The 54,890-nt window shown below is 63.2% G+C and carries 59 protein-coding genes, 1 tRNA gene and 4 pseudogenes (1 of these 64 running past the window's edge); 56 read left to right on the forward strand and 8 right to left on the reverse strand.

The window, feature by feature from the left end; all coding sequences use genetic code 11:
- From rplP to rplQ, 19 genes and pseudogenes are all read left to right on the forward strand, one after another.
- A pseudogene (gene rplP / locus QZ613_RS02875) lies at nt 1-407 on the forward strand (50S ribosomal protein L16); the annotation flags it as partial.
- A 58-nt stretch (nt 408-465) separates the two neighbouring features.
- Nucleotides 466-564 (forward strand): annotated as a pseudogene (locus tag QZ613_RS02880) (50S ribosomal protein L29); the annotation flags it as partial.
- Between the two features lie 882 nt (nt 565-1,446).
- Nucleotides 1,447-1,762 (forward strand): annotated as a pseudogene (gene rplX, locus QZ613_RS02885) (50S ribosomal protein L24).
- A gap of 2 nt (nt 1,763-1,764) precedes the next feature.
- Nucleotides 1,765-2,305, forward strand: a pseudogene (rplE, locus tag QZ613_RS02890) (50S ribosomal protein L5).
- A 19-nt stretch (nt 2,306-2,324) separates the two neighbouring features.
- Complete coding sequence (gene rpsN / locus QZ613_RS02895; protein ID WP_291981698.1) at nt 2,325-2,618, forward strand: 30S ribosomal protein S14; 294 nt, start codon at nt 2,325-2,327, stop codon at nt 2,616-2,618.
- 16 nt (nt 2,619-2,634) lie between these two features.
- On the forward strand, nt 2,635-3,030 hold the full coding sequence (gene rpsH, locus QZ613_RS02900) for a 30S ribosomal protein S8 (protein WP_043563788.1): 396 nt from the start codon (nt 2,635-2,637) through the stop codon (nt 3,028-3,030).
- Between the two features lie 32 nt (nt 3,031-3,062).
- Entirely contained in the window at nt 3,063-3,575 is a 513-nt protein-coding gene (gene rplF, locus QZ613_RS02905; RefSeq protein ID WP_291981700.1) for a 50S ribosomal protein L6, read from the forward strand.
- 13 nt (nt 3,576-3,588) lie between these two features.
- Entirely contained in the window at nt 3,589-3,942 is a 354-nt protein-coding gene (gene rplR, locus QZ613_RS02910; RefSeq protein WP_291902421.1) for a 50S ribosomal protein L18, read from the forward strand.
- A 32-nt stretch (nt 3,943-3,974) separates the two neighbouring features.
- Complete coding sequence (rpsE, locus tag QZ613_RS02915; RefSeq protein WP_043563783.1) at nt 3,975-4,499, forward strand: 30S ribosomal protein S5; 525 nt, start codon at nt 3,975-3,977, stop codon at nt 4,497-4,499.
- A gap of 3 nt (nt 4,500-4,502) precedes the next feature.
- A complete protein-coding gene (rpmD, locus tag QZ613_RS02920; protein ID WP_043563781.1) occupies nt 4,503-4,685 on the forward strand; it encodes a 50S ribosomal protein L30 in 183 nt (60 codons plus the stop codon).
- Between the two features lies 1 nt (nt 4,686).
- Entirely contained in the window at nt 4,687-5,121 is a 435-nt protein-coding gene (rplO, locus tag QZ613_RS02925; RefSeq protein ID WP_043563780.1) for a 50S ribosomal protein L15, read from the forward strand.
- A 23-nt stretch (nt 5,122-5,144) separates the two neighbouring features.
- Nucleotides 5,145-6,470 carry a preprotein translocase subunit SecY gene (gene secY, locus QZ613_RS02930; protein WP_043563779.1) on the forward strand — a complete coding sequence of 442 codons (1,326 nt, stop codon included), beginning with the start codon at nt 5,145-5,147 and terminating at the stop codon, nt 6,468-6,470.
- Nucleotide 6,471: 1 nt separating this feature from the next.
- On the forward strand, nt 6,472-6,690 hold the full coding sequence (infA, locus tag QZ613_RS02935) for a translation initiation factor IF-1 (RefSeq protein WP_018055416.1): 219 nt from the start codon (nt 6,472-6,474) through the stop codon (nt 6,688-6,690).
- Between the two features lie 67 nt (nt 6,691-6,757).
- Complete coding sequence (gene rpmJ, locus QZ613_RS02940) at nt 6,758-6,871, forward strand: 50S ribosomal protein L36 (RefSeq protein WP_291902329.1); 114 nt, start codon at nt 6,758-6,760, stop codon at nt 6,869-6,871.
- A 75-nt stretch (nt 6,872-6,946) separates the two neighbouring features.
- On the forward strand, nt 6,947-7,309 hold the full coding sequence (rpsM, locus tag QZ613_RS02945; RefSeq protein ID WP_042335088.1) for a 30S ribosomal protein S13: 363 nt from the start codon (nt 6,947-6,949) through the stop codon (nt 7,307-7,309).
- A gap of 20 nt (nt 7,310-7,329) precedes the next feature.
- The gene (gene rpsK / locus QZ613_RS02950; protein ID WP_043563774.1) at nt 7,330-7,725 is read left to right on the forward strand and encodes a 30S ribosomal protein S11; all 396 of its coding nucleotides are present in this window, start codon (nt 7,330-7,332) and stop codon (nt 7,723-7,725) included.
- Nucleotides 7,726-7,737: 12 nt separating this feature from the next.
- The gene (gene rpsD, locus QZ613_RS02955) at nt 7,738-8,367 is read left to right on the forward strand and encodes a 30S ribosomal protein S4 (RefSeq protein ID WP_043563771.1); all 630 of its coding nucleotides are present in this window, start codon (nt 7,738-7,740) and stop codon (nt 8,365-8,367) included.
- A gap of 39 nt (nt 8,368-8,406) precedes the next feature.
- Entirely contained in the window at nt 8,407-9,381 is a 975-nt protein-coding gene (gene rpoA / locus QZ613_RS02960) for a DNA-directed RNA polymerase subunit alpha (protein ID WP_291981444.1), read from the forward strand.
- A gap of 30 nt (nt 9,382-9,411) precedes the next feature.
- A complete protein-coding gene (gene rplQ, locus QZ613_RS02965; RefSeq protein WP_291981446.1) occupies nt 9,412-9,801 on the forward strand; it encodes a 50S ribosomal protein L17 in 390 nt (129 codons plus the stop codon).
- 154 nt (nt 9,802-9,955) lie between these two features.
- On the opposite strand, the gene QZ613_RS02970 is transcribed toward rplQ, so the two are convergent.
- Entirely contained in the window at nt 9,956-11,767 is a 1,812-nt protein-coding gene (locus QZ613_RS02970) for an ABC transporter ATP-binding protein/permease (RefSeq protein ID WP_043563766.1), read from the reverse strand.
- A 259-nt stretch (nt 11,768-12,026) separates the two neighbouring features.
- Here QZ613_RS02970 and QZ613_RS02975 point away from each other — a divergent pair, with 259 nt between their 5' ends.
- The 9 genes from QZ613_RS02975 to QZ613_RS03015 all read left to right on the forward strand — a co-directional run bounded on the left by QZ613_RS02975 (nt 12,027) and on the right by QZ613_RS03015 (nt 25,784).
- Entirely contained in the window at nt 12,027-12,806 is a 780-nt protein-coding gene (locus QZ613_RS02975; protein ID WP_291981448.1) for a TetR/AcrR family transcriptional regulator, read from the forward strand.
- Entirely contained in the window at nt 12,803-15,154 is a 2,352-nt protein-coding gene (locus QZ613_RS02980; RefSeq protein WP_291981450.1) for an acyl-CoA dehydrogenase, read from the forward strand. Before QZ613_RS02975 ends, QZ613_RS02980 begins: the two co-directional genes overlap by 4 nt.
- 56 nt (nt 15,155-15,210) lie before the next feature.
- On the forward strand, nt 15,211-16,500 hold the full coding sequence (locus tag QZ613_RS02985) for an acetyl-CoA C-acetyltransferase (protein WP_291902344.1): 1,290 nt from the start codon (nt 15,211-15,213) through the stop codon (nt 16,498-16,500).
- A 31-nt stretch (nt 16,501-16,531) separates the two neighbouring features.
- A complete protein-coding gene (locus QZ613_RS02990) occupies nt 16,532-18,460 on the forward strand; it encodes a 3-hydroxyacyl-CoA dehydrogenase NAD-binding domain-containing protein (protein WP_043563759.1) in 1,929 nt (642 codons plus the stop codon).
- 381 nt (nt 18,461-18,841) lie between these two features.
- On the forward strand, nt 18,842-20,155 hold the full coding sequence (locus tag QZ613_RS02995) for an outer membrane protein transport protein (protein WP_291863862.1): 1,314 nt from the start codon (nt 18,842-18,844) through the stop codon (nt 20,153-20,155).
- 222 nt (nt 20,156-20,377) lie between these two features.
- Nucleotides 20,378-22,765, forward strand: coding sequence for a 3-hydroxyacyl-CoA dehydrogenase/enoyl-CoA hydratase family protein (locus QZ613_RS03000; RefSeq protein WP_291981452.1), 2,388 nt, complete (start codon nt 20,378-20,380; stop codon nt 22,763-22,765).
- Nucleotides 22,766-22,793: 28 nt separating this feature from the next.
- Nucleotides 22,794-23,996, forward strand: a complete 1,203-nt coding sequence (locus QZ613_RS03005) for an acetyl-CoA C-acyltransferase (RefSeq protein WP_291981454.1) — start codon at nt 22,794-22,796, stop codon at nt 23,994-23,996.
- A 295-nt stretch (nt 23,997-24,291) separates the two neighbouring features.
- Nucleotides 24,292-24,936, forward strand: a complete 645-nt coding sequence (locus QZ613_RS03010) for a DUF2802 domain-containing protein (RefSeq protein ID WP_043563750.1) — start codon at nt 24,292-24,294, stop codon at nt 24,934-24,936.
- Between the two features lie 20 nt (nt 24,937-24,956).
- Nucleotides 24,957-25,784, forward strand: coding sequence for an SPOR domain-containing protein (locus QZ613_RS03015; protein WP_291981456.1), 828 nt, complete (start codon nt 24,957-24,959; stop codon nt 25,782-25,784).
- Between the two features lie 6 nt (nt 25,785-25,790).
- On the opposite strand, the gene QZ613_RS03020 is transcribed toward QZ613_RS03015, so the two are convergent.
- Entirely contained in the window at nt 25,791-26,129 is a 339-nt protein-coding gene (locus QZ613_RS03020) for a tetratricopeptide repeat protein (RefSeq protein WP_291863853.1), read from the reverse strand.
- Nucleotides 26,130-26,174: 45 nt separating this feature from the next.
- On the opposite strand from QZ613_RS03020, the gene QZ613_RS03025 reads away from it, so the two are divergent.
- Nucleotides 26,175-26,558, forward strand: coding sequence for a RidA family protein (locus tag QZ613_RS03025; RefSeq protein WP_291981459.1), 384 nt, complete (start codon nt 26,175-26,177; stop codon nt 26,556-26,558).
- Nucleotides 26,558-28,630, forward strand: a complete 2,073-nt coding sequence (gene recG, locus QZ613_RS03030; RefSeq protein ID WP_291981461.1) for an ATP-dependent DNA helicase RecG — start codon at nt 26,558-26,560, stop codon at nt 28,628-28,630. Before QZ613_RS03025 ends, recG begins: the two co-directional genes overlap by 1 nt.
- 59 nt (nt 28,631-28,689) lie before the next feature.
- Here recG and QZ613_RS03035 read toward each other — a convergent pair whose 3' ends face one another.
- Both QZ613_RS03035 and QZ613_RS03040 read right to left on the reverse strand, forming a co-directional pair.
- On the reverse strand, nt 28,690-30,330 hold the full coding sequence (locus tag QZ613_RS03035) for a methyl-accepting chemotaxis protein (RefSeq protein ID WP_291902353.1): 1,641 nt from the start codon (nt 30,328-30,330) through the stop codon (nt 28,690-28,692).
- 263 nt (nt 30,331-30,593) lie between these two features.
- On the reverse strand, nt 30,594-31,178 hold the full coding sequence (locus QZ613_RS03040) for a GNAT family N-acetyltransferase (RefSeq protein WP_291902355.1): 585 nt from the start codon (nt 31,176-31,178) through the stop codon (nt 30,594-30,596).
- A gap of 222 nt (nt 31,179-31,400) precedes the next feature.
- On the opposite strand from QZ613_RS03040, the gene QZ613_RS03045 reads away from it, so the two are divergent.
- From QZ613_RS03045 to QZ613_RS03075, 7 genes are all read left to right on the forward strand, one after another.
- Nucleotides 31,401-31,544, forward strand: coding sequence for a hypothetical protein (locus QZ613_RS03045; RefSeq protein WP_291863007.1), 144 nt, complete (start codon nt 31,401-31,403; stop codon nt 31,542-31,544).
- Nucleotides 31,545-31,558: 14 nt separating this feature from the next.
- A complete protein-coding gene (locus QZ613_RS03050; RefSeq protein ID WP_043563738.1) occupies nt 31,559-32,338 on the forward strand; it encodes an ABC transporter ATP-binding protein in 780 nt (259 codons plus the stop codon).
- Nucleotides 32,335-33,216 (forward strand): metal ABC transporter permease, encoded by an 882-nt coding sequence (locus tag QZ613_RS03055; RefSeq protein WP_291981463.1) that lies wholly within the window; start codon nt 32,335-32,337, stop codon nt 33,214-33,216. The genes QZ613_RS03050 and QZ613_RS03055 overlap by 4 nt, the downstream gene beginning before the upstream one ends.
- Nucleotides 33,217-33,235: 19 nt before the next feature.
- Nucleotides 33,236-34,225, forward strand: coding sequence for a zinc ABC transporter substrate-binding protein (locus QZ613_RS03060; protein ID WP_291981466.1), 990 nt, complete (start codon nt 33,236-33,238; stop codon nt 34,223-34,225).
- Between the two features lie 193 nt (nt 34,226-34,418).
- Nucleotides 34,419-34,766 (forward strand): hypothetical protein, encoded by a 348-nt coding sequence (locus QZ613_RS03065; RefSeq protein WP_291981468.1) that lies wholly within the window; start codon nt 34,419-34,421, stop codon nt 34,764-34,766.
- Nucleotides 34,767-34,901: 135 nt separating this feature from the next.
- Nucleotides 34,902-35,189, forward strand: a complete 288-nt coding sequence (locus tag QZ613_RS03070) for a BrnA antitoxin family protein (protein ID WP_291981470.1) — start codon at nt 34,902-34,904, stop codon at nt 35,187-35,189.
- Between the two features lie 115 nt (nt 35,190-35,304).
- The gene (locus QZ613_RS03075; RefSeq protein WP_291981472.1) at nt 35,305-37,224 is read left to right on the forward strand and encodes a PhoX family phosphatase; all 1,920 of its coding nucleotides are present in this window, start codon (nt 35,305-35,307) and stop codon (nt 37,222-37,224) included.
- Nucleotides 37,225-37,248: 24 nt separating this feature from the next.
- Here the strand turns inward: QZ613_RS03075 and QZ613_RS03080 are convergent, their stop codons facing one another.
- The gene (locus QZ613_RS03080) at nt 37,249-37,902 is read right to left on the reverse strand and encodes a sigma-70 family RNA polymerase sigma factor (RefSeq protein WP_291863000.1); all 654 of its coding nucleotides are present in this window, start codon (nt 37,900-37,902) and stop codon (nt 37,249-37,251) included.
- A 276-nt stretch (nt 37,903-38,178) separates the two neighbouring features.
- On the opposite strand from QZ613_RS03080, the gene ald reads away from it, so the two are divergent.
- Nucleotides 38,179-39,297, forward strand: a complete 1,119-nt coding sequence (gene ald / locus QZ613_RS03085) for an alanine dehydrogenase (protein WP_043563726.1) — start codon at nt 38,179-38,181, stop codon at nt 39,295-39,297.
- 160 nt (nt 39,298-39,457) lie between these two features.
- Here ald and QZ613_RS03090 read toward each other — a convergent pair whose 3' ends face one another.
- Complete coding sequence (locus tag QZ613_RS03090; protein ID WP_291981475.1) at nt 39,458-40,267, reverse strand: inositol monophosphatase family protein; 810 nt, start codon at nt 40,265-40,267, stop codon at nt 39,458-39,460.
- 63 nt (nt 40,268-40,330) lie between these two features.
- Between QZ613_RS03090 and QZ613_RS03095 the strand changes: the two genes are divergently transcribed.
- The 14 genes from QZ613_RS03095 to QZ613_RS03160 all read left to right on the forward strand — a co-directional run bounded on the left by QZ613_RS03095 (nt 40,331) and on the right by QZ613_RS03160 (nt 51,099).
- Nucleotides 40,331-41,152, forward strand: coding sequence for an RNA methyltransferase (locus tag QZ613_RS03095; RefSeq protein WP_043563724.1), 822 nt, complete (start codon nt 40,331-40,333; stop codon nt 41,150-41,152).
- A 45-nt stretch (nt 41,153-41,197) separates the two neighbouring features.
- Nucleotides 41,198-41,950, forward strand: a complete 753-nt coding sequence (gene cysE, locus QZ613_RS03100) for a serine O-acetyltransferase (protein ID WP_043563723.1) — start codon at nt 41,198-41,200, stop codon at nt 41,948-41,950.
- Nucleotides 41,951-42,029: 79 nt separating this feature from the next.
- A complete protein-coding gene (gene iscR, locus QZ613_RS03105; RefSeq protein WP_043563721.1) occupies nt 42,030-42,521 on the forward strand; it encodes a Fe-S cluster assembly transcriptional regulator IscR in 492 nt (163 codons plus the stop codon).
- A 30-nt stretch (nt 42,522-42,551) separates the two neighbouring features.
- Nucleotides 42,552-43,709, forward strand: a complete 1,158-nt coding sequence (locus QZ613_RS03110; RefSeq protein WP_043563719.1) for a cysteine desulfurase family protein — start codon at nt 42,552-42,554, stop codon at nt 43,707-43,709.
- Nucleotides 43,710-43,822: 113 nt separating this feature from the next.
- Complete coding sequence (locus QZ613_RS03115) at nt 43,823-45,034, forward strand: IscS subfamily cysteine desulfurase (protein WP_291981477.1); 1,212 nt, start codon at nt 43,823-43,825, stop codon at nt 45,032-45,034.
- Between the two features lie 31 nt (nt 45,035-45,065).
- A complete protein-coding gene (gene iscU / locus QZ613_RS03120) occupies nt 45,066-45,461 on the forward strand; it encodes a Fe-S cluster assembly scaffold IscU (RefSeq protein ID WP_043563715.1) in 396 nt (131 codons plus the stop codon).
- 52 nt (nt 45,462-45,513) lie between these two features.
- On the forward strand, nt 45,514-45,837 hold the full coding sequence (iscA, locus tag QZ613_RS03125) for an iron-sulfur cluster assembly protein IscA (RefSeq protein WP_043563713.1): 324 nt from the start codon (nt 45,514-45,516) through the stop codon (nt 45,835-45,837).
- A gap of 93 nt (nt 45,838-45,930) precedes the next feature.
- Nucleotides 45,931-46,458 carry a Fe-S protein assembly co-chaperone HscB gene (gene hscB, locus QZ613_RS03130; protein WP_043563712.1) on the forward strand — a complete coding sequence of 176 codons (528 nt, stop codon included), beginning with the start codon at nt 45,931-45,933 and terminating at the stop codon, nt 46,456-46,458.
- Between the two features lie 121 nt (nt 46,459-46,579).
- Complete coding sequence (gene hscA / locus QZ613_RS03135; RefSeq protein WP_043563711.1) at nt 46,580-48,481, forward strand: Fe-S protein assembly chaperone HscA; 1,902 nt, start codon at nt 46,580-46,582, stop codon at nt 48,479-48,481.
- Nucleotides 48,478-48,819 (forward strand): ISC system 2Fe-2S type ferredoxin, encoded by a 342-nt coding sequence (fdx, locus tag QZ613_RS03140; RefSeq protein ID WP_043563709.1) that lies wholly within the window; start codon nt 48,478-48,480, stop codon nt 48,817-48,819. Before hscA ends, fdx begins: the two co-directional genes overlap by 4 nt.
- Nucleotides 48,816-49,010, forward strand: coding sequence for a Fe-S cluster assembly protein IscX (gene iscX / locus QZ613_RS03145; RefSeq protein WP_043563708.1), 195 nt, complete (start codon nt 48,816-48,818; stop codon nt 49,008-49,010). Before fdx ends, iscX begins: the two co-directional genes overlap by 4 nt.
- Nucleotides 49,007-49,396: a DUF2237 domain-containing protein gene (locus QZ613_RS03150; RefSeq protein ID WP_043563707.1), complete on the forward strand. Its 390-nt coding sequence runs from the start codon at nt 49,007-49,009 to the stop codon at nt 49,394-49,396. Before iscX ends, QZ613_RS03150 begins: the two co-directional genes overlap by 4 nt.
- Before the next feature lie 233 nt (nt 49,397-49,629).
- The gene (locus QZ613_RS03155; protein ID WP_043563706.1) at nt 49,630-50,439 is read left to right on the forward strand and encodes an endonuclease/exonuclease/phosphatase family protein; all 810 of its coding nucleotides are present in this window, start codon (nt 49,630-49,632) and stop codon (nt 50,437-50,439) included.
- Between the two features lie 195 nt (nt 50,440-50,634).
- The gene (locus QZ613_RS03160) at nt 50,635-51,099 is read left to right on the forward strand and encodes a hypothetical protein (protein WP_043563704.1); all 465 of its coding nucleotides are present in this window, start codon (nt 50,635-50,637) and stop codon (nt 51,097-51,099) included.
- Between the two features lie 161 nt (nt 51,100-51,260).
- On the opposite strand, the gene QZ613_RS03165 is transcribed toward QZ613_RS03160, so the two are convergent.
- On the reverse strand, nt 51,261-52,160 hold the full coding sequence (locus tag QZ613_RS03165; protein WP_291981480.1) for a recombination-associated protein RdgC: 900 nt from the start codon (nt 52,158-52,160) through the stop codon (nt 51,261-51,263).
- Between the two features lie 318 nt (nt 52,161-52,478).
- On the opposite strand from QZ613_RS03165, the gene QZ613_RS03170 reads away from it, so the two are divergent.
- The 3 genes from QZ613_RS03170 to QZ613_RS03180 all read left to right on the forward strand — a co-directional run bounded on the left by QZ613_RS03170 (nt 52,479) and on the right by QZ613_RS03180 (nt 53,398).
- Nucleotides 52,479-52,563 (forward strand) — tRNA-Leu (locus QZ613_RS03170).
- Between the two features lie 45 nt (nt 52,564-52,608).
- Nucleotides 52,609-52,944: a hypothetical protein gene (locus tag QZ613_RS03175; RefSeq protein WP_291862989.1), complete on the forward strand. Its 336-nt coding sequence runs from the start codon at nt 52,609-52,611 to the stop codon at nt 52,942-52,944.
- A gap of 10 nt (nt 52,945-52,954) precedes the next feature.
- Complete coding sequence (locus tag QZ613_RS03180) at nt 52,955-53,398, forward strand: helix-turn-helix domain-containing protein (protein WP_291862987.1); 444 nt, start codon at nt 52,955-52,957, stop codon at nt 53,396-53,398.
- A gap of 48 nt (nt 53,399-53,446) precedes the next feature.
- Here the strand turns inward: QZ613_RS03180 and QZ613_RS03185 are convergent, their stop codons facing one another.
- Nucleotides 53,447-54,415: a DUF808 domain-containing protein gene (locus QZ613_RS03185; protein WP_291981482.1), complete on the reverse strand. Its 969-nt coding sequence runs from the start codon at nt 54,413-54,415 to the stop codon at nt 53,447-53,449.
- Between the two features lie 349 nt (nt 54,416-54,764).
- Between QZ613_RS03185 and QZ613_RS03190 the strand changes: the two genes are divergently transcribed.
- On the forward strand, nt 54,765-54,890 hold the start of the coding sequence (locus tag QZ613_RS03190; protein ID WP_291981484.1) for an aminotransferase class V-fold PLP-dependent enzyme. Its footprint extends 1,005 nt past the window's final position; the window shows 126 of its 1,131 coding nt (coding positions 1-126); the start codon lies at nt 54,765-54,767; its stop codon lies beyond the right edge, outside the window.

Raw genomic sequence — 54,890 nt, forward strand, 5'->3', positions numbered from 1 at the left:
AGAAAGAAGTAACCGCAAAGAGCAGAAAGGCCCGTACACTGGCCTGGCACGCGCGGCGCCAACGTAAGTTTCGTACGGGATTCGGGCTCAATCTATTGGTCGGTGGTTCGGCTGACGCTCGTTCAATTCGAAGCCGCTCGCCGGCCATGACGCGCCCCCATCGCAAGCGCCGGGTGGCAGGATCTGGATCCGGATCTTTCCGCTACCACCGATTTCAAGAAACCTGCCGAAGTGCGCATTGTAAGCGGCAAGGGAAACCCGGAATACGTGGTTCGCGGAATCAAGCCCGTCAGGTTCTCTCCGAGATGGATGGTGAACGAGGGAACGAAGGCCTGGCGCGTGAAGCGTTCTTCGCTGGCTGTGCGAAGCTGCCGATTCCGACGGTTTTTCGTAACGGCGTATGGTAGTTGATCATGAAAGTCAGTGAACTCAGAGCAAAAACCGTCGACGAACTGAAACAAGGAATTGCTGGACTTGCTGAAGGCACAGTTTGGTCTCGGATGCGTGTCCACTCAGCAGTTGTCCCACACCGTCAGATTCGGTAAAGTGCGTCGCCAGATTGCGCCGTACGCACGCTTCTTCGTATTGAAAAGGCAGTTCAACAATGAGCGAGACACCACCAAGCGCCCCGGGTACGGGCGCTTCGTCAGCGATCGATGGACAAGACCGGTGAAACCGTCGTCCGTCGAACTTCCCGCTTCAAGCCTGCGAATTTACGACAAATCAGTGATGGCGCTCCGACAATAACCAATGGCGCATGATTACGCAATGGGATGCCAAGATCTGGCGACCTGGTCGAAATCCAGGAGTGCCTGCCCGCTATCCAGAGCAAGGCGTGGGTTGCGTCACCAAGCTTCTTGGAACGCCGCGCGTTCCATTTAAAAGCTTGCTTGGTTCTCAAAGAGAAGCGGCTATCAATGCCGCCTCCCCCGCGCTCGGCTGACTTTTCCCCACTGCCTTTGGCGTTTCTACGCTACGGGTTCCAAGACTGACCCGCAGCTGCGGGCCAAGTTGGAAGTGGACAGATGATTCAAGTACAACATTCTCCGACGTTCGCCGACACACCGGTGCGCGCTTCGGTGAGTGGGTCCTTAAAGTGCTGGGCTGGCTCCAAGCTCCGCTACGGGCCGGGTGTCGGCCGACCATTATCAAGGTCACCGACCAAGGATTCGCCGGGCGCGTGACACCCTGGTCAAGAATGGTGAGCGTCTCCATGCGCTGGGTCGTGGCGCACGGCCAAGAAGGGCCGTACGCCGCATGGATGGCTCCCTTGGTCAGTTCGACCACGAACGCCCGTCTGGTCCTCCTGATAAACAAGATGGAGCCGATTGTAATCGCGTATCTTCGGGCCGTGACGCGCGAGTTGCGCGGGCGATCGTTCTGAAGATCGTCCTCCCTGGCCCCGGAATGCTGTGAAGGAGGTCATGGGAAAAAATTCGTAAGGCGATGACGTCTTCGTCATTGCTGAACGACAAGGGAAAGCGCGGGCTGTGAGCAGCGGACCTAGATGCCGGCCCGAGCACGTCCCTGGTGGCTGGGTCGAAAAAATCGCGTCAGAAGCAATGGCACGAAGCCGAATCCGGTGAAGGGTGTCGTCAGCGGCATCGTTGAAAAAGAGATGCCGCTTCACGTATCGAATGTATCGCTCTACAACCCGGCGACCAAGAAAGCGGATCGTGTCGGCTTCAGGAAGCTTGAAGACGGTACGAAAGTGCGCTTTTTTCAAGTCGAACGGCGAAGTGTTGGCGGGCTAAGGAAGTAGTCATGGCACGTTTATTGGATTACTACAAGACCACCGTGGTGGCGGAGCTTACCGAGAAGTTCGGCTACAAGTCGAGCATGGAAGTGCCGCGGATCACCAAGGTGACCCTGAACATGGGTGTTGGTGAGGCGGTTGCAGACAAGAAGGTGCTCGAGAGCGCGATTGGCGACATGACCAAGATTGCCGGCCAGAACCGGTTACGACCAAGGCTCGCAAGTCGATCGCCGGCTTCAAGATTCGCACCGGCTACCCGATTGGCTGCATGGTGACTCTGCGGGGTCCGCGTATGTTCGAATTCATCGATCGTCTGGTAACTGTGGCGTTGCCTCGGGTGCGTGACTTTCGTGGCATATCGGGCAAGGGGTTTCGATGGTCGCGGAAACCTACAGCATGGGCCTCAAAGAGCAGATCATCTTTCCGGAAATCGAGTACGACAAGATCGACGCGCTGCGCGGCATGAATGTCAGCGTGACGACTACTGCGAAGACCGATGACGAAGCGCGTGCCTTGCTTGGCGCGTTTAAATTTCCCTTCAGGAACTGAGACGAAATGGCAAAACTCTCTGGTGATCAACCGCGGTGAGAAGCGGCGCAAGACAGTCGAAAAGTATGCCAAGAAGCGTGCCGATCTGGTGGCGGTCATTAATGACCAGAGCCTCTCCGTTGAGGATCGCTTCGAGGCGCGGCTGAAAATGCAGGCGCTGCCACGCAACTCAAGCCCGGTTCGGCTACGTAACCGGTGCGCACTGACCGGTCGTCCGCGCGGTGTTTTTCGCAAGTTCGGTCTGGGTCGTGCAAGCTTCGCGGACTTCGTCATGCAAGGTGAAGTCCCCGGAATGATCAAGGCTAGCTGGTAGGCAGGGAGAGAACAGAATGAGTATGAGCGATCCGATCAGCGACATGCTGACACGCATCCGAAATGCCCAGATGGCAAACAAGGCCTCCGTCGCCATGCCGTCTTCAAAAGTAAAGATTGCCATCGCCCAGGTGTTGAAGGACGAAGGTTATGTCGAGGATTTCAGCGTCAAGCCGAACGACGGCAAGCCGATTCTGGAGATTGGCCTGAAGTATTACGCCGGTCGTCCGGTGATCGAGCGGATCGATCGCGTTTCCCGGCCCGGCCTGCGTATTTATCGAGGCGCCGACAACATTCCTCCGGTCATGAACGGTCTTGGTGTGGCGATCGTGTCGACACCGAAGGGTGTCATGACTGACCGCAAGGCACGTGCCAGCCATATCGGCGGCGAAGTGCTCTGCGTCGTCGCGTAAGGGGTAGCTATGTCCCGCGTTGCAAAAAACCAATCGTTCTGCCGCAGGGTGTCGCGGTAGATATTTCCTCCGACCAGATTTCAGTGACCGGCCCTCTGGGGGCTTTAAAGTTTGCCGTCAATCCGGCGGTCTCGGTGGCTCTTGAGGATGGCAGTCTATTGTGCAAGCCGGTGGCTGGAGTGGCAGAGGCTGTTGCCATGTCGGGCACGATGCGTGCCGTTCTGGCCAATATGGTGACCGGAGTGAGTGCAGGGTTCGAGCGCAAGTTGAGTCTCGTTGGCGTTGGCTATCGAGCTCAGGCGCAAGGCGACACGCTCAATCTGACGCTGGGATTCTCGCATCCGGTTGCGTACAAGTTGCCAAGCGGCATTACGGCTACGACCCCCATTCAGACGGAAATCGTCATCAAGGGAGTGGATCGGCAGCTCGTGGGCCAGGTGGCTGCAGAGGTTCGCGCCTATCGTCCGCCCGAGCCCTACAAGGGCAAGGGTGTGCGCTATGTCGACGAAGTGGTCGTGATCAAAGAAACGAAGAAGAAGAAGTAAGGGTGCTGAGATGATTGACAAGAAACTGGCGCGTTTGCGCAGGGCTCGCAAAACCCGGGCCAAGATTGCCGAGCTGAAGTCGGTGCGTCTTTCGGTTCACCGCAGCAACTGCCATATCTACGCGCAGGTGATTTCGGCTTGCGGGACCAAAGTCCTGGCGGCCGCCTCATCGCTCGAGCCGGAAGTGCGCAAGAGCCTGCCGAACGGTGGCGACATCGGCGCCGCCAAGGCGATTGGTCAGCTGGTTGCCGAGCGCGCCAGGAAAGCGGGGGTCGAGCAGGTGGCGTTCGATCGTTCCGGGTTTCAGTATCACGGACGGATCAAGGCGCTTGCCGAGGCTGCTCGTGAAGCCGGCCTCAAGTTCTGATCGCCGCACCCTGCAAAGAATTGGAGTAATCAATGGCTAGACCTCAAGGCAGAAAACCTCAGCAGTCGGACAGGCCCGATGATGGCATGCGCGAGAAGATGATCTCGATCAACCGCGTAACCAAGGTCGTCAAGGGTGGTCGGATTCTCGGCTTCGCGGCGCTGACCGTCGTCGGCGACGGTGATGGGCGCGTTGGTATGGGCAAGGGCAAGTCTCGTGAAGTGCCGGTGGCCGTTCAGAAAGCCATGGAAGAAGCGCGGCGCAACCTGATCAAGGTGAGCCTCAAGAACGGCACCCTGCAGCACACCGTCTTCGGACGTCACGGCGCGTCGACAGTGATGATGCAGCCAGCGCCGGAGGGTACGGGTATCATCGCCGGGGGCGCCATGAGGGCGGTATTCGATGTGATCGGAATGACCAACGTGGTCGCCAAGGCGCACGGGTCTACCAATCCTTATAACGTTGTCCGCGCGACGATCAACGGGCTGCGCTCGATGACTACGCCTGCCGAGGTTGCGGCCAAGCGGGGCAAGACCGTGGCAGAGATTCAGGGGTAAGAGATGGCTGAGAAAAAAGTGAAGGTGACGCTTGTCAGAAGCCTGATCGGCACCAAGGAATCGCATCGTGCGACGGTGCGTGGCCTGGGCCTGCGGCGTATGCACAGCAGTGCAATACTCGAAGATACTCCAGCGGTTCGCGGGATGATCAACAAGGTTGGCTATCTCTTGAAGTGTGAGGGCTGAGATGGAACTGAATACTGTTCGAGCCGGCGACGGCGCGCGCGCAGACAAGAAGCGCGTTGGCCGAGGCGTTGGTTCCGGTTGGGGAAAGACCTGCGGGCGCGGTCACAAAGGTCAAAAGTCCCGTGCCGGGGGTTTCCACAAGGTCGGCTTCGAGGGCGGTCAAATGCCGTTGCAGCGCCGGCTACCGAAGCGCGGCTTCAAGTCAATGACCGGCGCCCGTAACGTCGAAGTAAGGCTGTCCGAAATCGAGCGCCTGCCGGTGGATGAGATTGATCTGGCAACGCTTCGGCAAGCGAATCTGGTGCCGCAACAGGTGTTGTCGGCAAAGGTTGTTCTATCGGGTGCGATCACGCGGAAAGTCTTGCTCAAGGGTGTTGGCGCGACTGCCGGCGCTCGGGCGGCGATCGAAGCCGCGGGCGGCAGCATCTCCGAATAACGCGTTGGCAGGGGTGATATTTCTTGGCAACTAGTCCTAACACGGTCAGCAAAGGCGGGAAGTTCGGCGATCTGAAGCGCCGTCTATGGTTCCTGCTTGGCGCTCTGGTTGTGTACCGGATCGGTTCGCACATCCCGGTGCCCGGAATCGATTCGCACGTCCTGGGCGAGCTCTTCAGTCGGCAACAGGGCGGCATCCTGGGCATGTTCAACATGTTCTCCGGTGGGGCCTTGTCGCGGTTCACGATTTTTGCGCTGGGGATCATGCCGTACATTTCGGCGTCGATCATCATGCAATTGATGACCCATGCCAGTCCGCAGCTTGAAGCCCTCAAAAAAGAGGGTGAGGCCGGGCGCCGGAAAATCACGCAATACACGCGCTACGGTACGGTTGCTCTTGCCCTCTTTCAGGGTATCGGTATCGCCGTGGCGGTCGAGTCGCAGCCGGGATTGGTGCTTGACCCGGGGATGATGTTTCGCTTCGTGACGGTAACCACACTGGTCACCGGGACGATGTTCTTGATGTGGCTTGGCGAGCAGATTACCGAGCGGGGCTTGGGCAACGGCATTTCGCTGATCATCTTTGCCGGTATTGCCGCGGGCTTGCCGAGTGCCATCGGAGGGCTCCTCGAACTGGTGCGTACCGGCGCGATGCATCCGCTGACGGCGCTGGTGATCTGTGTTCTGGTGGTCCTGGTCACCGCCTTTGTGGTGTTTGTCGAGCGTGGGCAGCGCAAGATTCTGGTGAACTATGCAAAGCGGCAGGTGGGCAACAAGGTCTATGGTGGTCAAAGCTCTCATCTGCCGTTGAAATTGAACATGGCGGGAGTGATTCCGCCGATTTTTGCCTCCTCTATCATCCTCTTTCCGGCAACCATTGCCGGCTGGTTTGGCGCCGGCGAGTCCGGGCGTTGGCTGAAGGATATTGCGGGCGCGCTGTCACCAGGGCAACCGATTTACGTGATGCTCTACGCCGCAGCGATTATCTTCTTCTGTTTCTTCTATACGGCGCTTGTCTTCAACTCCAGAGAAACAGCGGACAACCTGAAGAGGAGCGGTGCTTTCGTCCCTGGGATTCGTCCAGGCGATCAGACGGCGCGCTACATTGACAGGATACTGATGCGCCTGACCTTGGTTGGCGCCTGCTACATCACGATTGTTTGCTTGCTGCCGGAGTTCATGATTCTGAAGTGGAACGTACCTTTCTACTTCGGCGGTACTTCGCTGTTGATCATCGTTGTTGTGACGATGGATTTCATGACCCAGGTGCAGGCGTACACGATGTCGCACCAGTACGAGAGCCTGCTCAAGAAGGCTAACTTCAAAGGCTCCGGGTTACCGGCGAAATAGGATGGCAAAGGAAGACTTGATTGAAATGCAGGGTGAGGTCGTCGAGAACCTGCCCAACGCAACGTTCAGGGTGAAGCTCGAGAACGGCCATGTGGTTCTTGGTTTTATCTCCGGGAAAATGCGCATGCACTACATCCGCATACTGCCAGGGGACAAGGTGACCGTTCAACTGACACCCTATGACTTGAGCAGAGCGCGAATCGTCTTCCGCGCCAAGTGAAGAATCTCTACGCAACAATTCGGTTTCAGGCTGGCTGCGCCTGCTGCCGGAGAATCAGGAGTTAACAATGAAAGTGCTGGCCTCTGTGAAGCGCATCTGCCGGAAGTGCAAAATCATTCGGCGTCACGGCATTGTGCGTGTGATCTGTACGGATCCGCGTCACAAACAGCGTCAAGGTTGATCGCTGCGGCCCGAGTCATGGGTCGTCAGTCGGTTGAAGGTATAACTGTAAGTTTCGATTACTTGGGGTGAATCAATGGCCCGCATCGCAGGCGTAAACCTACCGAACCACCAGCACGCCGAGATTGCGCTTACCGCGATCTACGGTATTGGGCGTCCGCGCGCACAGAAGATTTGTGATGCTGCTGGTGTTTCACGTTCCACAAAGATGAAGGACATGACGGAAGCCGAACTGGAGCGTTTACGCGATCAGATCGGCAGATTTGCCGTCGAGGGCGATTTGCGCCGCGAAGTCACGATGAGCATCAAGCGCTTGATGGACCTCGGTTGCTACCGTGGCCTTCGTCATCGCAAGGGCCTGCCGTCTCGCGGTCAGCGTACGAAGACCAACGCCCGTACCCGCAAAGGTCCGCGTAAGCCGATCGCCGGCAAGAAGTGATTAGGAAATAGGATCTGACTATGGCCAAGACCGCTGGAAAAGTTCGCAAGAAAGTCAAGGTAAAGAAGAACGTAGCTGAGGGCGTTGCCCATATTCATGCGTCGTTCAACAATACCATCATTACCATCACCGACCGTCAGGGTAACGCCCTGTCCTGGGCTACCTCCGGCGGTGCCGGGTTCAAGGGCTCACGCAAGAGCACCCCGTTTGCGGCGCAGGTGGCTGCTGAAGCGGCGGGCAAGGTGGCTGTCGAATGTGGCGTCAAGAACCTCGAGGTGCGCATCAAGGGCCCCGGCCCCGGGCGTGAGTCGTCGGTGCGCGCGCTCAATGCACTTGGCATGAAGATCACGGCGATTACCGATGTCACGCCGATCCCGCACAACGGCTGCCGTCCGCCGAAGAAGCGTCGGATTTAAGGAGAAGATAGAGTGGCTCGCAACCTAGATCCGAAGTGCCGTCAGTGTCGCCGCGAAGGCGAGAAGCTGTTTCTGAAGGGTGAGAAGTGCTTTACCGACAAGTGTGCCATTGAGCGTCGCTCGTATGCGCCAGGCCAACACGGCCAGAAGTCGGGGCAGCGTCTGTCCGATTACGGTGTCCACCTGCGCGAGAAGCAGAAGATTCGCCGCATCTACGGGGTTCTCGAGGGACAGTTTCGCAAGGTTTACAAGGAAGCAGACCGGCGCAAGGGCGTGACCGGCGAGGTGCTCCTGCAGCTCCTGGAGGCTCGCCTGGACAGCGTCGTCCATCGCATGGGGTTCGCAGCATCGCGTTCAGAATCACGTCAGCTGGTCAGGCACAATGGCATGCTGGTGAACGGACGTCGGGTGAACATCCCTTCCTACCAGGTTCGTCCAGGCGACGTCGTCGAAGTCTGCGAGAAGGCGAAGGCCCAATTGCGTGTCAAGGCGGCGCTTGCAGCAGCCGAATCGCGGGGTTTTCCGGAGTGGGTTGAAGTGGACGCTAAGGCGCTGAAAGGCACCTACAAGGCGCATCCGGAGCGCAGCGAACTGCCGCCGACGATCAACGAGAGTCTGGTCATCGAACTTTACTCGAAGTAGTAGTGGCTAGGCTTGACGGCATCAGGCAAAGGACAGTACATGCAAAGCAGTGGACTATTTAAACCGCGCATCATCGATGTGCAGAGCTTGTCGCCAGTGCATGCGCGGGTGGTCATGGAGCCGTTTGAACGCGGTTATGGGCACACTCTGGGCAATGCGCTGCGGCGGATTCTGCTCTCTTCGATGCCGGGCTACGCACTGACCGAGGTGAGTATTGATGGGGTTCTCCACGAGTACTCGTCGATCGACGGCGTTCAGGAGGATGTTGTCGATATCCTGCTCAACCTCAAGGGCGTGGTCTTCAAGTTGCACAATCGTGAAGAGGTGGTTCTTCGTCTGGGCAAGGAAGGCAAAGGCGTCGTTCGGGCGGCGGATATCGAGGTTTCTCATGACGTCGAGATCATCAATCCGGAACACGTGATTGCGCACCTTTCAGCCGGTGGCAAGTTGGCCATGGAAATGAAAGTGGAAAGGTCGCTGGGCTACCTGGCGGGCAATCTTCGCGACCTTGGCGAGAGCGGAAAGAGCATCGGAAAGCTGGTTCTCGACGCCTCGTTCAGCCCGGTCCGTCGGGTCAGCTACACCGTCGAGAGCGCTCGTGTCGAGCAACGGACCGATCTCGACAAGCTGATCATGGAGATCGAGACTAACGGAGCGATTGAACCGGAAGAGGCGATCCGCACCGCGGCCCGCATTCTGATGGAACAACTGTCGGTGTTCGCCGATCTTGCTGGAACGGCGTTGCCCGTTGAGTATCAGAAAACGGTGCAGGTCGATCCGCTGCTGCTGCGCCCGGTGGACGATCTTGAGCTGACTGTGCGTTCGGCGAATTGTCTGAAAGCGGAAAACATCTACTACATTGGCGATCTGATTCAGCGGACCGAGAACGAACTGCTGAAAACGCCGAATCTCGGGCGCAAGTCGCTTAACGAAATCAAGGAAGTATTGGCCGCACGCGGCCTGACACTGGGCATGAAGCTTGAGAACTGGCCGCCGGCCGGGCTCGAGAAATAAGTCGCCGGACAAGAACAGGAAGGAATTGATATGCGTCACCGTTTGGGTCTTCGCAAACTGAATCGTACCAGCGCCCATCGTCTGGCGATGTTGCGCAACATTACCGTATCGCTGCTGCGTGAAGAGGTGATCAAGACGACGCTGCCCAAGGCGAAGGAACTTCGCCGGGTGGTCGAGCCGATCATCACTCTGGGCAAGAAGCCAAGCCTTGCCAACCGGCGTCTGGCGTTCGATCGCCTGCGTGACCGCGACATGGTGGTCAAGGTGTTCGACGAGCTCGGACCGCGTTTCGCGGCGCGCAATGGCGGCTATCTACGGATCCTGAAGTGTGGGTTCCGTGTCGGCGACAACGCACCGATGGCTCTGGTCGAATTGCTCGACCGGCCGGAAACCGAGGCGGCTGCGGTGGTTGCCGAGTAGAGTTTGGGACACGCGGGCCGGCGGCATGCCAGCCGCAGGCAAAAAAAGCCAGGCCTTGCGGCCTGGTTTTTTTTGCCTGCTTGAGCGCGATGCGAAACGTGTGTGGTCGTCGGCCGATCGCCGTGCGGGGGCCCGCCCGGCCACTACGGCTGAGCTACGCCGCTGTTGGCGCCGTCTCCTCCTGCTGCTGCAGTTCCCACATCTGCGCGTAGAGGCCTCCCGCCTGTAGCAGTTGCGGGTGTGATCCACGCTCGACGATACGTCCAGCGTCCATTACCAGGATCTGGTCAGCATTCATGATGGTGGACAGGCGGTGCGCGATGACCAGGGTGGTTCGCCCGCGGGCCGCGTTGTCGAGGCTGGCCTGTATCGCTTTCTCGGTTTTCGAGTCGAGAGCCGAGGTGGCTTCATCGAAAATCAACACGGGCGGGTTCTTGAGCAGCGCGCGGGCGATCGCCACGCGCTGTTTCTCGCCCCCGGAGAGTTTGAGGCCCCGTTCGCCGACGCGCGTTGAATAGCCCTCGGGGAGCTGTTCGACGAAACGCGCGAGTTGCGCGGCTGCAGCTGCGGCCAACACCTCATCGTGGCTGGCGTCCGGGCGGCCATACTGAATGTTGTAGTAGATGGTGTCGTTGAAGAGCACGGTGTCCTGCGGAACAATGCCGATCGCAGCGCGCAGACTGGCCTGCGTAAGCTGCCGCAAGTCGCTGCCGTTGATCCGGATGTGACCGCCACTGACGTCGTAGAAGCGGTACAGGAGGCGCGCCAGGGTGGATTTTCCGGAGCCGGACTCGCCGACCACGGCAAGCGTTCCGCCGGCAGGAATATTGAAATCGACGCCATGCAGGATCTGGCGGTTCGCCTCATAGAAGAAGTCTACTGCGCCGAAATCGACCTGCACAGGACCGGGCGGCAGGACCCTGGCAGCAGGTGCGTCGGCGATTTCGCGGTTGACTTCGAGCAGACCGAACATGCGCTCGATGTCGGTCAGCGATTGTCGGATTTCCCGGTACACGACACCAAGAAAGTTGAGCGGCATGTAGAGCTGAATCAGGAAGGCGTTGACCAGAACCAGGTCGCCGATGGTCATCGTGCCGTCGACGACGCCGGCGGCGGCTCGCCACATCATCGCCGTCACCCCTAGGGCGATACTGACCTGCTGACCAAGGTTCAGCCAGGACAGGGAGATGCGGCTTTTCGTCGCGGCGTCTTCCCAGTTGCGCAGCTGCTGGTCGTAGCGCCGCGCTTCAAATTCCTCGTTGTTGAAATACTTGACCGTCTCGTAGTTGATCAGGCTATCGATGGCGCGCGTATTGGCGGCCGAGTCGGTTTCATTGACTTTGCGGCGGATGGCGATGCGCCAGTTGCTTACCTTTACCGTGAACAACACGTAGGCGCTCAGTGAAGCGAGGGTGATGAGGACGAAGACGCTGTCGTAGCGGGCAAACAGGATGGCCAGGACAAGGCCGATTTCGACCAGCGTCGGGAGGATCGAATACAGCGTGTAGCTGATCAGATTGGAGATCGATCGGCTGCCGCGCTCGATATCGCGCGACACCCCTCCGGTTTCGCGATGCAGGTGGAAGCGCAGCGACAGCTCATGCAGGTGGCGAAAGACTTCCAGCGCAATGCGCCGAACGGCGCGTTGGGTGACGCGCGCGAAGAGGATTTCGCGCAATTCTGTAAACAGGGTGCTGGAAAAACGCAGCGCGCCGTAGAGGGCGAGGAGCAGGGCCGGCAGAACCAGAGCCTGCTGCTCGCTGCTCAGCGCGTCGATCATGTCCTTGAAAACGAGGGGTACGGCGACGTTTGCCACTTTGGCGCTGAACAGGCAGGAAAGCGCCAGGAGGACACGCCATTTGTACTGCCACAGATACGGAACGAGCTTGTTCAGTGTCAGCCATAGATGCGTGTCGGCAGGCGGTGGCCGATCGAGGGCTGCATTGGAAGTGGCGGAACGGCGCATGTGAGTGATGACGTATGGTGGTTGGCCAGCGCTGCAGTATGCCTGCTGTTGCCGCCGAGGGTCTCGAGGCCGGCACAGAAAAATGGAAAAAAGCCTTGCATTCGCCAGCGGCTCACCCTACCATTAAAACGAACGTTTGAGCGAAGCCTTGGGCCTCAGGCGCTGTCGGCAATCTTGCTACTCTCGTTACTCCCGCTACTCCCGCTACTCCCGGTTCGTCGAAGCATTCAAGCCTGAACACTTTGGGGCCTGCGCTCTCATGTCCGACCAGAAGACCAATCACGATACTCGCGAACGCATCCTGGATGTGGCCGAGCGGCTGTTCATGGAGCATGGCTATGAAGGGACGTCGATGCGCGTGATTACCACCTGCGCTGACGTCAACCTGGCGGCCGTCAACTACCATTTCGGTTCCAAGGAAGCGCTGCTACGCGAGGTTTTTCGCCGCCGGCTCAGCTGGCTGAATCGGGAGCGTCTGTACGCGCTCGACGCGCTCGAGGCCGAGGCCGCTGGCGCGCCGTTGAAACCCTCGCAGATCCTCGAAGCCTTTTTTGGCACGCTGCTGCGCATTGGTGAGCAGCCATCGCTTGGCGGAATGACTTTCCTGCGCCTGCTTGGTCGCACTCTGACCGAGCCGGCGGAGTTCATCCGCACCTTCTTTGCCAGCGAATACGCGGAAGTGATCCACCGCTACAAGCAGGCTTTGTACAGCGCCTTGCCCGACGTCCCGAAAGCCGAGATCGTCTGGCGGCTGCATTTCATGCTCGGTGCCATGTCCTACGCGATCGCCGGTACGGATGTGCTGCGGGTGGTCACCGGCTGCGAGTTGGGCGACCTGGCCGGCGAGGGGGCGGCTGACACCGTCGACGACGCCACGCTGGCCAGACGCCTGGCCCAGCGCTTGATGCCTTTTCTGCTCGGCGGGCTGCGCGCACCACTGCCGTCGGCCCCGGACTCGTCGAAAGCTTCACCCGTGCCGCCCAGCGAAGGTGACCGGGAACCTCGGACCGCAAATCATTTACAGGAGAAACAGCCATGATCACCACGATCATCATGCTGCTCATCGGCGTCACTCTGGTGAGCATTACGGTACTGGTCAGCGTTCGTCCCTGGCGACAAGCGTTGATCAGCCGTCGTGTCTTCGCCACCTACAAGCGTATTCTGCCGCAGATGTCAGACACCGAGCGCGAAGCGCTGGAGGCCGGCACGGTGTGGTGGGACGGGGAACTGTTCCGTGGCGACCCCGACTGGAACAAGCTGCTGGCTTATCCAGTGCCGAAACTCAGCCCTGCCGAGCAGTCCTTCATGGACAACGAAGTCGAGCACGCCTGTGCGCTGGTCGACGACTGGAAGGTGACCAGCGAGGACTTCGACATGTCACCGGAAGCGTGGCAATACATCAAGGACAAGGGTTTTCTCGGGATGATCATCCCGAAGCAATACGGTGGCCTGGAGTTCTCTGCCTTCGCACATTCGCAGGTGGTCACCAAGCTGTCGACGCGTTGCTCGGCCTTGTCGGTGTCGGTGATGGTGCCCAACTCGCTCGGCCCCGCCGAACTGCTGTTGCATTACGGTACCGATGTGCAGAAGAATCACTACCTGCCGCGGCTGGCCAAGGGCGTCGAAGTACCGGCTTTTGCCTTGACCAGCCCGTGGGCCGGCTCCGACGCCGGCTCGATCCCCGACGTCGGCGTCGTCTGCAAGGGCGTCTGGAAAGGCCAGGAAGTGATCGGGATGCGCGTCACCTGGGACAAGCGCTACATCACGCTGGGCCCAGTATGCACCCTCCTGGGCCTGGCCTTTCACCTCTATGACCCGGATGCGCTGCTCGGCGACAAGAAGCACATCGGTATCACCTGCGCACTGGTGCCGCGCGATACGCCGGGTGCCGACATCGGTCGCCGCCACGTGCCGTTGAACGCCATGTTCATGAACGGTCCGACGCGCGGCAAGGACGTGTTCATGCCTCTCGACTACGTGATCGGTGGCCCGGCGATGGTCGGCCACGGCTGGCGGATGCTCATGGAGTGTCTGGCCGCAGGGCGCTCGATCTCGCTGCCGTCGTCGAATGCCGGCATGGCGCAACTGACCGCCCGTACGGTTGGCGGGTACGCGCGCGTCCGCAGCCAGTTCAAGATGGCCATCGGACGCTTCGAGGGCGTCGAAGAGCCGCTCACCCGTATCGGTGCCTATACCTACATGATGGACGCGGTGCGCAAGATGACCGCCGGTGCCATCGATCTCGGCGAGAGGCCGTCGGTCGTTTCGGCGATCGCCAAATACCATGTCACCGAGCGCGCGCGCCTGGTGGTCAATGACGGCATGGATATCGTTGGCGGCAAGGGGATCTGTCTCGGCCCCTCGAACTTCATCGGCCGCGCCTATCAGCAGCTGCCGATCGGCATCACCGTCGAAGGCGCCAACATTCTCACGCGCAGCATGATCCTCTTCGGTCAGGGCGCCATCCGTTGCCATCCCTACGTGCTGAAGGAGATGAAGGCGGCGTATAACCCGGATACGGAGCAGGGCCTGCTCGACTTCGACGAGGCATTTTTTGGTCACGCCGGGTTCACGCTCAAACACGCTTTCGGTGCGCTGGCGAAGGGCTTGACCGGCTCGCGTTTCGTCCCGGTACCGGCCAATGTGGCGCCGGAGACAAGGCGCTACTACCAGCAGCTGACGCGCTTCTCGTCAGCTTTCGCTTTCCTCGCCGACATCTCGATGCTCGTCCTCGGTGGCGAACTGAAGCGGCGCGAAAAGCTTTCGGCGCGGCTGGGTGACATCCTGTCGATGCTCTATCTGTGCTCCGCAACGCTCAAGCGTTACGAGTCGGAAGGGCGTCAGCAGGCCGACGCTCCGCTGATGCACTGGGCGATGTGGGACACCATGTACAAGGCGCAGATGGCTTTCGACGGCGTGATCGCCAATTTCCCCGTACGCTGGATCGGCAGCATGCTCTATCGCATCGTTTTCCCGCTCGGCCATCCCTACGACGTTCCGTCGGACCGCATCGGCCACCAGGTGGCCAAGCTGATGATCGAGCCGTCCGCTGCGCGTGACCGGCTGACCGCGGAAACCTATCTGCCGAAGGTCGCTAGCGAACCCGTCGGGGCAGTCGAACTGGCGCTGCTGGCAACCATCGAGGCGGAGCCGATCGAGGCCAGGATTCGGGCCGCGGAAAAAACCGGTGCGCTCGCCGACAACCCGGACGCCAACGTCCGCGATCTGGCGCACGCGGCTTTCGCCGCCGGCATCGTCACTGCCGCCGAATACGCGGTGCTCAAGCGGCGCAACGAGCTGCGCGACATCGTCATCCGGGTCGACGATTTTCCGCACCATCTCGGCCAGTCGCGGCAGGAGGCGGTTGTCCACAAAGCCGCCGCATAGGGTCGATCGAGGGCGCCTGTCGCCTAGCGGTGACGAGCGTCAGTAAAGGAGAGGAAATGGAATTCCAGCCGGTGTATGTCGTCGATGGTTCGCGGACGCCGTTTCTCAAGGGGCGCAATGCGCCGGGGCCGTTCTCGGCCAGCGACCTGGCGGTGCAGGCCGGGCGAGGGCTACTGATCCGTCAGCGCTTTGCGCCGACAGACCTCGACGAAGTGATCCTCGGCTGCGCCAGCCCTTCCCCGGACGAGGTAAATATCGGCCGTGTCGTTGCTCTGCGCCTGGGTTGCGGCCACAAGGTGCCGGGCTGGACGGTGATGCGCAACTGCGCCAGCGGCATGCAGGCGCTCGATTCGGCGATCGGCAATATCCAGAACGGACGCTCGCAGCTGGTACTCGCCGGTGGCGTCGATGCCCTGTCGCATGCGCCGCTGCTGTATTCGGACGCGATGGTGCGCTGGTTTGCGCAGATGATGCAGGCAAAGACGGTCGGCCAGAAGGCTGGCGTCCTGGCCAGGCTGCGCCCGGGACAACTTCTCTCGCCGGTGATTGGTCTGCTGAAAGGCCTGACCGATCCGAACATCGGCTTGCTGATGGGGCAGACGGCGGAGAACCTCGCCTGGCGTTTTGCCATTTCGCGCCAGCAGATGGATCAGTTCAGCGTTGGCAGTCACCAGCGTGCCGTCGCCGCACGTGCCGGTGGACGTCTCGGCGAGATCGTCCCGCTGGTCGATGCCCAAGGCCGGGTCTATGCCGACGACGACGGTGTGCGTGCCGATTCGAACGTCGCCGGTCTGAGCAGGCTCAAGCCATTCTTCGATCGGCGCTATGGGCGCGTCACGCCGGGCAACAGCTCGCAGATTTCCGATGGTGCGGCCTGGCTGATCCTCGCTTCACAGGCTGCCGTCGAGCGGTGGCAGCTCGAGCCGCTCGGGCGCATCACCGACAGTCAATGGGCGGGTCTCGATCCGGCGCAGATGGGTCTGGGTCCGGTGCATGCGGCAACGCCGATCCTGCAGCGGCACGGACTGGGGCTCGACGACATCGACCTCTGGGAAATCAACGAAGCGTTCGCCGCGCAGGTGCTGGCCTGTCTCGCTGCCTGGGAGTCGGACGATTACTGCGGTGAACAGCTCGGCCTGGCGCAAGCCCTTGGCGCTCTGCCGCGGGGTCGCCTCAACGTCGATGGCGGCGCGGTGGCCGTCGGTCATCCGGTTGGCGCTTCCGGCGCGCGCATCGTCCTGCACCTGCTGCATGCCTTGCGCCAGGCCAGGGTCAGGCGCGGCATCGCGGCGATCTGCATTGGCGGCGGGCAGGGCGGGGCAATGCTGGTCGACACCGTTGCCTGACGGCGACCAGCGGCAAAGAGGAGAAGAATGCATGAACGGGAATGACAACAGCGATCGGAACTGGCTGTTCGAGGTGGACGCCGATGGCCTGGCCTGGGCGACGCTGGACAAGGCGGGCGAGTCGACCAATTCACTGTCCAGCGCGGTCATGGACGAACTGGCGCTGCTACTCGATCGACTCGACAGCAGTCCGCCAAGGGGGCTCATTTTCCGCTCCGGGAAGGCGGCCGGTTTCATCGCCGGTGCCGACATCCAGGAGTTCACGCAGCTCGACACGCCGGCAAAAGGCATTGCGCTGGTCGAGCGCGGCTGGCAGTTGTTCAATCGTCTGGCGACGGTCGGCTATCCGACGCTGGCGCTGGTGCGCGGTCATTGCCTGGGCGGCGGCCTCGAACTGGCGCTGGCCTGCCGCTACCTGCTGGTGGTCGACGAACCGGCGACACGACTTGGCCTGCCGGAGGTGATGCTGGGCATCGTACCGGGCTGGGGTGGAATGTTGCGCCTGCCCGAACGAATCGGTCCGCAGGCCGCTCTGGACATGATGCTCACCGGCAAGTCTCTCGACGCCAGGCGCGCCAAGCGCCTTGGTCTCGCCGACGAGTGCGTGCCGGCGCGCGTGATGGAGAACGCCGCGGCGCTGCTGGTGCTCTCTGATCAGCCCCGCCGCCGTCCACCCTTGTTGCAACGGCTGCTCAACGGACCCTTGCGCCCGCTGGTCGCCCGCGGGGCAAGAAAGCAGGTGGGCAAACGCGCGCGTATCGAGCATTACCCGGCGCCGTACGCGATCATCGACATCTGGGAAAAGCACCACGGCAATGCGCTGGCCGCTCCGCAACTGATCGACAGCATCGTCCGTTCGCCGACCGCCCGCAATCTGGTGCGCGTCTTCTTCCTGCAGGAGCGGCTCAAGGGTTTCGGAAAAGCGAGTGCGCACCAGGCTAGACGGGTGCACGTCGTCGGTGCCGGCGTGATGGGCGGCGACATCGCCGCCTGGTGCGCGCTGCGCGGGCTGACGGTGACCCTGGAGGATCAGGGAATGGAGCGCATTGCTCCAGCCCTGCAACGCGCCTACGCCGCTTACGCGAAGAGGATCAGGGATCCGCACGAGCTGCGCAACGCCATGGATCGCCTCATTCCCGACCCCGAAGGGCATGGCGCACGGAGCGCCGACGTGGTGATCGAAGCCATCTTCGAAAACCTCGACGCCAAGCGCGCCCTGCTCGAACGGCTGGACGCGGTGATCAGGCCCGACGCGGTGCTGGCGACCAACACCTCCAGCCTGAGGATCGAGGACCTGAGCAGCGGCCTGAGCCAGCCGGGACGCCTGATTGGAATTCACTTCTTCAATCCGGTGGCCAGGATGCCGCTGGTCGAGGTCGTTGCCGCCGCCGGGGCCGACGGCGAAATGCTGGCGCGTGGCAGCGCTTTCGTGCGGCAGATCGATCGCTTGCCGTTGCCGGTCAGGAGCGCACCAGGGTTTCTGGTCAATGCCGTTCTTGGACCCTATATGCTCGAGGCGATGCGCGCCGTCGACGAGGGGCTGGCGCCGGAGACCGTCGACGAGGCGATGCTCGCCTTCGGCATGCCGATGGGGCCGATCGAGCTGGTCGATATGGTCGGCCTCGACGTCGCCATGGCAGCCGGCAAGAGCCTGGCTGGCGGTGCCGCCGAAGCGCCGCGCTGCCTGCGCGAGCGCTTCGACGCCGGTCAGCTGGGCAAGAAGACTGGCCGCGGTTTCTATGATTACGCGCAAGGAAAAGCGGCCAAGGGCGCGGCCGGTACGGCGCCTGCGGGTCTTGCCGAGCGGCTCGTCGCACCCTTGATTGCACGGACGCAGACGCTGGTCAGCGACGGCATCGTCGCCGACGCCGATCTGGCCGACGCCGGCGTCATCTTCGGTACCGGTTTCGCGCCGTTTACCGGTGGGCCGCTGAACTACTGGAAAAGCGCGAAGGGCTAACAACATCGCCCTCCTGGCGGACAGGCGGGCGATTCTGCGGAGGATGCCGATAGCTGCCGATAGGGGAGGGGCGATTCCCGCACTGCTCAAGGCGCGCCGCCGGCCGGCGACGGTCGCCGTGAATTCCTTCCCTTTGCCACAACGGCGGCCGTCGGTCGGCGACTGGGTGAGCGTCTTTTCCGAAATCGTCGAAACCGATGCAGTCTTACCGAAGCACCGCTCGTCTGTGTTGCAATTAGGCAACAGAGAGGTGGGCGAACGCCGTCAAACATCGCGTAGTTCGAGATTTTTCTGGCCGTAGGTCTTAGCATGTGCTTGTACATGGGCATTTTTCTGTGGCAAAAAAGCGACGCTTAGATCACATTCAAGGGGGAAGACAAAATGGCACGGCAGATTTCGATGAAGGTGCTTCCGGCACTGCTTCTGGTGGCTTTTTCGGGTGCCGCGAGCGCCTCTGGTTTTCAGTTGCTCGAGGCGGGCAGTGGCCTTGGCAACGCCTACGCGGGCTCTGCGGCCAAGTCCAGCGACGCCAGCACGATTTTCTGGAATCCGGCGGGTATGACGCAGCTGCAGGCGCGCGAAGTTTCCGGCGGTTTGACGGCCGTGCGGCCGAGCTTCAAGTTCAACGACAAGGGTTCCACGGTTGGCGTATTCAGCGCGGGTGGGGCGGCAGGTGCCGGCGATGGCGGCGATGCGGGCAGCTGGGCCTTCATTCCCAACGGCTACCTTTCGTGGGCGCTGAACAAGGACCTCTATATAGGGGTGGGCCTGAGCGGGCCTTTCGGCAATGCCACCAAGTACGACAAGTTCTGGCGCGGTAGCGCCCAGTCCGACGAGTTCGACATCAAGACGATCAACATCAACCCGTCGATCGCCTATCGGGTCAACGAAAAGGTGTCGCTGGGTGCCGGCTTCAGCTGGCAGAAGATAGAAGCCGAATACTATCGGCAGGTAGCGGTTACACCGGGTCGGGCGGGGGTGGAAAGCCACATGAGCCTCAGTGACGACGCCTGGGGCTGGAACATCGGCGTTTTGTTCACCCTCTCACCGTCGACCAAGGTCGGGCTCTCGTATCGTTCGGCGATTCAGTACCATACCGACGGGAAGGTCAAGCTGAGTGGTGACGGCACGACGCTGGGCAATACGACGGCAAACCTCCTGACCGCCGCTGGCGGGGCGAGCGACGTTGAAGCGGACCTCAAGGTGCCGGATACCTTCATTCTGAGCGTGTCGCAGCAGCTAAGCGACCGCTGGGAGATGTTGGGCGATGTGTCCTGGACCGGATGGAGTTCGATTCAGGACGTCGACATCATGCGCACCTCGGGAGTTCTCTCGGGCAGCGCGGCGCAGATTCTGCACGCCGATTTCCAGAACACTTATCGGGTAGCACTGGGCGCCAACTACAAGTACACGGACGCGATCAAGTTCATGTTCGGAATTGCCTACGACCAGACTCCGGTCAAGAGTGCGAGCACGCGCCTGACGTCGCTGCCCGACAACGATCGCACCTGGTTCACGGTCGGAACGCAATGGAAGCCCGCCAAGGAGCAGACTCTCGAAGTGGGTGCGGCCTACCTGTACATCCCGAATACGAAGATCAACCAGAACGAGACGGCGCAAGGCCGTGGCACAGTTCTCGGCAACTACGATTCCAGCGTCTGGATTCTCGGTGCGCAGTACTCCATGGCGTTCTGATCAGGCGGCACGGCGCACACGAAAACCCCGGTCTCCGGGGTTTTTTTTCGCATGCTCGCCACGCTCAATGCGGGTGGCGTGAAGGCTTGGCGCCCGTGTTCCTGTTGACGAAGGCCATTGGAAATGTATAATTCAAACGTTCGTTTGATAGTTTTTTTGTGCACAAGCGCGGCGGGGCTTTCCCGGCGGGCGTCGATAAACAGACAGGAACAGGAGGACAGCTTGAGCAACTTCATCGTACGCAAGGCCGCCGTACTCGGGGCGGGGGTGATGGGCGCGCAGATCGCCGCGCATCTGGCCAACGCCGAAGTGCCGGTGCTGCTTTTCGACCTGCCCGCCAGGGAAGGCGACACCAACGGAATCGTCAACCGCGCCATCGACGCACTGCGCAAGCTCGAGCCGTCGCCGCTGGCCAGCAAGGACCGCGTTGCCTACATCGACGCCGCCAACTACGCGCAGCACCTTGAACAACTGCGCGACTGCGACCTGATCATCGAAGCGATCGCCGAGAAGAGCGAGTGGAAAGACGATCTCTATCGCCAGATCGCGCCCTTTGTGTCTCCGGACGCGATCATTGCCTCGAACACCTCCGGGCTGTCGATCAACCGCCTGTCCGAAGCGCTGCCCGAGCCCTTGCGTTCACGTTTCTGCGGCATCCATTTCTTCAATCCGCCGCGCTACATGCATCTGGTCGAACTGATCGCCATCGAGACCACCGACCCGGCGCTGCTCGACAACCTCGAATCGTGGCTGGTCTCGCGTCTCGGCAAGGGAATCGTGCGCGCGCGCGATACGCCGAACTTCGTCGCCAATCGTGTCGGCGTCTTCTCGATCCTGGCGGTGATGCATCACACCGAGCGCCTGGGGCTCGGTTTCGACGTCGTCGATGCGCTCACCGGTCCGCTCATTGGCCGTCCGAAGAGCGCCACCTACCGCACCGCCGACGTCGTCGGACTCGACACGCTGGCACACGTCATCAAGACCATGCAGGACACCTTGCCCGACGACCCCTGGCACGGCCATTACGCGGTACCGGCATGGCTGGCAGCACTGATCGGCAAGGGTGCGCTTGGCCAGAAGACGCGTTGCGGAATCTTCCGCAAGGACGGGCGGGCGATCAAGGTGCTCGATCTTGCGGCGCAGGATTATCGAGAAAGCGGCGCCGAAATCGACCCGCAGGTTCTGGCGATCCTCAAGAATCGCGATCCGGCCGCGAAATTCGCGCAACTGCGCGCCAGCACGCATCCGCAGGCCCGCTTCCTGTGGGCCATTTTTCGCGACATCTTTCATTACGCCGCTTTCCACCTCGCCGAAATTGCCGATAACGCCCGCGATCTCGATTTCGCGATGCGTTGGGGCTTTGGCTGGGCGCAGGGACCCTTCGAAAGCTGGCAGGCAGCCGGCTGGAAGGCGATTGCCGAAGCGGTCAAGGCCGACGTCGACGCCGGCCAGGCGATGAGTTCGGCAGCGCTGCCGGCGTGGGTCTTTGGCCAGGTCGCCGAAAAGGGCGTGCACACGCCACAGGGCTCTTACTCGGCGAGTGCCGACGCCTATCACGCGCGTTCGCGGCTGCCCGTCTATCAGCGGCAGATTTTTCCCGAGCGGATCTTGAGCGAAGAGGCGGTGAGCGGCGCGACGGTCTGGGAGAACGACGGTGTTCGTTTGTGGACGCTGCCGCAGGTCGACGACGGCATCGCCATCGTCAGCGTCAAGACCAGGAACCACACGCTCGGACGCGAGGTGATCGTTGGCTTGCAGGAAGCCGTGGCTCGTGCCGAAGCCGATTATAGTGCCCTGGTGCTCTGGCACGAGGCGCCGTTTGCCTTCGGTGCCAACCTCAAGGAGGTCGCCGAAGCGATCGCCGCGGGTCAGTTCGATCTGCTCGAAAAATACGTCGCCGAGTTTCAGAACACGTCGATGGCCCTGAAGTACGCCAAGGTGCCGGTGATTGCCGCGGTCCAGGGCATGGCGCTCGGTGGTGGCTGCGAATTTCTGATGCACGCCGCGAAGCGGGTGATTGCGCTGGAAAGCTACATCGGTCTGGTCGAAGCCGGCGTCGGACTGATCCCGGCCGGCGGTGGCTGCAAGGAGTTCGCCATTCGCGCCGCGCAGCACGCGGCGAGAACCGCCGGTAACGACCCCTTCGAGTTCCTCCAGCCGGTCTTCATGACCATCGCCATGGCGACGGTGTCGAAGAGCGGCGTGCAGGCCAGGGAACTCGGTTTCGCCGTCGATGCGGACAAGATCGTCTTCAACGCCAAGGAACTGCTTTACGTCGCGCTGCGCGAGGCGCGCGGCTACGCCGAGGGCGGCTATTACCCGCGTCTGTCGCCGCGTCAGATCAAGGTTGCCGGGCGCACCGGAATTGCCAACTGCGAAATGATGCTGGTCAACATGAAGGAAGGCGGCATGATCTCGGCACACGACTACGCCGTCGCCAAAGCAGCAGCCACGGCGCTCTGCGGTGGCGACGTCGAGACCGGATCTCTGGTCGACGAGCAATGGCTGCTGAGTGTCGAGCGCCAGCTCTTCGTCGCGCTGCTGAAGAACGAGAAGACGCAGCAGCGCATCCAGCACATGCTGGCCACCGGCAAAGCGCTACGCAACTGACCCACCGAGCAAGCAAGGAGAACAGATCATGAGCAAACAGATTCAGGACGCTTACATCGTCGCCGCCACGCGTTTGCCGGTCGGCCGACGCAAGGGCATGCTCGGGCACGTTCGGCCCGACGACATGCTGGCGCACGCCATCGCCTCGGTGCTGGCGCAGGCGCCGGAAATCGACCCGGTGCTGGTCGAAGACGTGATCGTCGGCTGTGCGATGCCCGAGGCCGAACAGGGGATGAACGTCGCCCGTATCGGCCTGTTGCTGGCCGGCATGCCGAATACCGTTCCCGGGGTGACCGTGAACCGCTTCTGCGCTTCCGGCGTGCAGGCGGTGGCCATGGCTGCCGATCGCATTCGTCTCGGCGAAGCCGAGGTGATGGTCGCTGCGGGGACCGAAACGATGTCGCTGATGAACCAGATGATGGGCAACAAGGTTGCCCTCAACCCGGCGATCTTCGCCAAGGACGAGAACTACTCGATCGCCTTCGGGATGGGGCTGACCGCCGAAAAAGTCGCTGCGCAGTGGCAGGTTTCGCGTGAGGACCAGGACGCCTTCGCCGTCGCCTCGCACCGGAAAGCCTGCGCGGCAATCGCTGCCGGGCATTTCAAGGCCGAGATTTCTCCGTACGCGGTCACTGCCCGGCAGCCCAATCTGCACACCGGCGAAGTGCAGATCAAGGAGTATCTGGCCGAGAACGACGAAGGCCCGCGTTCGGACAGCAGCATCGAGCGGCTCGCCCGCTTGCGGCCGGTGTTTGCCGCGCACGGCTCGGTCACTGCCGGCAACAGTTCGCAGATGTCCGATGGCGCGGCGGCCGTCCTCGTCGTCTCGGAAAGAATCCTCAAAGAGTTCAATCTGCGGCCGATGGCGCGTTTTGCCGGCTTTGCCGTGGCTGGCGTGGCCCCCGAGATCATGGGCATCGGTCCGGTCGAAGCGATTCCGCGCGTGCTCAAACAGGCCGGAATCCGCCAGGACGCGGTGGACTGGTTCGAGCTCAACGAAGCCTTCGCCGCCCAGGCGCTGGCCGTGATACGTACGCTCGACCTCGATCCGGCGAAAGTCAACCCGCTCGGCGGGGCGATCGCACTTGGCCACCCGCTGGGAGCGACGGGTGCCGTCAGAACCGCAACGCTACTGCATGGACTGCGACGCACCCGGCAGCGTTACGGCATGGTGACCATGTGTATCGGCACCGGAATGGGCGCCGCCGGGCTGTTCGAGTCCATCCAGTAGATCTCCGGTAGAACCTGCTGCAAGTGGGTTGGCAGTCCTCGCCCGTTGGGCGAGGGTTTTTTTCCGGGCGCTCGCAGCGCGGGTCGCGGGCGCCCTCGTCGTCCCTACGCTTCACCGGTTGCTTGCTTCAGTTCTCATCAGGCACGTCAAGGGGCAAGAAGGCGATTGGCGCCACGCAGGTGTCTGGCATAATCGTCGCAGGGCAGGGGGCGGCACAGGGGGCGACGCGGCGAAGCGAGCGATGACCGGCCGTTTCCGGGATAATGTCTGACAAACACAGTCACTAGGGCGGGCCATGGATTTCGAGCTACTGGGCAGTCTGGGCTGGCGCGAAGGCTTGATTCTGGTCATCGTCCTCCTCCTGTCTTACATCGTCGTCATCTTTCTGCGCATGCGCCGCCTGCAGAAGGAACTCAAGGTTTCTCTGCCGTCACCGTCGCTCGCCCAGTCGGCGGTAGCTGCGTATACCGGCATTCAGGAAGTGGATGCGGCCGCGGCAGTGACGCCAGAGCCAGGCCCGGCAGAGGTCGAGGCCAAAGCCACCGATTCCGGCGTTGGCGCAGAATCGCCCGGCGCACAGGAGCCGGCAGCGCCTGTTGCCGCCGACGAGCTTGACTTCGCGTGGAACGAGCCTCCGGCGGAGATTCCCGGGCAGGCCCAGATCGACTCGCTGCAGGAAGACCTCTACCAGCTGCGCTGCGAGGTCGATGACCTGCGCCAGGACCTGTTGGCCGCCCGTGAAGACTTCCGGCGCCAGTTGGCGCAGGTCTCGCACTTCGCGGAGTCGGCAGGGCACGACGCCTCGCCGCTGTACAATGATGCCATGCAGATGGCGGCTCAGGGGCAGGACGCGGCGACGATCGCCCAGCAATGCGGCATTGCTCGTGCCGAGGCGGATCTGGTGGTGGCCCTGGTGCGCAATCGCCACGATGGAAGCTGAGAGAGGAGAAGGGGGGGCAGATGGCGGCTCGACACGAGACTAAGGCCACGGCCGGGGGCCGCGGTGAAGTTGCGCCCCTCGCCAGCACGGCTCAGCCGGCTGGCGAGGGGCGCGCCGATCTCAAGCGTCAACTGCTCTGGCGAATGGGGCTCGCCGGTCTGATGATTCTGGCGCTCCTCGGCGTGCTGGCGTTGTTCGATTATGCCAACGCGCCGGATGATTCGCTGGCTACGGGACAGCAGTTCACCGAACCGGTACCGGTGCGGAAGAAAGACCCGGTGTTGCCGCTGACGCCGGCTGAAACACCGGACGACGCGCCGCCTGTATCCACCGAGTCAGCGGCCACCGAGGTGAGCAGCGAAGTCGCCAGCGAAGCCGGTGGCGAAAGCGCTGCCAGGAAAACGGCTGGCGCCAGCGTGCAGACGCGACCGCTGTCGAAGGCAGGTGCCACCGCTGGCGAAAAACCCGGCGCCCTTTCCGCGCCCCCTCCACCGCCACCTCCACCTCCACGTGTCGCCGCGACGCCGGCCCTGCCGCCCGCTGTCAAGAAGCCGGGCGATGGCACTGCAAGCGCTGCCACGCCGCCGCCTCCGGTAGTCGAAGCGCCTGCTCCTGTTGCCGTGCGGCTGGTGTCGGGCTACATCGTCCAGTCCGGGCTGTTCTCCGATCTGGCTCTCGCCGAAGAGTGGCAGGGCCGGCTGGCGCAGGAAGGAATTCCCTCGACGGTCGAGGCACGCTTGCAGATTGGCCCTTTCAAGAATCGTGCCGAAGCCGAGGCGGCGCGCCGGAAACTCGGCAAGCTGGGCATCGATGTGCCGAGTACCGTGCATCGGATCGGCAAACCCTAGGCCGCTTCAGTCGCTCGTCGCCGACAGTTGTTGCTGCACGCGGCGGGAAAAAACGCGCATCTCCCGGGCCGCCTGGACGTCGCCTTTTTCTTCGGCAACGACAATTCCCTGTGCATAGGCGGCGAGGGCTTCCTGAGGGTGAGCGCCTGCGCTGAGTGCCTTGCCGAGCAGCTTCCAGGCGGCGGAGTAGGTCGCGTCACGTTCGACCGCCTCACGCAAGCGCCGGGCGGCCTGTTCGAAATCGCCGGCCTTGAGGTGCTCGTTGCCCAGCGAATAGCGGAGCAGGGCGCCGTCGCGCGGACCGTCGAGCAGTTTTTCGAGATTGGCGATGATTGCAGTGCTCATTTACACTCTCCTGTTTCAACCGGATCCATTGTAGAGGACACCACCATGGCAAGAACGATCATCTCGACCAGCGCCGCGCCAGCGGCGATTGGCACCTACTCGCAAGCGGTAAGAGTGGGCGATACGGTCTACCTCTCCGGTCAGATCGGACTCGACCCGGTAAGCATGGACGTCGTCGACGGGATTGACGCGCAGATCGTGCGCGTTTTCGACAACCTCAAGGCGCTTGCCGAGGCGTCGGGCGGTTCACTGGCCGACGTCGTGAAGGTGAATGTCTATCTCACCGATCTTGCCCACTTCGCGAAGGTCAATGAGGTGATGAAAGGCTACTTCTCGGAGCCGTTTCCGGCACGCGCTGCGGTCGGCGTCGCGGCCTTGCCACGCAACGGGCTGGTCGAGGCCGACGCGGTGCTGGTCCTCGGCGGCTGATGCCGGCGGCGGACGAGATCGACGCGCCGCCCGCGATCAGGAGCCGCCTGCACAAGCTGGGCCTCGAGCGGCGCGAAGACCTCGTTCTGCACCTGCCTTTGCGCTACGAGGACGAGACGTCCGTCGTCGCTGTTGCCGCGGCGCCGCTGGGTGTTCCATTGCAGGTCGAGGTGCTGGTTGTCGATGTCGTGGTCAGCGTCGCGTCGCGCCGCCAACTGCTGGTCACAGTCAGTGACGTCAGCGCTGAGCACGGTGACGAAAGAAGCCTGCTTCGCCTGCGCTTTCTGAGCTTCTACGGCAGCCAGCAAAGGGCGTTCGAGAACGCGCGCCAAAAGAGGCTGCCGCTGCGCGCCTTCGGCGAGATTCGCGACGGTTTTCTCGGTCTCGAAATGGTCCATCCACGCTATCGCATCCTGCGCACAGAGAGCACCGACGAAGCGCTGCCGAAGTCACTGACCCCGGTTTATCCGAGCACTGCCGGCCTCGCGCAAGGGACGCTGCGCCAGCTTGTCGCGCGTGCCTTGCGCGACGTCGACCTTGGCGAGTTGCTTGACGCCGGCTGGTGCGCGGCGCACCGCCTGCCTGCCCTGTCGGCGGCGGTGCACTTGCTGCACTCGCCGCCGCCCGAGCTCGCCGCTGCCCTGCTGCAGGGCCGCAGCCATCCGGCCTGGCGACGGATCAAATTCGACGAGCTGCTCGCCCAGCAGCTGTCGCTGCGCCGCGCCTACCTGGCTCGTCGACGCAAGGGGGCGCCGCTGCTGATCGCCACCGGCGGGCTGGCCAAGGCCCTCGTTTCGGCGCTGCCCTTTGCGCTGACCGGCGCGCAACGGCGCGTTGCCGGCGAGATCGGCGCCGACCTCGAACAGCCGTTCCCGATGCAGCGCCTGCTGCAGGGCGACGTTGGCTGCGGCAAGACGATTGTCGCCGCGCTGGCGATTTGCCAGACCATCGAGGCCGGTTATCAGGCTGCCTTCATGGCCCCGACCGAAATCCTTGCCGAACAGCACAGCCTCAAGCTGCGTGCCTGGCTGGAACCTCTTGGCGTCGAGGTCGTGTGCCTGTCGGGTCGTCTCGGGGCGAAGACCCGGCGAGCGCTGCGGCAGCAGGCGGCGACGAGCGCGCAACTGGTCGTCGGGACGCACGCGCTGATTCAGGAAGGCCTGGATTTTGCCCGTCTGGGTCTGGCGATCATCGATGAACAACATCGTTTCGGCGTCGTGCAGCGACTCGACCTGCGGCGCAAAGGGGGCAACCCGCACCAGTTGATGATGTCGGCGACGCCGATTCCGCGCACGCTGGCGATGAGCTATTACGCCGATCTCGATGTGTCGCTGATCGACGAAACACCGGCTGGCCGCTCACCGGTGCGAACGCGGCTGTTCTCGGACGCGCGCCGCGCGGAAGTCACTGCCGCTGTGCGGGCAGTCGTCGCCGACGGGCGCCAGGCTTACTGGGTCTGCCCCCTGATCGAGGAGTCGGCGAAGCTGCAACTGCAGGCGGCACTCGACACGTATACGGCTTTGGTCGGCGAGCTGGCCGGTCTGCGCATCGGTCTGGTGCACGGTCGCCTTGGCGGCGCCGAGAAAGCGGCCGTGATGGCGGCATTCGTCGCCGGCGAGATCGACGTGCTGGTGGCGACGACGGTCATCGAAGTTGGCGTCGACGTTGCCAACGCCAGTTTGATGGTCATCGAGCACGCCGAGCGCTTCGGGCTTGCGCAGCTGCATCAGTTGCGCGGACGTGTCGGGCGCGGCGCGCATGCGTCGGTTTGCGTGCTGCTCTATCAGCAGCCATTGTCGGCAGCCGCGCGCGCACGCCTGAAGATCATCTTCGAGCACAGCGACGGTTTCGAGATTGCCCGTCAGGACCTTCGTTTGCGCGGCCCCGGGGAGTTCATCGGCAGCCGCCAGTCGGGTGTGCCACTGCTCCGCTATGCCGACCTCGAAGTCGACGCCGACCTCGTCGAACTGGCGCAGGAGATGGCGGCGCAACTGCTGCGCGACGATCCCGAGCGCGCCGCGCAGCAGCTGCGGCGCTGGCTGGGAAATCGCGAGGAATTGCTGAAAGCCTGACGCTGACAGCGGGCGTCCGCGGCCTGCGTGTCTCCCTGGCGCCGGCCGTGCTCATATCGTCAGGCGACACGAAAATAGGCCACTGTCTCGCGCAATTGGTTGGCCATGCCATTGAGTGCGTTGGCCGCTTCGGCATTGCTGAGCATCGTGGCGTTGGTCTCCTCGGTCATCGAAGCGATGTTCTGCACGTGCCCGGCGATGTCGTTGGCCACCGTCGCCTGTTCACGGGTCGCGGCCGCCACCTGCTGTACTCGTTCGCTCGACTCGTGCGCCTGGCTGTGGATCGATTCGAGCATATCGCTGGCTTCGCGTGCCTTGTCGAGGCTTCTCTTGACCTGCGGGGCGGCTTCACCCATGGCGCCGACTGCCAGGTCGGTGTCGGCCTGCACGCTGACGACCATGGTGCTGATCTGATTGGTTGCCTTGCTGGTTCGTTCGGCGAGCTTGCGCACCTCGTCGGCGACGACGGCGAAGCCGCGCCCCTGCTCGCCGGCGCGGGCGGCTTCGATGGCCGCATTCAGTGCCAGCAGGTTGGTCTGCTCGGCGATCTCCCTGATCACCTCGGCAATACCGCCAATATCCCGTGAACGCGTCGCCAGCAGGCGGATCTGCTCGGACGAGCGGGCGACGATTTCGGCGACTTTCTCGATTTCGGCGGCCGAGCTGCTGACCAGTGCACGCCCCTGTTCAGCGCAGCTCGCAGCGGCTTGAGAGTTCTCTCCGGTCAGCTGAGCGTTCTGGGCCACCTCGTTGATGCTCACCGTCAGTTCCTCGATCGAAGCAGCCGTTGCCGACGTCGAGTTGGCCTGCGCCTCGGCCGCGTGGCGCGTTTCGTCGGTCGCTACCGAAATTTCGCTGGCGCTGCTGGCCAGAGAACTGGACAACTGGCCGATCTCGGCGATGATGCCACGCAGGCGGTTCTGCATCTGCGCGATCGAATGCATCAGGCTGCCAACGAGCAGTCTCCCGGCGTTTATTTCCTGGCCGAGGTCGCCGCCGGCGATGCGCAGCGCGATCGCCGACGCGTCGGCAGGTTCGCCGCCCAGCTGGCGCAGCACGCTGCGCCCGATCCAGATCGATACGCCGGCGAGGACGGTAATGACCAGCGCGATGATGATCAGGGCGTTGATCGCTTCGCGCTGGAACGTCTGGTCAACGTCCTCGAGATAGATGCCGGTGCCGATTACCCAGCCCCACGGCTTGAAGTGGGCGGAATAGCTGAGTTTGGGGACCGCTTTGTCGCTGCCCGGTTTGGCGAAGGAGTAGTTGACGATGCCGCCTTGCTCCTTGCCCAGTGCGACGCTCACCAGCTCCTGGATGAACAGTTTGCCGCTCGGGTCGCGCAAGTCGGCGGCGCTCTTGCCTTCCAGCGCCGCCTTCGCCGCGTGCATCACAAAGTGGTGCTCGCTGTCCAGGACGAAGAAATACTCGCCGTTCCCGTAGCGCATCTGGCGCACCGTTTCGAGCGCCTGCCTTTTTGCCTCGTCCTCGCTCAGCGCGCCGCTCTTGGCCAGATCGTGAAAGCGGGTGACGACCCCGATGGCCACCTCGACGAGGGCGTGGATCTGGTCCTTGCGATCGTCGAGCATGCTCCGGCGCAGCTCGTTGAGCGAGTACAGGCCGAGCGCGGCAAGGCCGAGCACGGCCGCGACCAATACGACGACAAAGCGCGTCCTGATGCTCCATCCGCCCACTTCCATTTGCGTTCTCCCGGGGAATTTGCCGTCAATGCGGCTTGTATGTAGTGGATGCCTGCCAGCAGCCGGTCGGCCGTTTCAGCCTCTTCCAGGCTCTCGTGCAGGCCTGCGTCCCGTTCTTGGAGGTCACTCGCTGCGCAAAAACGCAGGCGGTGGGCATGTGCTGAAGTAGTCACCGCGGCCATCAGCGGTCGATTGGATCGCGAGACTACGATACGATAACGGCCAGCGGCCAGGAAACTTTAGCGCAGCAGGCGTCGGCCTTACTATCGCTGATTGCCGCGGCGGCGCCAGAATTTCCGGCAGAACGCCGTCCAGCGCGGCGACTTGCCGACGGGAAGCTCGCGCACGACCTCCAGAACGTCGTCGCCCTGGTCGCTTTCCCGAACGGCGAAGTGTAACGCACGTGCCAGCGCGAGCATTGGCCGGTTATCGGCGAGAACGTGTCCGTGCATGCGTCGCATGCCGCGCCGTGACGCTTCGCGAATCAGCGCCTTGATGATCCGGCGCCCGATTCCCTGCCCTTGCCAGGGATCGCCGATGAGCAGGGAGAAAGCGCATTCCGGGCGCTGATCCTCGAGAACGAAGCGGCCGCCAGCAATCGGGATTTCGCCGTTGTCGTCGCGGCGCAAGACGACCAGCAGGTACTCCCGGGCGGGATCGATATCGATCAGTCGGTGCACTGCGTCGTCGGAGAACTCGGCAATCGAGGCGAAGAAGCGGCTGCGCCTGGCATCGGCCGACAGCTTGTTCAGCGACACCTTGACCTGAGGTCCATCGCTTGGCCGCATCGGACGCATTTCAAGCAACGTTCCATCGAGTGCGTGCCAGGTTTCGACGATGTCGTTCACGGTGGCACCGTTTGCGGGCCGAGGAGAGCTCTGAGCATGGTCCGCAGTATGCCTGCAGTTTTTGGGTGGTGTCGAGCCGCCGACCGGCTGCCGGCCCTTGGCAGTTAAGCGAGCGGTCACTGACTTTTCGCCAGGCGGTTGCGTTTGCTTGGCGGACGAGGCAAGATTCGCCCTCCTCGGCAGGTCACAGCCTGCGTCCAGAAGCCTCGCCTCGTATCGCACATGTCTCGTCCTGCAAGCCCTAGCGCATCGGCAAGCGCCAAGAACCCCAACCCGGTGCTCTGCGCCAGTGCTCTTGCGCGTCTGCTCTGGGCAGCCGGTGCACTGCTGTTGCTGTGGATGACGGTGTTCTGGGCGCTGCACTGAACGCCGCGTCAGCGATGGCCAAAAACAACTCATCCAGCGTCCAGCCGATCCTGCGTTTCGACAATCTGACGCTGGGCTACAATCGGCATCCGGCGGTTCACCACCTGCACGGGGAAATTGCTGCCGGCAGCCTGCTGGCCATCGTCGGTCCGAATGGTGCCGGCAAATCGACGCTGCTCAAGGGCATCACCGGCGAACTGAGACCACTGCAAGGGCGCGTCGAAGTGCATGGCGTGCAGCGCCAGCAGATCGCTTACCTGACCCAATTGACGACGCTCGACAGCAGTTTTCCGATGGTCGTGCACGACTTCGTGGCGATGGGTCTGTGGCGTGAAATCGGCGCCTTTGGCGGTGTCGACCGCGCCCGGCACAGGCGCATAGCCGCGGCGATCGACCTGGTCGGTTTGAACGGCCTGGAGAGCCGTCCGATCGGCGCGCTCTCGGGCGGACAGTTGCAGCGTGCGCACTTCGCCCGAGTGCTGCTGCAGGACGCCCCGCTGGTCCTCCTCGACGAGCCCTACGGCGCAATCGACGCGGCCAGCGTTCGTGACCTGGCAGCGCTGGTGCGGCATTGGCACGGCGAAGGGCGGACGGTGATCGCCGTCCTGCACGACCTCGATCATGTCCGCCGCGAGTACCCGGAAACCTTGTTGCTGGCGCGCGAGATCGTCGCGCGCGGGGACACCGCGACGGTGCTCAGCGAGGCCAATCTGCTGCGCGCCCGGAAGCTTGCCGAAGGGCGCGGTGGCGATGCGCACGCGCCGGTCTGTCACGCCGACGAAGGCGCGCAATGAGCGAAACCCTGGCCAGCATTCCGCTGCTCTCGCCGTTTGTCGAGTTCGCTTTCATGCGCCGCGCGCTGGCCGGTTGTCTCGCGCTGTCGCTCGGAGCGACGCCGGTCGGCGTCTTCCTGATGTTGCGGCGGATGAGTCTGGCCGGCGATGCGATGTCGCACGCGATCCTGCCGGGTGCCGCTGTCGGCTACCTGATCGCCGGGCTGTCGTTGCCGGCGATGACCATCGGCGGGCTGCTCGCGGGCTTGGCGGTGGCCGTGCTCTCCGGTGGCGTGGCGCGCAACTCGGTGATCAAGGAAGACACCAGTCTGGCGACCTTCTACCTGATTTCGCTTTCCGCAGGGGTCTTGATCATCTCGCTGCGCGGCAGCAGCGTCGACCTGCTGCACGTCCTTTTCGGCAGTGTGCTGGCGCTCGACGACGCGGCGCTGCTCCTGCTCGCAGGCTTTGCCTCGCTGTCCGTGCTGGTGCTCGCACTCGGTCTGCGCCTGTTCGTCCTCGAAGGCTGCGATCCGGCGTTCCTGGCGCGAATCAGCCGTCTCGGACCCCTCGCACACTATGGTTTCATGGTCCTGCTGGTGGTCAATCTGGTCGCCGGCTTTCACGCCCTGGGAACCTTGATGGCGGTTGGGATCATGATCCTGCCGGCGGCTGCGGCGCGCCTGTGGGTGTGCAACGTCGGACCACTGCTGCTCATCGCCGTGTCGGTCGCGCTGCTTGGGTCCTTTGTCGGCCTGCTGCTTTCGTATCACGCGAATCTGCCGGCGGGCCCGGCGATCGTGCTGACGCTGGGGGGTCTCTACCTGCTTTCCCTGCTCGTCGCTCCGCTCGGACCACTGGCCGGCTGCTGGCGCTCGGGCTGGCACTTCGAACGCTGACCCAGCTTCCGGGAAGACGATGAGAGAAAAGATCCTTAACACGCTTCGGCCCTCGCTGCTGGCCGCTTCGTCAGCGTCTCCCTTCCTGGTCTCGGCCTGGTGGCTGGTGACGGCTGTCCTGGTAGTTTTCCTTGGCGCTCAGCCGGGCCGCGCCGCGGCAGCCGAGTCCTTGCCGGTGGTCGCCAGTTTCAGCATTCTCGGCGACCTTGTGCAGCGCATTGGCGGCGAGCACGTGCAGGTGTACACCCTGGTCGGGCCGCTCGCCGACGCGCACGTGTACCAGCCGACTCCGGCTGACGTGAAGACGCTCGCACGGGCGCGGCTGGTGGTCGTCAATGGCCTCGGCTTCGAAGGCTGGATCGATCGCCTGATGCAGTCGTCCGGCTACCGGGGGCCGATCGTGGTGGCCAGCAAGGGTGTCACGCTCCTGGCCAAGGAAGTGGCGATTGCCGGCAGGCGTGCTGCGCACGATCACGCCGCCGGCGTCGACCCGCACGCCTGGCAGGATCTGGCTCAGGCGCGCCACTACGTCGACAACATCGCCGTCGCGCTGGCACAGGTGGACCCGGCGAACAAGAACGCCTATCAGGCCAACGCTGCCCGCTTGAAGGCGCAGATCGACCTTCTCGACAGCGAAATCCGTGCCAGCCTGGGCAGGCTTCCCGTGGCCCGGCGTGTTGTCGTGAGTTCGCACGATGCCTTTGCCTACTTCGCTCGCGCCTATGGGATTCGCTTCATTGCACCCGTCGGTGTGAGCACCGATGCACAGCCTTCGGCCGCTGCCGTTGGCGCGATCATCCGGCAGATTCGCCAGGAGAAGATCCCGGCAATGTTCATCGAGAGCATCAGCGATCCGCGCCTGCTCGAACGCATCAGCGCGGAATCGGGCGCCAGTATCGGCGGCATCCTGTACTCCGATTCGCTGTCCCCCCCGGGGACGGCAGCAGACAGCTATCTCGGCATGATGCGCACGAACGCGAAGACGCTCGCCGCGGCGCTCGCCGACTGAGCACCGTCGCAGCCGCCGGTCGCTGTCGGCGGCTGCGGACGGCCGACGACGCACCGTCATCAATCTGTCACACAAGCAGGGCATCCTCTCCCCGTCGTTACAAACTGCAGCAGCCGGCCGGCCGCAGCGCCAAGCTTGATCGAGCTGCGTGTCTGCACGGTGGCGGTTGCGCTATTCGCCAGGGGGAGCTTCGATGTCGTCAGCAGTCAGCCTTTCCAGCGCCGAAGCGATTCTCGCTGCGGCCACAGAACTCAAACTCAGAAGACTTGCCGCGATGCCGCCGGCGCTCGTCCCGCCACGAAAGACGAAGAAAGTGCACAAGACCGCGCGCAGCTTTCGCTGCAGTCTGCGGATTCCGGAAAGCGAATACCGGCAACTGATCAAACTCAAGAAGCGTCTGGCAAGGCGCGGCGTGTCGAGCAAGAAGGGGCAGCTCGTTCGTGCCGGCCTGCTGCTGCTTGGCCATATCGATCTGATCGATCTCAAGGTGGCGATACGCAATGTAATTGCGCCCGAGCCCGCGCTCTACAAGGTCAAGTAGGCGGCGGTGCCGCTGCTTTCTCGTACCGGGCTGAGCGCGCTGCTCGCGCCCCTTTGAAGTATTCTTTCCAGGGTTAATAAAATGAAAAAAGAAGCGGTTGTAGGGTCTTCAACATTCAGCAAGGAACGCAGGCGAGTGGCCCGTGTTGCGAAAGCGGCACTCGTGAAGGGTCCTGGCGGTGTGGGCGATGCCAATCACCCCGTAGAAATCGCTCCCGGTGTGGCCAACAAGGCAAAGGTTCGCCAGCCTGGTCGGCGCGGGCCGCAGAAGCTGCCGACCAAGGTGGCGGTGACGGTGCGCTATAGCCCGGAAGTTCTCGACTACTTCAAAGCGACCGGCGACGGTTGGCAGACGCGCATGAACGATGTCTTGCGGCGCCACGTCGAAGAGCAGCTACACGACCAGCAGCATCGCGCAGCGTAGGGTCGACGACGAAGCGCTTGCGCGCTGGGAGCCGCGCTTTTCGGCCGTGCTGATGGTTTGGCCGCGTCGTGAGCGATAATCGCTTCTTTCCGTCAAACCCGGACCGACGCGAGCAATGGACAGGGATCTGATCAGCAACGACAGCGCGAACGCGCACTTCGCGGCGTTCCTCACGCGGCTGTCACCTTCGGCGATTACGCGTCGGCGGCTGCTGCAGGTGGGTCTGGGCAGCGCTGCGCTGTCCTTCTTCGGCTTACCGGCGCTGGCCGGGCCGACCGGCCGGCCAGCGATCGGCTTCACGCCGATCGGTGTATCCAGCGACGACGCCGTGCACGTCCCCGACGGCTACACGGTTCAACTCCTCTACGCCTGGGGCGACCCGATCTCGAACGGGCCCGCGTTCCGCGCCGATGCTGGCAACAGCGCCGCCGAACAGGCCGAGCAGGCCGGAATGCATCATGACGGGATGCATTTCTTTCCCAGGGTCGTGAACGGCCAGCCGTCGTCGACGCACGGCCTGCTGTGCATCAATCACGAGTACACCGACGATGGGATCCTCCATCCCGACGGGATGGCGGAGTGGAGCCATGACAAGACGCGCAAGTCACAAAATGCGCACGGCGTTTCGGTGGTCGAAGTGGAACTCGGGGAACTCGGTGGCGCGTTTCGCTGGCAGCTCGTGCGGCCGTCGGCGTACGCGCGGCGGATCACCGCGCGTACGCCGATACGCATCGCCGGTCCGGCTGCCGGTGCGCCAGGCATGCGTACCCGTGACGACCGGCGTGGCAACGTCGTTTTCGGGACGCTGGCCAATTGCGCGATGGGCCATACGCCGTGGGGCAGCTACCTCACCTGTGAAGAGAACTTCAACGCCTATTTCAACGGCCTTGGCGAGCCCACGGCCGATCAGAAGCGCTATGGCATCCGCGCGAACGGCGCCGGCTTCCGTTGGCACGAGTACGACAGCCGTTTCGACGTGGCCACCGAGGCCAACGAGGCCAATCGTTTCGGCTGGGTCGTCGAGATCGATCCCTGGCAGCCTGCGCAGGCGCCTGTCAAGCGTACCGCTTTGGGTCGCTTCAAGCACGAATGTGCGACTGTCGTGCTGGCCGGCGACGGCCGCGTGGTGGTCTACATGAGCGACGACGAAGCCTTCGAATATCTCTACAAGTTCGTTTCGCGCGATCGCTTCGACGCCAGAGAGCCCGCTGCTGGCGGCCGCCTGCTCGACGTTGGAACGCTGTACGTGGCGCGTTTCGACGCCGACGGGAAAGGTCGCTGGCTGGCCCTGCAACATGGGCAGCACGGTCTCGACGAGGGCAGCGGTTTCCCCGATCAGGCGGACATCCTGATGCGCACCCGGCAGGCCGCCGATGTCGCTGGCGCGACGAAGATGGACCGCCCGGAGTGGCTGGCCGTCGATCCGCAGAGCGGCGACGTCTACTGCACCCTGACCAACAACCGCCAGCGCCTGACCCCGGAGCCGGGCAATCCGCGCGCAGAGAACATCTTTGGACACATTGTTCGCTGGCGCGAGGCGCAGGGTGACGCGGCGGCCGACACTCTCGACTGGGACGTCTTCGTCCTTGCCGGCGACCCGGAAAACCCCGACCCGGCCAGGCGCGGGAACAGCAAAGGTGACGCTTTCGCCAGCCCGGACGGGCTGTGGTTCGACCGCGCAGGTCGCCTGTGGATCCAGACCGATGTCTCCGGCAGCGTCCTCAACCGTGGCGATCACCAGCGCTTCGGCAACAATCAGATGCTGGTTGCCGACGTCGCCAGCGGTGAGATTCGGCGCTTCCTGACAGGACCCAAGGGTTGCGAGATCACCGGCATCAGCGCCACGCCGGATGCACGCAACCTGTTCATCAACGTTCAGCATCCCGGCGAGGTGGCCGGTGGGCGGTCGTCGCCAGCGGCGCCACTGGCAGGGTCGGGATGGCCGGCGAACCAGTTCGCCGGGGTGACCGGTGGCCGCCCGCGTTCGGCGACGCTGGTGATCAGGCGTGCGGACGGCGGCGTCGTCGGGAGCTGAAGCGCAGACCGCTTCCTGGCGAGTTCATGGGCGGGCACGTTCGCCGGCGCTGAACCACTTCTGTTCGAGGCACAGGCGCAGCGCCATGCGTGCCCGATGCAGGATCACCCAGCAGTTGCTGCTGCTCATCGACAACTCCTGGCAGATTTCGCTGGTTTCCAGGCCGAGGATCTCGCGCATCATGAAAACCCGCGCGGTGGCTGGCGGCAGGCGCTCCAGGCAGGCGTCGAAGACGGCCCAGAAGCTGCGGTTTTCGAAGCTCTTTTCCGGATTTCCCCAGTCCGAAGGCCGCGCGTCGCGTTGCCAGTGGCCATTGCCCTTGAACAGCGCGTCGAAGTCGCTGTCGTCGACTTCCTGTTCGACCGCTTCGTGGATGGGTTCGCGAACTCGCCGCCGGATGATGTCGACGATCTTGTTGCGCAGAATCGAGAATACCCAGGTCTTCAACTTGGCGCGCTCGGCAAAGCGATCGGCGCCTTGCAGCGCGGCGAGCATGGTTTCCTGCACGGCATCCTCGCCGCTCGCCTGGTCGCGCAATTGCAGGACGGCGAAACGCAGCATCTCGCGGCGAAAACCGTCCAGCTCCGCGGCGATCGTCCCGGCAGCGGGGGGGAGCGCAGGGCCGCCAGCGTCTGCCGTAGGCGTGCCGTCGATGCTCTGATGATGGTTGCTGGTCATTGGCTGCGGCAATCGTTGGGAGGCTGGTCGCGCCGGGTTCGAGAAGGGCAGTTTATACGCAAGCGTGCGGCGGCGATAGGCGTGCAGCGGCTTGCACATGCCTTGCTGCCGTCGTCGCCGGTGGCGTGCATCGGGATCAGTTGCAGGGAAGTTGCTGCCCGGGCAAGCCCCGCACGACGATGCCGGACCGCCAGGTTCAGGAGCCGGAAAAAACCCGTTCGCCATTCGGAAATGACCTAAGATAAGCGGCCCCGATACCACCATGAGGAGACAGAAATGCACATCGGCGTACCCAAGGAGATAAAAAACCACGAATACCGCGTTGGGCTGACCCCGTCATCGGTTCGCGAGATGGTCGCCCACGGTCACCCGGTAAGTGTTGAGACTGGCGCTGGCGCGGGCATCGGTGCCGCTGACGAGGTCTACGAGAAGGCCGGAGCGACGATTGCCGCGACCGCCGCGGAGATCTTTGCCAGCGCCGAGATGATCATCAAGGTCAAGGAGCCGCAGGCCGGCGAGCGCGCGATGTTGCGCGAAGGACAGATTCTGTACACCTACCTGCACCTAGCGCCCGATCCCGCGCAGTGTGCCGACCTGGTGAGTAGCGGCGCGGTATGCATCGCCTATGAAACGGTCACCCAGCCGGGCGGCGGCCTGCCGTTGCTGGCGCCGATGTCGGAAGTCGCCGGGCGCCTGTCGATCCAGGCCGGTGCCTATTGCCTCGAGAAGGCGCACGGCGGCATGGGTATCCTGCTCGGCGGCGTCGCCGGCGTGCCATCGGCGAAGATCGTCATTCTCGGCGGTGGTGTCGTTGGCTCGAACGCCGCGCAGATCGCCGTCGGCACCGGTGCGCAGGTGGTGGTCATCGATCGCAATCTCGATGTCCTGCGGCGCATGGACAGGCTGCTCGGCGCGCGCGTGATCACCGTCTTTTCGAACCGCGACAACGTCGAGCATCACGTGCTGCGCGCCGATCTTGTGATCGGCGGCGTGCTCATCCCGGGTGCGGCGGCGCCGAAGCTGATCACCCGTCAGCTGGTCGATGACATGAAGCCGGGGTCGGTGATCGTCGACGTCGCTATCGACCAGGGCGGCTGCTGCGAGACGGCCCGCGCGACGACGCACGCCGACCCGACCTACATGGTCGGCAACGTCGTGCACTACTGCGTCGCCAATATGCCCGGCGGCGTGCCGCGTACCTCGACCTACGCGCTCAACAATGCCACGCTGCCTTTCGCACTGCAGATTGCCGACAAGGGCTGGCGGCAGGCGCTGAAGGATAACGAGCACCTGCGCAACGGCTTGAACGTCGCTTTCGGCAAGGTCACCTGCCGTGAGGTCGCCGACGACCTCAAGTACGACTACCACGATGCGCTGTCGGTGATCGCCGCCTGACCCGGACGGGGTCTCGCCACCACCGGGTAACCGGCCGGGGGCCGGTCGCGGGATCCTCTGAGGGAGCCTCGCGGTCTCCGACCGGTTTCCACGGCGGAGACTCTTACGGAGCGGTCGAGAGACTCAGGAAGCGTGTCTCAGAGGGCCTCGCGCACGGATTTCAGGCTTCCAGCCCCGGTGTGCGATGGCTGTCGATGACCTGCAGCAGCTGCGCGAAGACTTTCGGCGTGCCGGCGACGAGGTTGCCGGACTGGAGGTAGGTTTCGTTGCCGGCGAGGTCGCTGACCAGGCCGCCGGCTTCGGAGATGAGCAGCGCGCCGCCGGCCATGTCCCAGGGCGACAGGCCGAACTCCCAGAAGCCGTCGAAGCGTCCGCAGGCGACGTAGGCGAGGTCGAGCGCGGCGGCGCCCGGGCGGCGCATGCCGGCGGTTTTCTGCGCCAGTTCCTTGAAGATGCGCAGGTAGGCGTCGATGTGGTCGTACATGCGGTAGGGGAAGCCGGTGCCAAGCAGGGCCTGTTCCAGCTTCAGGCACTTGCTGACGCGGATGCGGCGGTCGTTGAGGAAGGCGCCGCCGCCCTTGCTGGCGGTGAACATCTCGTTGCGCACCGGGTCGTAGACCACCGCTTGCGTGACCTGCCCGCGGTAGGCGAGGGCAATCGAGATGGCGTACTGGGGAAAGCCGTGGATGAAGTTGGTCGTCCCGTCGAGTGGGTCGATGATCCACTGATACTCGCTGCCGCCGCCCTGGCCGGCTGCCAGGCCGGACTCTTCTGCTAAAATGCCGTATTCGGGATAGGCCTCGCGCAGGATGTCGATGATCGCCGCCTCGGCCGCCTTGTCCACTTCGGTGACGAAGTCGCTCTGGCGTTTGGTGGTGATGTGCAGGTGCTCGAGATCGAGTGCGGCACGGTTGATGATCTGGCTGGCGCGACGCGCCGCCTTGATGATGATGTTCAGAGCTGGATGCATGATTTTGAAGACGCGACGGGCGGTTGATGTCGCCCGATTGGTGTAGAGGACCCCGATTCTAATATGAACAGGCCCCCAGGGTCGCATTCTTCCGGCTCGCCGCTGTCGCGGATTCGCGTCGTCCTCTCGCATACCAGTCACCCGGGCAATATCGGCGCTGCCGCGCGCGCGATGAAGACCATGGGTCTGTCGCGTCTGCTGCTGGTCAATCCGAAGCACTTCCCGGACCCGCAGGCAGTGGCGCGCGCGGCCGACGCCGACGACATTCTCGAGCAGGCGCAGGTGTGCAGCAGCCTCGACGAGGCGCTGGTCGGGACGGTGCAGGTGTACGCGCTCTCGGCGCGGCAGCGCAACCTCGGGCCACCTGCGATGCCGGCGCGTGAGGCGGCCAACGACATTCTCGCCTGGGCCGGCGAGGGCGAGGTGGCGCTGCTCTTCGGTAACGAGACCGCTGGCCTGTCGAATAGCGAGGTGCAGCGCTGCCAGCGGACGGTGTTCATCCCCGCGAATCCCGACTACAGCTCGCTGAATCTGGCTTCTGCGGTGCAGCTGCTGTGCTATGAGCTGCGCCTGGCCGCCTTCGATGGTCGCCCGCCGGTGCTTGCCCGCGCCGTGCCCTTCGCCTCGCCGCCGGCGCCGCACGAGGACGTCGAGCGCTTCTATCGGCACCTCGAACGGGTAATGGTGAGCAGTGGTTTTCTCGATCCGCAGCGACCGCGACGGCTGCTGCCCAAGCTGCGCCGACTGTTCGGGCGCGCCGAGCTCGAGCGCGACGAGATAAACATCCTGCGCGGGCTGCTCGACGCGGTTGAACGCACGGCGGGAGCGGGGCCGGCGCCGGGCGGAAGTGTCGGAACCAGTGCCGGAAGTAGTGTACTAAAATAGTGCGGTATTGTATAATCGCGCTCATCGTTCAAGGACTTTCTTTCCATGTTCAGCCGTCTTCGCGAAGACATCCAGTCAGTTTTCAATCGTGATCCCGCCGCGCGCACCTTCTGGGAGGTGCTGACCTGTTATCCCGGCGTGCATGCCATCGCCCTGCATCGTCTTGCGCACTGGCTGTGGACGCGCGGTCTGCGCTGGCCGGGCCGCCTGGTCTCGCATCTCGGACGCTTCTTCACCGGTATTGAAATCCATCCTGGCGCGACCATCGGTCGGCGCCTGTTCATCGATCACGGGATGGGAGTGGTGATCGGCGAAACGGCGGTCATCGGCAACGATGTGACGCTCTACCATGGCGTCACCCTGGGGGGCACCTCGTGGAACAAGGGCAAGCGCCATCCAACGCTGGCGGATGGTGTGGTGATCGGCGCCGGGGCACAGGTGCTCGGGCCGATTACCGTCGGCGCGTCGGCCAAGGTCGGTTCCAATGCGGTAGTTGTCAAGAACGTCCCGAGCGGGGCGACGGCGGTCGGCAATCCGGCGCGGATCATCGACAACGAGCAGGATCAGAAGCGCGAGCAGATGGCCGGGCAGCTCGGTTTCTCGGCGTATGCGCTGGCCACCAATCAGGATGACCCGCTGGCCAAGGCGATTCACGGTTTGCTCGATCACGCGGCAGACGCCGATCGGCGCTTTGAACTGTTGCTCAAGAAGCTCGAAGACGCCGGCGTGCACGTCAATGGCGACCTGGCAACGGCGGATCGGTTCGATCCGCAATACTTGAGTAAAATAGTTGACTAATAAGCGAGCGGTCACTAGAGTGGATAGTGTAGTAATTTAATCAACAATTATTAGTAATCGTGGCATTGGAGGAGGAAGCATGAGACTGACGACCAAAGGACGTTTCGCAGTGACGGCGATGATCGACCTGGCCCTGCGCTGCAGTGAAGGGCCGGTATCTCTGGCTGGCATCAGCGAGCGTCAAAAGATTTCGCTGTCTTACCTGGAGCAGTTGTTCGGCAAGTTGCGTCGCCATCAGCTGGTCGGCAGCGTGCGTGGCCCGGGTGGGGGCTATTGCCTGGCGCGACCCACCAGCGCGATGACCGTCGCCGACATCATTCGCGCCGTCGACGAGCCGCTGGACGCCACCCAGTGCGGTGGTCGCGAGAACTGCCACGACGAAGAGCGCTGCATGACCCACGACCTGTGGGCGACGCTGAACGTCAAGATGTTCGACTACCTGACTTCGGTGACCTTGGCCGACCTCGTCGCACAGCAGGTGAGCAAGGGTGGCGGCGACGTCGCTGTCCTGCATGACGAGCGGCGAACGAGTGCTCGGCAGCGCGCCAAAGTCGTCGCTTTCGGCCGCTAGATCCGGAACTGGAAGACTTCGCCCGCCGCCGTGTTCGCTCCCGTCTATCTCGATCACAACGCAACGACTCCCGCCGATCCGGCGGTGGTCGAAGCGATGCTGCCCTATCTTGCCGGCCTCTGCGGCAATGCCTCGAGTCGCCATGAGTATGGTCGGGGGGCGCGGCGAGCGATCGACGAGGCGCGTAGCAAGGTGGCGGCGGCGGTCGGTGCGCATGCCAGCGAGGTGGTGTTCACCAGTGGCGGTTCGGAAGCCAACAACCTGCTGATCAAGGGCGCGGCCGCGTGTCTGAAACCCGGCGTGCTGGTGGTCAGCGCGATCGAGCACCCTTGCGTGATCAGGCCTGCCGAGCAGCTGCGCAAGCGTGGCTGGACGCTGCACAAGCTGGCGGTGGACGCCGCCGGACGCATCGATGGGGCGAAATTCCAGACGCTGATGGCGGAGCGGCCGAGCATCGTCTCGGTGATGCTGGCCAACAACGAGACCGGCGTCGTGCAGGACATCGAATCGCTGGCCACGCAGGCGCGAGCGGCGGGGGCCTGGTTTCATAGCGACGCAGTGCAGGCGGTGGGCAAGATGGCCGTCGATTTTCGCCGCCTCAACGCCGCCGGCGTCAATGCCCTCAGCGTGTCGGCGCACAAGATCGGCGGCCCCAAGGGTGCGGCCGCGCTGATCCTCGACAAGCGACTCGACATCGAGCCGCTGATCGCGGGTGGCGGTCATGAGCGTGGCTTGCGTTCGGGTACCGAGAATGTGGCGGCAATCGTCGGTTTTGGCGTTGCCTGTGAATTGGCGGCAGCACGTCTCGCCGACCTGGCGCCGCGCCTGCGGGTGCTCCGCGAGCAACTCGAGCGTGGCCTTGTCGCCCTCGGCGCGACGCTTTTTGGCCGGGCCGCCGAGCGCTTGCCGAACACCGTCTACTTCGCCTTTCGCGACATCGACGGCGAGACCCTGGTCGGCCAGCTCGACCGCGCCGGTTATGCGCTGGCCAGCGGTGCCGCCTGTTCGAGTGCCAACCCGGAGCCGTCGCATGTATTGCGGGCGATGGGTGTCGAAGCAGAGCTGGCACGCGGTGCCGTGCGGGTCAGCCTGGGGGTTGGCAATAGCGCCGCACACGTCGATGGATTTCTGGCGGCGTTGCAGGCCACGATGCTCAGATTGCAGCAACTGACCGCAATGGTCGTCTGAACAGTCAGCGTAAATGGGTCTGGAAAGCGGGACAAAGAAGTGGAACAAACCAGCAGGATAACGAGTCAAGAGTCACGCGTAGCACGCAACCTGTACACACCGGAGCAAGAGCAATGCTGAAACTGCCCATCTATCTCGATTATTCGGCGACCACGCCGGTCGATCCGCGCGTCGCCGAAAAGATGATTCCCTATCTGGTCGAGAAATTCGGCAATCCGGCCTCGCGGTCGCATGCCTTCGGCTGGGAAACCGAGGCGGCGGTCGAAGAAGCGCGCGAGGAAGTGGCCAGGCTGGTCAACGCCGACAGCAAGGAAATCGTCTGGACTTCCGGCGCCACCGAGTCGAACAATCTGGCCCTCAAGGGAGCCGCACAGTTCTATGCTGGAAAGGGCAAGCACCTGGTGACGGTGAAGACCGAGCACAAGGCGGTGCTCGATACCTGTCGCGAACTCGAACGTCTCGGTTTCGAAGTGAGCTACCTCGACGTCCAGGACAACGGCCTGCTTGACCTCGAGGTCTTCAAGGCAGCCTTGCGTCCGGACACCATTCTGGTGTCGGTGATGATGGTCAACAACGAGATCGGTGTCATCCAGCCGATCGCCGAGATCGGCGAAATCTGCCGTGCCAGGGGAATCATCTTTCACGTCGATGCGGCACAGGCGACCGGCAAGGTGGTCATCGATCTGGCGACGCTGAAAGTCGATCTGATGAGTTTTTCGGCACACAAGACCTATGGCCCGAAAGGCATTGGCGCGCTCTACGTGCGCCGCAAGCCGCGCATTCGCCTGACCGCACAGATGCATGGCGGCGGTCACGAACGTGGCTTCCGTTCCGGCACGCTGGCGACGCATCAGATCGTCGGCATGGGTGAGGCTTTCCGTCTCGCACGTCTGGAGATGGGCGCCGAGAACGAGCGTATCCGTATGCTCCGCGACCGCCTGTACAAGGGGCTGTCGGACATCGAAGAGGTCTATGTCAACGGTGACATGGAGCAGCGTGTTCCCCACAATCTGAACATCAGTTTTGCCTACGTCGAAGGCGAGTCGCTGCTGATGGCGGTCAAGGACCTGGCAGTGTCGTCGGGATCGGCGTGCACTTCGGCATCGCTCGAACCTTCGTACGTGCTGCGCGCCCTCGGCCGCGAGGACGAACTGGCGCACAGCTCGATCCGTTTCACCCTCGGTCGTTTCACCAGCGAGGAAGAGGTCGACTACGCGATCAAGCTGTTGCACGAGAAGATCAGCCGGCTGCGCGAGCTTTCGCCGCTGTGGGAAATGGTCCAGGAAGGCGTCGATTTGAGTACGGTCCAGTGGGCCGCTCATTGACAAGACATACAAGGAATCAAGGAGAATCATCATGGCATACAGCGTAAAAGTTCTGGATCACTATGAGAATCCACGCAACGTCGGCTCGTTTGGCAAGGAAGACGAGGGCGTCGCCACCGGCATGGTCGGTGCGCCGGCGTGTGGCGACGTCATGAAGCTGCAGATCAAGGTCGGCAAGGGCGGCGTCATCGAAGACGCCAAGTTCAAGACCTACGGCTGCGGTTCGGCGATCGCCTCGTCGTCGCTGGTCACCGAGTGGGTCAAGGGCAAGACCGTGGATCAGGCTCTGGATATCAAGAACACCCAGATCGCCGAAGAACTGGCTTTGCCGCCCGTGAAAATCCACTGCTCGATTCTCGCCGAGGACGCGATCAAGGCGGCGGTCGCCGACTACAAGAAAAAGCACGTTGATCAGGCTGCCGGCTGAGCGGGCGGCAGCAATCACAGAACCGCAAACGCAATTACAGCAGGAGGTTTCCATGGCAGTGACGCTTTCCGAAAGGGCCGCCAGCCACGTCGCCAATTACATGGTCAAGCGCGGCAAAGGCATCGGCCTGCGCCTTGGTGTACGCACCAGTGGCTGCTCGGGCATGGCCTACAAGCTCGAGTTCGCCGATAGCGCGCAACCGGACGATGTCGAGTTCGAATCGCACGGCGTCAGGGTACTCGTCGATCCGAAAAGCATGCCTTATCTCGACGGCACCGAGCTTGACTACGCGCGCGAGGGTCTCAACGAAGGCTTCAAGTTCAACAACCCGAACGTCAAGGACGCCTGTGGCTGCGGCGAAAGCTTCAACGTTTGACCTTGCCCGGGGCTGAGTAGGCGGTGGTTGACGGTGGTGGCCTAGCCGTCGACCGCTCGCTGCCTGCCCCGACGCGCACCGCGATCGAAAAGCATGGATTTCAACACCGATCACTTCTCGCTGTTCGAGCTTCCGGCCAGATTCCGGCTAGACGCGCCACTGCTCGATGGCCGCTATCTGGAGATGCAGTCGAGGGTCCACCCCGATCGCTTCACCGGCGCTGGCGACGCCGAGCGCCGCCTTTCGCTGCAGTGGGCGACGCGGGTCAATGAAGCCTATCAGACGCTCAAGAAGCCGCTTTCGCGTGCCCGATACCTGCTGCATTTGGCCGATCACGACGTCGGCAGCGAAAACAACGTCTTGATGCCGAACGATTTTCTCGTCGAACAGATGGAATGGCGCGAGGCAGTGGCCGAAGCGCGGACGGCGGGCGAGCACCACGAGCTCGAGCATCTGCACCATCGCCTGCAGCACGACATCGGCAAACGTTATGAAGAACTTGCCGCGTTGCTCGACGATGCTCACGACCTCGAGCAGGCGGCGGATCGCGTCCGGCGCCTGATGTTCATCGAGAAGCTGCTCGTCGAACTCGACGAGGCAATGATCGCCTGCGAAGAGTGAATCGCTGCCCCTGAACGGCAGGCAGCAAGTGCAAGGCAGTCGCGTCACCTGGTGTTAACTTGCGTCGCGTCGTAAAACCTATCCTCACACCGGCAACAAATCTCAGGACCACAATTTCCTCATGGCGCTACTACAGATTGCGGAACCCGGCGAGTCAGCTGCGCCGCACGAGCATCGGCTGGCGGTCGGCATCGACCTGGGGACGACCAATTCACTGGTGGCGACCGTGCGCAGCGGCCTGGCGGTCGTTCTTCGCGACGAACTCGGCCGTCCCTTGCTGCCCTCGGTCGTTCGTTATCGCAGCGACGGTCACAGCGAAGTCGGCTACGAGGCGCAGGCGCAGCAAGCGCTCGACCCGCGCAACACCATTGCCTCGGTCAAGCGCTTCATGGGCCGTGGGATCGCCGACATCGCCAATCGTGAAGCCATGCCTTACGTTTTCGAAGACAGTCCAGGGATGCTGCGCCTGCATACCGCAGCCGGGCTGAAGAGTCCGGTGGAAGTCTCCGCCGACATTCTCCGCGTGCTGCGCCTGCGTGCCGAGGCCGCGCTGGGCGGCGCGCTGGTTGGCGCGGTGATCACCGTTCCGGCGTACTTCGACGAGGCGCAGCGGCAAGCGACCAAGGACGCGGCGAAACTCGCCGGCCTCCCGGTTCTGCGCCTGCTCAACGAGCCGACCGCGGCAGCCATTGCCTACGGTCTGGACAATGCCGCCGAGGGTGTCTACGCCGTTTACGACCTCGGTGGGGGTACCTTCGATATCTCGATTCTCCGACTGTCGCGGGGAATCTTCGAGGTCCTGGCGACGGGCGGCGACTCGGCGCTGGGTGGCGACGATTTCGACCATCGCATATTTTGCTGGATTATCGAAGCGGCCGACCTCAAGCCGCTCTCGGTCGAGGACGCCAGCATGTTGCTGGCGCGGGCACGCGAAGCCAAGGAATACCTGACCGTACACGGTGCGGCGCCCATCGCTGCGCGCTTGACCAGCGGCGAGCGGGTGGACCTGCAACTGACCACCGAAATCTTTGCCGCGATCAGCCAGACGCTGGTGGCCAAGACCATCCAGCCGGTCAAGAAGGCGCTGCGCGACGCCGGCCTGTCGGTTAGCGACGTCAAGGGCGTGGTCATGGTCGGTGGCGCGACGCGCATGCCGCAGGTACAGCGTGCGGTTGGCGAGTTCTTCCGGCAGGACCCGCTCAACAATCTCGACCCCGACAAGGTCGTGGCCATCGGTGCCGCGACGCAGGCCAATCTCCTGGCCGGCAACCGTGCGGCCGGTGACGACTGGCTGCTGCTCGACGTGATTCCGCTATCGCTCGGCCTGGAAACGATGGGGGGCCTGGTGGAGAAGATCATTCCGCGCAATTCGACGATTCCGACGGCGCGCGCGCAGGAGTTCACGACCTTCCGCGACGGTCAGACGGCGCTGGCCATTCATGTCGTCCAGGGTGAGCGCGAGCTGGTCAGCGATTGCCGTTCGCTGGCGCGTTTCGAGTTGCGTGGCATCCCGCCGATGGTCGCCGGTTCGGCACGCATCCGCGTCGCTTTCCAGGTCGACGCCGACGGTCTGCTCGCGGTGACCGCCCGCGAACAGGCTTCCGGAGTCGAAGCGAGCATCGTCGTCAAACCCTCGTACGGCCTTTCCGACGACGAAATCGCGGGCATGCTCAAGGACTCGATGGCCCACGTCAAGGGCGACGCACAGCTGCGGGCGCTCAAGGAATCGCAGGTCGACGCACAGCGCTTGCTGGAAGCGGTGCGCGCGGCGCTCGCCGTCGACCGCGAACTGCTCGCCAGCGACGAACTGGCACGCGTCGAGGACGACATCGTCAAGCTCGAGAACGCAGCGCTGGCCGACAATCGCCGCCAGATCATGCTGGCGATGGACGATCTCGAAGCCGACACCAAGGATTTTGCGGCACGGCGAATGGACAAGTCGATCCGGCGGGCGTTTGCCGGCCGCAATATCAACGATCTCGACGTCGAGTCCACGACCAGCAAGACGGGAGAAACCGCATGACCCAGATCATCGTTCTGCCCCACCTCGAACTGTGCCCGGACGGGGCCGTGTTCGATGCCAGGCCTGGCGAGTCGCTGTGCCAGAACCTGCTCGAAAACAGCATTGCCATCGAACACGCGTGCGAGATGTCCTGCGCCTGTACCACATGTCACGTCGTCGTCCGTGAAGGTTTCGACGCCCTCGAGCCTTCCGACGAAGTCGAAGACGATCTGCTTGACAAGGCCTGGGGTCTGGAGCCGAATTCACGCCTGTCGTGTCAGACGATAGTCAGTGAAACACCGCTGACCATCGAGATCCCGCGTTACTCGATCAACATGACCAAGGAAGGCAAGCGATGAAGTGGACCGATATCAACGAACTGGCCATCGAGCTCGTCGAAGCCCATCCGGAGGTCGACCCCTTGAAGATCAATTTCGTTGACCTGATGAACTGGGTCGTCGCCTTACCGGGCTTCGAGGACGATAGCCGCCACTGTGGCGAGAAAATTCTCGAGGCCATCCAGCAGGCCTGGATCGACGAGCTGGCATGAAGCCTGACGATAGCGGTGGCCAGCAGCGCAACGTCCTCGGCGGCATCCTTGGCGCGTGCAGCGAAACGCCGATGACCGGTTTCTTTCGCGACGGTTGCTGCAATACCAGCGACGAGGATTTCGGCAGTCATACCATTTGCGTCGTCGCGACCGCCGGATTTCTGGCTTTTTCCAAGACCAGCGGCAACGATCTGTCGACGCCGCGACCGGAGTTCGGATTTTCCGGCCTGCAGCCCGGGGATCGCTGGTGCCTCTGTGCCGCGCGCTGGCGCGAAGCCCTGCTTGCTGGCAAGGCGCCACAGGTGGTCCTCAACGCGACCAACGAAGCCGCCCTGTTGGTCGTCAGCCTCGACGACCTCAAGGCGCACGCCATCGACCTGAACTGAAGCCGGGCAGACTCCGCCAACGTCAATGACCCGTGTCGCGACCAGCGCAGCGCGGCACGAGCCTGTCCGCTGTGGACAAATGGCTACCGCCAGCACCGGCCGGATGCGACAATGCACTCGCCGCGCAACGCACTCTATCGGGCGTCAGGATGCGGACGACCTGCCACTCATCGATCGCTATTTCGAGCGCCTGCCTTGACGACCTTGCCAATCGGCATCTGCCGTGCCCAGTCATGAATATCAGAGTGGCCACCTACAACATCCATAAAGGCGTTACCGGCATTCGCGGTCGACCGCGCATCCACGACGTGCGCCAGGCCTTGCAGGCGATCGACGCGGACATCGTTTTCCTGCAGGAAGTCCAGGACTGTAACGAGCGCCTCGCGCATCACCCCGACCAGCCGCTGGGAACCCAGCTCGAGTTCCTGTCATTCGGTGCCTACGCGCATCGCGCCTACGGCATGAACGCCGTCTACCCGCACGGGCATCACGGCAACGCCATTCTTTCGCGCCACCGCATCGTCAACTTCGTCAACCACGACATCTCTGACCACGTGCTCGAAAAGCGCGGCCTGCTGCACGCAGTCATGCGCGTGGGCCGTGGCCAGGGCACCGAAGTGCACCTCATCTGCCTGCACCTCGGGCTGATCAAGCGCAGCCGTGTTCGCCAGGCGACTTTTCTGGCTGATCTGGTGCAGCGCGAAGTCCCGCCCGATGCGCCGCTGATCATTGCCGGCGATTTCAACGACTGGCAGCAGCGTGTCGATGGTCTGCTGCGCGCCCGCCTCGGCGTCGAGGAAGTCGCCGTCGCGGCCCGGGCCGCATCACCTGCCAAGACCGTCCTCAACTGGCTGCTCACCTGGCGCAGCGGCAAGCATCCGAGCGCCGGCGTCTCGCGCACCTTCCCCAGTTTCGCTCCCTGGCTGACGCTCGACCGGATCTACGTGCGCGGTTTCGAGGTGCTCGACATGCACGTCCCCAACGGTCTGGCGTGGGCGCGCTGCTCGGATCATGCGCCGCTGATCGCCGAACTGAAACTCTGATCAGGCGGCTGGCGCGTGCTTCCCGGTGAACGCCGCTGCGCTGGCCGGCGACGTCTCCGTGCAGGAGTAGTGAACGGTCCTTGACGGGAAATCGGCGCCTTCGAGAAGCGGCGGGCTGCGAGATTGTGCACCGCAGCAAAAATAGTGCTATAGTGGAATCTATTGATGACCTGACCACGGCTTCCCAGAAGCTCCATGTATATCGTAGATGATCCCACCCTGGCGTTGATCGCTCGTTTTCTGGGCGACGTTGCGCCTGAAGGCCGTGCGGATGAAGAGTTCTTCCGTCGCCAGTTCAGTGCCATCGAAGCCTACGTCGAGCGTTTTCCCGAGGACCAGCGCGACGCGCGAGCCCTGGAGTGGATCGAGACCAACGCCATGCACTATCGCCAGCAGTGGCAGAAGCAGACGGCGATCAGCACGCTGGCCCGTAGACGCTGTCCCGATTGCCCGCTGGCCGGCGGGAGCCAGGAAAAGCCTTGCGCCATCCATCGCCGCTGGCTGAAGCTCCTTGAGCGCTACGCCGCCGACGAGCTCTCCTCGCCTGAGTATGTGGAAATGAGCCTGGCGCTGTTGAATACGCACAAGAGCTGGCTGAAAGTGACTCGCTGCCACGAGTTCTCGGAATCCGGGTCGGCGACCGCCTTGTTCGCCGGCTGACGGTAACCTGCCGCGCGGTCGAGCCAGAAACTCCGTCCTGTTTCCTTGTTCGGAAACCAGTGCAGCGCAGCATTCTTGACGAGACTTTCAGCAAGCTGGACAGCCGCTTGAAACCATGTCGCGGCTGGAATTCCAAGCTCCACACTGTGTGCAACCCTACGCTAGACCGCGGCTGCCGCCTCGCCACCGAAGGCGGCGAGCAGATCGTCGAGCAGTTGCGCGACTTCACCGCTCATCAGGGTGAAGTCGATGTCGAAGCGTTCGTCTTCGTTGTCCGCCTGGCCGTCGGCCTGCTCCTTGAGGATGTCGAGGAAGGCCAGCCGCTTGATCTGCAGGTTGTCGTCGAGAACGAAGGAGATGCGGTCATTCCAGGTCATGGCCAGACGAGTGACGACCTTGCCGGCTTCGATGTGCTGGCGGATTTCCTCACCTTCCAGGCTGTGCTTGACGTAACGGACGGTCGCTTTTTCGGCCGAGCGCAGTTCGAGATCCTGGTCGAGGGTGAAGCCCGTCGGTGCCTCGCCGCCAGCCACCCAGCCGGTCATTGCCGCCGATGGCGACTGGATGACCTTGAGACTCTTGGCCGGCACGCCGTCGACCGACTTGCGCAGATGTTCGAGGAACTCCTCGGCTTTTGCCGGCGACGCCGAGTCGACCACCAGCCAGCCGTTGCCGCGGTCGATCCAGGCGAAGGTGCTGCGCCGGCGCACGAAGGCACGCGGCAGCAGTTCGAGGGTCATCTCTTCCTGGATTTCGCGCATTTCCTTGCGCCCGATGCGGCGCCCTTCAGTCTCCTCGATGGCTTTCGCCTTGTCGCTGGCAAAACGCTTGATGATCGACGCCGGCAGCAGCTTCTCCTCGACGCCGAGGGAAAGCAGCCATTGCTGGTTGACCGAGTGGATCAGAGCGCCGCCGTCACGTGGCGCCACCCAGCCGATGCTGCGTGGATCGGTCGCGCTGCACCCTTGCAGGGTCAGTCGGGCGAGCTGTTCCTCCAACGCGGCAGGATCAACGGCCCACTGCTTGGGGAGGCGGTACAGATAAAGGTTCTTGAACCACATGGACGGACTCGCAATTGGAAAAAGGCGGCAATTATAGGCCGGAATCGGCGCCCAATCTCCGGCACGCCTGCGGCTTTCCGGCCGGTCGGCCGGTCATCACCGTGGCGACGTGCGCTGACGATGGGCGAGGGGACGAGGAGAAGGCAAGGACGCAGCGGGCGTCGCCTGGCGGTCGCTGCGGCGCGGAGATGCTGACAGCGCCGGCGTGTCGCGGTTAGAATGCCGCACTGGCGTCGGCGCGGTTGGGCCGGCGTGCTTGCCGGGTCGCCATATGGGTGCTTCGTGTTCGGGCACGTGCTTGACTTGGCGGCTGGCTGTGCCCAGGTGGCGAAATTGGTAGACGCAGCAGGTTTAGGTCCTGCCGCCGCAAGGTGTGGGGGTTCGATTCCCTTCCTGGGCACCACAAGAATTCAATACCGTCGCCAATTGCGACCCACGGTGGATCGTCATGAGCAAGCTCGCCGGCATCAAACCCACTCCCAGGCAGGCCATGGAGTGGGTCAAGGAAGTCGGTAACGGCCAGCGCCGCCTGGTGTTCAGCGAGCAGGCAGAAGCGCGCATGAAGAATCGCTACATCGGCCGCCGGCAGGTGCTGGAAACCTTGAAGAATGGCCTGGTCAGCGAGCCGCTGCACAAGGATGCGGGGGACGATTGGCGGTGTAATCTGAGCTGGTTTTACGCCGGCGCTCGTTTGACGGTTGGCGTGATCTTCAAGCTTGGCGACGCCCAGGAAGGCGGCGCGGGCGGCGAGCTGGCCGTCGTGGCCACCGTTGTCGAGGGCTGAGATGGGCGACATGCTGAAGTATGAAGACTGCGGGCTGAAGAACATCTGGCTGGCGAGCGGTTTCCGCTACGAGGACGTCGACGGGCTCGGTCCGTGCCTCGAGATTTACGATATCGACGGCTTGCACCGGACCATCGGTCGCCATCTGGTCGATTACAAGCGGCGCCTGACCGGCGTCGAGATCCGTTTCCTGCGCGTCGAAATGGGCATGTCGCAGAAGCGACTCGGCGACTGCCTCGGCGTCGACGAGCAGAGTGCGTCGCTCTGGGAGCGCGGCAAGCGCCGGCCAACCATTGCGGCCGAGCGCATGTTGCGGCTGATGTACCTCGAGCATATCCACGGCGCCACTCGCGTCACCGAGCTAATTGCCCAGTGGAACGAGACCGATCGTCAGAAGGACGAAGCGCGTCAGGTCTTCGAAGAGACCGAAGTCGGCTGGCGGTTGGCGGCGTAGGCGGCTGGCCGGGGCGTGCTCCCGGCTTTGCCCGCGGCCTTGGCGATGTCATTTTGGCCCCTGTCGTTTCTCCGCTGGCCGCCGGACGGCGCTGCGGACCGCCGAAAAAGCCCGTACGGCGAGCAATGCCAGGCTGCCGCCAACGACGCCGACGAGCATTTCCAGCGCCAGCGAACTCAAGGCCTCGAGCACTCCACCGACCTTGCCCATGGCGTTGGCGATATCAGCCGCGTTTTCGATGAAGTGATGGACGGGCGGAATGCCGTGGCTGAGGATGCTGCCCCCGACCATGAACATTGCCGCCGTACCGATCACGGTCAGCGCCTTCATCAGGCGCGGCGCGGCGAGCACGAGGCCTTGGCCGACGGCTTTCGCCAGTGCATCGCTCCTCTTCAGCAGGTACAGCCCGAGGTCGTCCAGCTTGACGATGCCGGCGACGATGCCGTAGACGCCGACCGTCATCAGGACGCCGATTCCCGAAAGAACGGCCACCTGCGTCGCGAACGACGCGCCGGCGACGGTGCCCAGCGCTATGACCACGATTTCTGCGGAGAGCACGAAGTCGGTGCGGATCGCGCCCTTGATCTTGGCGGCTTCCATGGTTGCCAGATCGACGCTTTCGCCTTCCACTACCGCCAGCCCTTCACCGTGGTGCGCGCCATCCTCGCCGTCGCTCTTGCCGTGCAGCCACCTGTGCGCAATCTTCTCGACACCTTCGAGGCAGAGATAGAGGCCGCCCATCATCAGTAGCGGCGTCACCGCCCACGGCGCGAAGCGGCTGATCGCCAACGCCGCGGGTACGAGGATCAGCTTGTTCTTGAACGAGCCGACGGCGACCGCCCAGACCACCGGCAGTTCGCGTTCGGCGCGTACGCCGGACACCTGCTGCGCGTTCAGTGCCAGGTCGTCGCCGAGCACGCCGGCGGTTTTCTTGGCCGCCACCTTGGTCATCAGCGCGACGTCGTCGAGGACCGTGGCAATGTCATCGATCAGGGCAAGCAGGCTGGCTCCGGCCATTGGGGGTCTCCAGTGTCTGGTGAGAGCTGGCACGCCTCTGGCAGCCAGCCGTGCCGTGCATCATGCCCGGCCCGCGCGACGCGGCCTTCTGCTCAAGGGGTGGAAGTGTAACGGCTGTCCAGCGTCTTGCGCGACAGGGCGCGGTCGCCCGAGCCGCGGAACCCTGGCCGACGGTGGCCAGCGGTTGTCCGTTTCGACACGCCGCCGGCAAGCACGGCAGAGCCAGGTGCTGCGCCCGCCCCGACTAGCGCAGCGTCCGGACTTGGCGTTATCCTGCACGCCTTGTGCCGCACGGACTTCCCGTGCACCCGCTGAACTCGGCTCGCCGAATCACCCAATGGAGACAATCGTGCCCGCACTCCTTCCTCAACCCGATCCCGATGGTCTGCTCGAGTACTCGGTGGTGTATACCGACCGCGCCCTCAACCACATGTCGCGGCGCTTCCAGGGTGTGATGAAAGACATCTCGAGGATC

Origin of the sequence: Candidatus Accumulibacter sp. ACC005 (genome assembly GCF_907163215.1) — a bacterium.
Lineage (GTDB): Bacteria > Pseudomonadota > Gammaproteobacteria > Burkholderiales > Rhodocyclaceae > Accumulibacter > Accumulibacter regalis.

Bases quoted from the DNA above. Each gene is read 5' to 3' on its own strand.
- rpsM (WP_042335088.1), top strand. From the start codon at position 6,947: ATGGCCCGCATCGCAGGCGTAAACCTACCGAACCACCAGCACGCCGAG.
- iscR (WP_043563721.1), top strand. From the start codon at position 42,030: ATGAGACTGACGACCAAAGGACGTTTCGCAGTGACGGCGATGATCGAC.
- iscU (WP_043563715.1), top strand. From the start codon at position 45,066: ATGGCATACAGCGTAAAAGTTCTGGATCACTATGAGAATCCACGCAAC.
- QZ613_RS03025 (WP_291981459.1), top strand. From the start codon at position 26,175: ATGGCAAGAACGATCATCTCGACCAGCGCCGCGCCAGCGGCGATTGGC.
- QZ613_RS03115 (WP_291981477.1), top strand. From the start codon at position 43,823: ATGCTGAAACTGCCCATCTATCTCGATTATTCGGCGACCACGCCGGTC.
- hscB (WP_043563712.1), top strand. From the start codon at position 45,931: ATGGATTTCAACACCGATCACTTCTCGCTGTTCGAGCTTCCGGCCAGA.
- QZ613_RS03155 (WP_043563706.1), top strand. From the start codon at position 49,630: ATGAATATCAGAGTGGCCACCTACAACATCCATAAAGGCGTTACCGGC.
- infA (WP_018055416.1), top strand. From the start codon at position 6,472: ATGGCAAAGGAAGACTTGATTGAAATGCAGGGTGAGGTCGTCGAGAAC.
- QZ613_RS02970 (WP_043563766.1), bottom strand. From the start codon at position 11,767: ATGCGCCGTTCCGCCACTTCCAATGCAGCCCTCGATCGGCCACCGCCT.
- QZ613_RS03015 (WP_291981456.1), top strand. From the start codon at position 24,957: ATGGCGGCTCGACACGAGACTAAGGCCACGGCCGGGGGCCGCGGTGAA.
- QZ613_RS02990 (WP_043563759.1), top strand. From the start codon at position 16,532: ATGAACGGGAATGACAACAGCGATCGGAACTGGCTGTTCGAGGTGGAC.
- rpmD (WP_043563781.1), top strand. From the start codon at position 4,503: ATGGCTGAGAAAAAAGTGAAGGTGACGCTTGTCAGAAGCCTGATCGGC.
- QZ613_RS03060 (WP_291981466.1), top strand. From the start codon at position 33,236: ATGAGAGAAAAGATCCTTAACACGCTTCGGCCCTCGCTGCTGGCCGCT.
- QZ613_RS03080 (WP_291863000.1), bottom strand. From the start codon at position 37,902: ATGACCAGCAACCATCATCAGAGCATCGACGGCACGCCTACGGCAGAC.
- QZ613_RS03075 (WP_291981472.1), top strand. From the start codon at position 35,305: ATGGACAGGGATCTGATCAGCAACGACAGCGCGAACGCGCACTTCGCG.
- QZ613_RS03180 (WP_291862987.1), top strand. From the start codon at position 52,955: ATGCTGAAGTATGAAGACTGCGGGCTGAAGAACATCTGGCTGGCGAGC.
- iscX (WP_043563708.1), top strand. From the start codon at position 48,816: ATGAAGTGGACCGATATCAACGAACTGGCCATCGAGCTCGTCGAAGCC.
- rpmJ (WP_291902329.1), top strand. From the start codon at position 6,758: ATGAAAGTGCTGGCCTCTGTGAAGCGCATCTGCCGGAAGTGCAAAATC.
- QZ613_RS03020 (WP_291863853.1), bottom strand. From the start codon at position 26,129: ATGAGCACTGCAATCATCGCCAATCTCGAAAAACTGCTCGACGGTCCG.
- QZ613_RS02980 (WP_291981450.1), top strand. From the start codon at position 12,803: ATGATCACCACGATCATCATGCTGCTCATCGGCGTCACTCTGGTGAGC.
- QZ613_RS03065 (WP_291981468.1), top strand. From the start codon at position 34,419: ATGTCGTCAGCAGTCAGCCTTTCCAGCGCCGAAGCGATTCTCGCTGCG.
- QZ613_RS02975 (WP_291981448.1), top strand. From the start codon at position 12,027: ATGTCCGACCAGAAGACCAATCACGATACTCGCGAACGCATCCTGGAT.
- fdx (WP_043563709.1), top strand. From the start codon at position 48,478: ATGACCCAGATCATCGTTCTGCCCCACCTCGAACTGTGCCCGGACGGG.
- QZ613_RS03185 (WP_291981482.1), bottom strand. From the start codon at position 54,415: ATGGCCGGAGCCAGCCTGCTTGCCCTGATCGATGACATTGCCACGGTC.
- QZ613_RS03090 (WP_291981475.1), bottom strand. From the start codon at position 40,267: ATGCATCCAGCTCTGAACATCATCATCAAGGCGGCGCGTCGCGCCAGC.
- ald (WP_043563726.1), top strand. From the start codon at position 38,179: ATGCACATCGGCGTACCCAAGGAGATAAAAAACCACGAATACCGCGTT.
- QZ613_RS03035 (WP_291902353.1), bottom strand. From the start codon at position 30,330: ATGGAAGTGGGCGGATGGAGCATCAGGACGCGCTTTGTCGTCGTATTG.
- rplQ (WP_291981446.1), top strand. From the start codon at position 9,412: ATGCGTCACCGTTTGGGTCTTCGCAAACTGAATCGTACCAGCGCCCAT.
- QZ613_RS03165 (WP_291981480.1), bottom strand. From the start codon at position 52,160: ATGTGGTTCAAGAACCTTTATCTGTACCGCCTCCCCAAGCAGTGGGCC.
- cysE (WP_043563723.1), top strand. From the start codon at position 41,198: ATGTTCAGCCGTCTTCGCGAAGACATCCAGTCAGTTTTCAATCGTGAT.
- rplO (WP_043563780.1), top strand. From the start codon at position 4,687: ATGGAACTGAATACTGTTCGAGCCGGCGACGGCGCGCGCGCAGACAAG.
- recG (WP_291981461.1), top strand. From the start codon at position 26,558: ATGCCGGCGGCGGACGAGATCGACGCGCCGCCCGCGATCAGGAGCCGC.
- rpoA (WP_291981444.1), top strand. From the start codon at position 8,407: ATGCAAAGCAGTGGACTATTTAAACCGCGCATCATCGATGTGCAGAGC.
- QZ613_RS03095 (WP_043563724.1), top strand. From the start codon at position 40,331: ATGAACAGGCCCCCAGGGTCGCATTCTTCCGGCTCGCCGCTGTCGCGG.
- rpsE (WP_043563783.1), top strand. From the start codon at position 3,975: ATGGCTAGACCTCAAGGCAGAAAACCTCAGCAGTCGGACAGGCCCGAT.
- iscA (WP_043563713.1), top strand. From the start codon at position 45,514: ATGGCAGTGACGCTTTCCGAAAGGGCCGCCAGCCACGTCGCCAATTAC.
- QZ613_RS03160 (WP_043563704.1), top strand. From the start codon at position 50,635: ATGTATATCGTAGATGATCCCACCCTGGCGTTGATCGCTCGTTTTCTG.
- QZ613_RS03005 (WP_291981454.1), top strand. From the start codon at position 22,794: ATGAGCAAACAGATTCAGGACGCTTACATCGTCGCCGCCACGCGTTTG.
- QZ613_RS03010 (WP_043563750.1), top strand. From the start codon at position 24,292: ATGGATTTCGAGCTACTGGGCAGTCTGGGCTGGCGCGAAGGCTTGATT.
- rpsK (WP_043563774.1), top strand. From the start codon at position 7,330: ATGGCCAAGACCGCTGGAAAAGTTCGCAAGAAAGTCAAGGTAAAGAAG.
- QZ613_RS03150 (WP_043563707.1), top strand. From the start codon at position 49,007: ATGAAGCCTGACGATAGCGGTGGCCAGCAGCGCAACGTCCTCGGCGGC.
- QZ613_RS02995 (WP_291863862.1), top strand. From the start codon at position 18,842: ATGGCACGGCAGATTTCGATGAAGGTGCTTCCGGCACTGCTTCTGGTG.
- QZ613_RS03045 (WP_291863007.1), top strand. From the start codon at position 31,401: ATGTCTCGTCCTGCAAGCCCTAGCGCATCGGCAAGCGCCAAGAACCCC.
- QZ613_RS03050 (WP_043563738.1), top strand. From the start codon at position 31,559: ATGGCCAAAAACAACTCATCCAGCGTCCAGCCGATCCTGCGTTTCGAC.
- hscA (WP_043563711.1), top strand. From the start codon at position 46,580: ATGGCGCTACTACAGATTGCGGAACCCGGCGAGTCAGCTGCGCCGCAC.
- rpsH (WP_043563788.1), top strand. From the start codon at position 2,635: ATGAGTATGAGCGATCCGATCAGCGACATGCTGACACGCATCCGAAAT.
- QZ613_RS02985 (WP_291902344.1), top strand. From the start codon at position 15,211: ATGGAATTCCAGCCGGTGTATGTCGTCGATGGTTCGCGGACGCCGTTT.
- QZ613_RS03055 (WP_291981463.1), top strand. From the start codon at position 32,335: ATGAGCGAAACCCTGGCCAGCATTCCGCTGCTCTCGCCGTTTGTCGAG.
- QZ613_RS03175 (WP_291862989.1), top strand. From the start codon at position 52,609: ATGAGCAAGCTCGCCGGCATCAAACCCACTCCCAGGCAGGCCATGGAG.